46 protein-coding genes and 3 tRNA genes (1 of these 49 running past the window's edge) are annotated in these 57,671 nt (G+C 43.0%); 29 read left to right on the top strand and 20 right to left on the bottom strand.

Annotation, left to right across the window (positions count from 1 at the left end):
• The 16 genes from R0123_RS08385 to carB form a co-directional block, all read left to right on the top strand.
• Positions 1-56, top strand: partial view of a complex I 51 kDa subunit family protein gene (locus R0123_RS08385; RefSeq protein ID WP_323843751.1) — the 3' end only. 1,402 nt of this gene lie to the left of the window's left edge; the window shows 56 of its 1,458 coding nt (coding positions 1,403-1,458); the start codon falls outside the window, past its left edge; its stop codon occupies positions 54-56.
• Positions 56-3,313, top strand: a complete 3,258-nt coding sequence (gene nuoG, locus R0123_RS08380) for an NADH-quinone oxidoreductase subunit NuoG (RefSeq protein WP_323843736.1) — start codon at positions 56-58, stop codon at positions 3,311-3,313. The genes R0123_RS08385 and nuoG overlap by 1 nt, the downstream gene beginning before the upstream one ends.
• Positions 3,310-4,335, top strand: coding sequence for an NADH-quinone oxidoreductase subunit NuoH (nuoH, locus tag R0123_RS08375; protein WP_323842325.1), 1,026 nt, complete (start codon positions 3,310-3,312; stop codon positions 4,333-4,335). The genes nuoG and nuoH overlap by 4 nt, the downstream gene beginning before the upstream one ends.
• Complete coding sequence (nuoI, locus tag R0123_RS08370; protein ID WP_323842326.1) at positions 4,336-4,890, top strand: NADH-quinone oxidoreductase subunit NuoI; 555 nt, start codon at positions 4,336-4,338, stop codon at positions 4,888-4,890. It abuts the gene before it with no gap.
• A 2-nt stretch (positions 4,891-4,892) separates the two neighbouring features.
• Entirely contained in the window at positions 4,893-5,477 is a 585-nt protein-coding gene (nuoJ, locus tag R0123_RS08365) for an NADH-quinone oxidoreductase subunit J (RefSeq protein ID WP_416381714.1), read from the top strand.
• Between the two features lie 26 nt (positions 5,478-5,503).
• Positions 5,504-5,815, top strand: coding sequence for an NADH-quinone oxidoreductase subunit NuoK (nuoK, locus tag R0123_RS08360; RefSeq protein WP_416381713.1), 312 nt, complete (start codon positions 5,504-5,506; stop codon positions 5,813-5,815).
• A 7-nt stretch (positions 5,816-5,822) separates the two neighbouring features.
• Positions 5,823-7,679 (top strand): NADH-quinone oxidoreductase subunit L, encoded by a 1,857-nt coding sequence (nuoL, locus tag R0123_RS08355; RefSeq protein WP_323843734.1) that lies wholly within the window; start codon positions 5,823-5,825, stop codon positions 7,677-7,679.
• Between the two features lie 4 nt (positions 7,680-7,683).
• On the top strand, positions 7,684-9,312 hold the full coding sequence (gene nuoM / locus R0123_RS08350) for an NADH-quinone oxidoreductase subunit M (protein WP_323843749.1): 1,629 nt from the start codon (positions 7,684-7,686) through the stop codon (positions 9,310-9,312).
• Between the two features lie 11 nt (positions 9,313-9,323).
• A complete protein-coding gene (locus R0123_RS08345) occupies positions 9,324-10,799 on the top strand; it encodes an NADH-quinone oxidoreductase subunit N (protein WP_323843733.1) in 1,476 nt (491 codons plus the stop codon).
• A 96-nt stretch (positions 10,800-10,895) separates the two neighbouring features.
• On the top strand, positions 10,896-11,708 hold the full coding sequence (locus R0123_RS08340; RefSeq protein ID WP_323843732.1) for a ferredoxin--NADP reductase: 813 nt from the start codon (positions 10,896-10,898) through the stop codon (positions 11,706-11,708).
• Positions 11,709-11,802: 94 nt separating this feature from the next.
• Positions 11,803-12,417, top strand: coding sequence for a nicotinamidase (locus R0123_RS08335; protein ID WP_323842330.1), 615 nt, complete (start codon positions 11,803-11,805; stop codon positions 12,415-12,417).
• Between the two features lie 108 nt (positions 12,418-12,525).
• Positions 12,526-12,610, top strand: a tRNA-Leu gene (locus tag R0123_RS08330).
• A 91-nt stretch (positions 12,611-12,701) separates the two neighbouring features.
• Positions 12,702-13,784 (top strand): DUF475 domain-containing protein, encoded by a 1,083-nt coding sequence (locus R0123_RS08325; protein ID WP_323843731.1) that lies wholly within the window; start codon positions 12,702-12,704, stop codon positions 13,782-13,784.
• A 236-nt stretch (positions 13,785-14,020) separates the two neighbouring features.
• Positions 14,021-15,172: a glutamine-hydrolyzing carbamoyl-phosphate synthase small subunit gene (carA, locus tag R0123_RS08320; protein ID WP_323843730.1), complete on the top strand. Its 1,152-nt coding sequence runs from the start codon at positions 14,021-14,023 to the stop codon at positions 15,170-15,172.
• A gap of 117 nt (positions 15,173-15,289) precedes the next feature.
• A complete protein-coding gene (locus R0123_RS08315; protein ID WP_323843729.1) occupies positions 15,290-15,799 on the top strand; it encodes an isoprenylcysteine carboxyl methyltransferase family protein in 510 nt (169 codons plus the stop codon).
• Between the two features lie 184 nt (positions 15,800-15,983).
• Positions 15,984-19,211 carry a carbamoyl-phosphate synthase large subunit gene (carB, locus tag R0123_RS08310; RefSeq protein WP_323843728.1) on the top strand — a complete coding sequence of 1,076 codons (3,228 nt, stop codon included), beginning with the start codon at positions 15,984-15,986 and terminating at the stop codon, positions 19,209-19,211.
• Positions 19,212-19,518: 307 nt separating this feature from the next.
• Here the strand turns inward: carB and R0123_RS08305 are convergent, their stop codons facing one another.
• From R0123_RS08305 to ahcY, 3 genes are all read right to left on the bottom strand, one after another.
• Complete coding sequence (locus R0123_RS08305; protein WP_323843727.1) at positions 19,519-20,256, bottom strand: 16S rRNA (uracil(1498)-N(3))-methyltransferase; 738 nt, start codon at positions 20,254-20,256, stop codon at positions 19,519-19,521.
• Positions 20,253-20,630 (bottom strand): DUF1294 domain-containing protein, encoded by a 378-nt coding sequence (locus R0123_RS08300; RefSeq protein ID WP_323842338.1) that lies wholly within the window; start codon positions 20,628-20,630, stop codon positions 20,253-20,255. The genes R0123_RS08305 and R0123_RS08300 overlap by 4 nt, the downstream gene beginning before the upstream one ends.
• Before the next feature lie 78 nt (positions 20,631-20,708).
• On the bottom strand, positions 20,709-22,082 hold the full coding sequence (ahcY, locus tag R0123_RS08295; RefSeq protein WP_323843726.1) for an adenosylhomocysteinase: 1,374 nt from the start codon (positions 22,080-22,082) through the stop codon (positions 20,709-20,711).
• A 375-nt stretch (positions 22,083-22,457) separates the two neighbouring features.
• Here ahcY and R0123_RS08290 point away from each other — a divergent pair, with 375 nt between their 5' ends.
• Both R0123_RS08290 and R0123_RS08285 read left to right on the top strand, forming a co-directional pair.
• Entirely contained in the window at positions 22,458-24,110 is a 1,653-nt protein-coding gene (locus R0123_RS08290; protein ID WP_323843725.1) for a mechanosensitive ion channel family protein, read from the top strand.
• A 28-nt stretch (positions 24,111-24,138) separates the two neighbouring features.
• The gene (locus R0123_RS08285; RefSeq protein WP_323842341.1) at positions 24,139-24,921 is read left to right on the top strand and encodes a TatD family hydrolase; all 783 of its coding nucleotides are present in this window, start codon (positions 24,139-24,141) and stop codon (positions 24,919-24,921) included.
• A gap of 236 nt (positions 24,922-25,157) precedes the next feature.
• Here the strand turns inward: R0123_RS08285 and R0123_RS08280 are convergent, their stop codons facing one another.
• From R0123_RS08280 to miaB, 4 genes are all read right to left on the bottom strand, one after another.
• Positions 25,158-25,535 carry a rhodanese-like domain-containing protein gene (locus tag R0123_RS08280; protein ID WP_323843724.1) on the bottom strand — a complete coding sequence of 126 codons (378 nt, stop codon included), beginning with the start codon at positions 25,533-25,535 and terminating at the stop codon, positions 25,158-25,160.
• Positions 25,536-25,575: 40 nt separating this feature from the next.
• A complete protein-coding gene (locus R0123_RS08275) occupies positions 25,576-26,922 on the bottom strand; it encodes an FAD-dependent oxidoreductase (RefSeq protein WP_323843723.1) in 1,347 nt (448 codons plus the stop codon).
• 237 nt (positions 26,923-27,159) lie between these two features.
• On the bottom strand, positions 27,160-27,408 hold the full coding sequence (locus R0123_RS08270) for a DUF2789 family protein (RefSeq protein ID WP_323842347.1): 249 nt from the start codon (positions 27,406-27,408) through the stop codon (positions 27,160-27,162).
• Positions 27,409-27,748: 340 nt separating this feature from the next.
• A complete protein-coding gene (gene miaB / locus R0123_RS08265) occupies positions 27,749-29,143 on the bottom strand; it encodes a tRNA (N6-isopentenyl adenosine(37)-C2)-methylthiotransferase MiaB (protein ID WP_323842374.1) in 1,395 nt (464 codons plus the stop codon).
• 384 nt (positions 29,144-29,527) lie between these two features.
• Between miaB and R0123_RS08260 the strand changes: the two genes are divergently transcribed.
• The 3 genes from R0123_RS08260 to cysS all read left to right on the top strand — a co-directional run bounded on the left by R0123_RS08260 (position 29,528) and on the right by cysS (position 34,484).
• Positions 29,528-31,549, top strand: a complete 2,022-nt coding sequence (locus R0123_RS08260; protein ID WP_323843722.1) for a lytic transglycosylase domain-containing protein — start codon at positions 29,528-29,530, stop codon at positions 31,547-31,549.
• A gap of 207 nt (positions 31,550-31,756) precedes the next feature.
• Positions 31,757-32,746: a malate dehydrogenase gene (locus tag R0123_RS08255; protein WP_323842349.1), complete on the top strand. Its 990-nt coding sequence runs from the start codon at positions 31,757-31,759 to the stop codon at positions 32,744-32,746.
• Positions 32,747-33,044: 298 nt separating this feature from the next.
• On the top strand, positions 33,045-34,484 hold the full coding sequence (gene cysS, locus R0123_RS08250) for a cysteine--tRNA ligase (RefSeq protein ID WP_323843721.1): 1,440 nt from the start codon (positions 33,045-33,047) through the stop codon (positions 34,482-34,484).
• A gap of 62 nt (positions 34,485-34,546) precedes the next feature.
• Here cysS and R0123_RS08245 read toward each other — a convergent pair whose 3' ends face one another.
• Positions 34,547-35,851, bottom strand: a complete 1,305-nt coding sequence (locus R0123_RS08245) for a homoserine dehydrogenase (protein ID WP_323843720.1) — start codon at positions 35,849-35,851, stop codon at positions 34,547-34,549.
• A 177-nt stretch (positions 35,852-36,028) separates the two neighbouring features.
• Positions 36,029-36,859: a DsbC family protein gene (locus R0123_RS08240; RefSeq protein WP_323842352.1), complete on the bottom strand. Its 831-nt coding sequence runs from the start codon at positions 36,857-36,859 to the stop codon at positions 36,029-36,031.
• Positions 36,860-37,124: 265 nt separating this feature from the next.
• Between R0123_RS08240 and guaB the strand changes: the two genes are divergently transcribed.
• Positions 37,125-38,597, top strand: coding sequence for an IMP dehydrogenase (gene guaB, locus R0123_RS08235; RefSeq protein WP_323842353.1), 1,473 nt, complete (start codon positions 37,125-37,127; stop codon positions 38,595-38,597).
• A 61-nt stretch (positions 38,598-38,658) separates the two neighbouring features.
• Here guaB and R0123_RS08230 read toward each other — a convergent pair.
• Positions 38,659-38,735 (bottom strand) — tRNA-Arg (locus R0123_RS08230).
• 307 nt (positions 38,736-39,042) lie between these two features.
• Here R0123_RS08230 and R0123_RS08225 point away from each other — a divergent pair.
• The 4 genes from R0123_RS08225 (at position 39,043) to queF (ending at position 42,413) form a co-directional block, all read left to right on the top strand.
• Positions 39,043-39,612 (top strand): c-type cytochrome, encoded by a 570-nt coding sequence (locus R0123_RS08225; RefSeq protein WP_323843719.1) that lies wholly within the window; start codon positions 39,043-39,045, stop codon positions 39,610-39,612.
• A 156-nt stretch (positions 39,613-39,768) separates the two neighbouring features.
• Complete coding sequence (locus R0123_RS08220) at positions 39,769-40,761, top strand: ABC transporter ATP-binding protein (protein ID WP_323843718.1); 993 nt, start codon at positions 39,769-39,771, stop codon at positions 40,759-40,761.
• Positions 40,758-41,528, top strand: a complete 771-nt coding sequence (locus R0123_RS08215; protein WP_323843717.1) for an ABC transporter permease — start codon at positions 40,758-40,760, stop codon at positions 41,526-41,528. The genes R0123_RS08220 and R0123_RS08215 overlap by 4 nt, the downstream gene beginning before the upstream one ends.
• Positions 41,529-41,561: 33 nt before the next feature.
• Positions 41,562-42,413, top strand: a complete 852-nt coding sequence (queF, locus tag R0123_RS08210) for an NADPH-dependent 7-cyano-7-deazaguanine reductase QueF (RefSeq protein WP_323843716.1) — start codon at positions 41,562-41,564, stop codon at positions 42,411-42,413.
• Positions 42,414-42,545: 132 nt separating this feature from the next.
• Here the strand turns inward: queF and R0123_RS08205 are convergent.
• The 8 genes from R0123_RS08205 to argG form a co-directional block, all read right to left on the bottom strand.
• Positions 42,546-42,621: transfer RNA gene (locus R0123_RS08205), tRNA-Glu, on the bottom strand.
• A gap of 166 nt (positions 42,622-42,787) precedes the next feature.
• Entirely contained in the window at positions 42,788-43,276 is a 489-nt protein-coding gene (locus R0123_RS08200; RefSeq protein ID WP_323843715.1) for a YajQ family cyclic di-GMP-binding protein, read from the bottom strand.
• A gap of 126 nt (positions 43,277-43,402) precedes the next feature.
• A complete protein-coding gene (gene rnt / locus R0123_RS08195) occupies positions 43,403-44,080 on the bottom strand; it encodes a ribonuclease T (protein ID WP_416381522.1) in 678 nt (225 codons plus the stop codon).
• Positions 44,080-45,138 (bottom strand): dihydroorotase, encoded by a 1,059-nt coding sequence (gene pyrC / locus R0123_RS08190; protein ID WP_323843714.1) that lies wholly within the window; start codon positions 45,136-45,138, stop codon positions 44,080-44,082. The genes rnt and pyrC overlap by 1 nt, the downstream gene beginning before the upstream one ends.
• 221 nt (positions 45,139-45,359) lie before the next feature.
• Positions 45,360-46,070 carry a LysE/ArgO family amino acid transporter gene (locus R0123_RS08185; RefSeq protein WP_323843713.1) on the bottom strand — a complete coding sequence of 237 codons (711 nt, stop codon included), beginning with the start codon at positions 46,068-46,070 and terminating at the stop codon, positions 45,360-45,362.
• Positions 45,989-46,624, bottom strand: a complete 636-nt coding sequence (locus tag R0123_RS08180) for a hypothetical protein (protein WP_323842362.1) — start codon at positions 46,622-46,624, stop codon at positions 45,989-45,991. The genes R0123_RS08185 and R0123_RS08180 overlap by 82 nt, the downstream gene beginning before the upstream one ends.
• A gap of 19 nt (positions 46,625-46,643) precedes the next feature.
• Complete coding sequence (locus R0123_RS08175) at positions 46,644-47,891, bottom strand: sialidase family protein (RefSeq protein WP_323843712.1); 1,248 nt, start codon at positions 47,889-47,891, stop codon at positions 46,644-46,646.
• A 116-nt stretch (positions 47,892-48,007) separates the two neighbouring features.
• Positions 48,008-49,345: an argininosuccinate synthase gene (argG, locus tag R0123_RS08170; protein ID WP_323843711.1), complete on the bottom strand. Its 1,338-nt coding sequence runs from the start codon at positions 49,343-49,345 to the stop codon at positions 48,008-48,010.
• Between the two features lie 382 nt (positions 49,346-49,727).
• Between argG and R0123_RS08165 the strand changes: the two genes are divergently transcribed.
• Positions 49,728-50,234 (top strand): L,D-transpeptidase, encoded by a 507-nt coding sequence (locus R0123_RS08165; RefSeq protein WP_323843710.1) that lies wholly within the window; start codon positions 49,728-49,730, stop codon positions 50,232-50,234.
• A 37-nt stretch (positions 50,235-50,271) separates the two neighbouring features.
• A complete protein-coding gene (locus R0123_RS08160; RefSeq protein ID WP_323842366.1) occupies positions 50,272-51,264 on the top strand; it encodes a LysR family transcriptional regulator in 993 nt (330 codons plus the stop codon).
• 186 nt (positions 51,265-51,450) lie between these two features.
• Here the strand turns inward: R0123_RS08160 and R0123_RS08155 are convergent, their stop codons facing one another.
• Positions 51,451-52,014: a FixH family protein gene (locus tag R0123_RS08155; protein ID WP_323843709.1), complete on the bottom strand. Its 564-nt coding sequence runs from the start codon at positions 52,012-52,014 to the stop codon at positions 51,451-51,453.
• Between the two features lie 292 nt (positions 52,015-52,306).
• Positions 52,307-53,752 carry a cytochrome c oxidase accessory protein CcoG gene (gene ccoG / locus R0123_RS08150; protein WP_416381712.1) on the bottom strand — a complete coding sequence of 482 codons (1,446 nt, stop codon included), beginning with the start codon at positions 53,750-53,752 and terminating at the stop codon, positions 52,307-52,309.
• A 921-nt stretch (positions 53,753-54,673) separates the two neighbouring features.
• Between ccoG and R0123_RS08145 the strand changes: the two genes are divergently transcribed.
• Positions 54,674-57,671 (top strand): ESPR-type extended signal peptide-containing protein (locus R0123_RS08145; protein ID WP_323843708.1); only part of this gene is annotated, 2,998 nt, incomplete at its 3' end.

Here is a 57,671-nt window from a genome sequence, read left to right as displayed (position 1 = left end):
CCCATACGCCACCCCCCACAGTTACGCCAACAGCACAGGCACAAGGAGACGCATAATGGCAAAGATTTATCTAGACGGCAAGGTCTATGAAGCGGACGGTGCGGACAATTTGTTGTCGGCGTGCTTGTCGTTGGGGTTAGATATTCCCTATTTTTGTTATCACCCTGCCTTGGGGTCGGTCGGTTCATGCCGTCAATGTGCCGTCAAGCAGTACAACAATGAAGAAGACCGCCAAGCAGGGCGTGGTCGCATCGTGATGAGCTGTATGGTGCCAACCAACACCGACCTGTATATTTCTATTGACGATGACGAATCGTTGGCTTTTCGCAAGCGTGTGGTGGAATATCTGATGACCAACCACCCCCACGATTGCCCCACTTGTGAAGAAGGGGGGCATTGTCATTTGCAGGATATGACTTATGCGTCTGGGCATAACCGTCGCCGTTATCGCTTTGTCAAACGCACCCACCAAAACCAAGATTTGGGGGCGTTTATCAACCACGAGATGAACCGCTGTATTGCGTGTTATCGTTGTGTGCGTTTTTATAAAGACTATGCAGGTGGCACGGATTTTGGCGTGTATGCGTCCGCCAACCGAGTGTATTTTGGGCGTGAGACGGACGGACAATTGTTAAGTGAGTTTAGTGGCAATTTGACCGAAGTTTGCCCTACAGGGGTGTTTACCGACAAAACCCACTCTGACCGCTACAACCGCAAATGGGATATGCAATACGCCCCCAGTGTGTGTGCAGGGTGTTCCACAGGGTGCAACATTTCAGCAGGCGAGCGTTATGGCGAATTAAGACGCATTGAAAACCGCTACAACCCTGATGTCAATGGCTATTTTTTGTGCGACAAAGGGCGGTTTGGCTATGGCTATGTCAATTTGGCAAACCGTCCACTTGCACCGCTTGAAAAAACCAAAGTGCAAGGCACGCACGCAAACGGCACGCATATCGTGGTGAGTAGTGAGTTTGCCCTAGACGGTGTGGCACAGTTATTAAAAAACAAAAGCGTGATTGGTATTGGTAGTCCCAATGCCAGTTTGGAGAGCAATTATGCCCTAAAAACACTGGTGGGCGATGCACATTATAGCACAGGGCAGACCGCCCACAGCCAACGCCTTGTGGCAGACAGCGTGTCGCTACTTCGTCATCACAGCGTGCATAATGTCAGCGTGGCACAAATTGAAAAAGCCGATTGCGTGCTTGTATTGGGCGAAGATGTTACCCAAACCGCCAGCCGTGTGGCATTGTCTATCCGCCAAGCTGCCAAAAACAAAGCGGTGCAAATGGCGACCGCCCTAAAAACCCAAGAATGGCTTGCCGAGCCTGTCAAACGCATTGGACAAAACCAGTACAGCCCCATTTATGTGGCAAGCGTGGCAGACACCAAACTGACCGACATTGCCAAAACCGCTGTCGTGGCAGACATTGAAGAGATTGCCACTTTGGGCTACAAAGTGGGCGATGTATTGGCAAGTTTTGGCGATGATTTGGCACAAATTGTCCAAGATGAAGAAGCGATTTTTGCCAAAGAACATACCGCCAATTTGCACCCAAACGACATTGACAAGGCGTGGGACAGTTTGGATTATTTGGCACACCATATTGCCTATGATTTGTTGATGGCAGACCGCCCACTCGTGGTGGCAGGCACAAGCCTTGAATCGTCTGCCATTGTCAATGCCACAGGCTACATTTGCCAAATGTTAAGCCAAAAACGCACCCAAATCAAAGTGACCGAACGCCAATATTTAGAAGTAGAACAAGCCAAATTATCCGCTCAAACCGACACCCCCACCCACAATCCAGAACTGCTTGCCAAACCTGAACACCCTGCCACCGATTTGCCTGTCAAAGACGAAGCCCGTGTGCGTAAGCCAATGCACAGCCTTGCCCAAAATGAGTCTTATGCCGACAAAGCAGGTGTGTATATGGTATTGCCGTGTGCCAATAGCGTGGGGCTGGATTTGCTTGGCGGTAAGCCAATAGAAGAAGTGCTGGCAGGCGACTTTGAAGTGGCGCTGATACTAGAAAACGACTTGGCAGGGTTTAGCCAAAGCCAAAAAGACAAACTGTTTGCCCATACATTGATTGTGCTTGACCACCAACGCTATGACTGGCACGAGCGTGCCGATTTTGTCTTGCCTGTGGCGTCTTTTGCCGAAGGCGATGGCACTTTGGTGTCTGCCGAAGGGCGAGCTCAGCGGTATTTTGCCGTGTATGACAAAAAGCACTATTTACCCCACACCGACATCAAAGATGCGTGGCGGTGGCTGTTTGCCATTGGTGATACCCTAGGACAAAGACACGGGCAAAGACAGGGACAAGGGCAGGGCGTGCCACATTTTGATGAATTGCTTGATGAATTGGCAAGCGTCAATCCCAATTTGGCACTTGTCAAACAAGTTGCCCCCTTGTCTGATTATCGCATTACAGGACTAAAAATTGCCCGAGAGCCACGCCGTTATTCAGGGCGGACATCACTGCGTGCCAAACTCTCCATTCACGAACCAATGCAACCTAAGGACGCCGATTCTGCCTTGACCTTTTCAATGGAAGGCTATGTGGGCGAAGAAACCGATGCGTCTGTGATTCCTTTTGCGTGGAGTGCAGGGTGGAATTCGCCACAAGCGTGGAACAAATTACAAACCAAAGTCGGTGGCAACCTAAAAGGCGGTGATGTGGGCATTCGCTTGTTTGATTATTTGCCCAAAACCGACACGCATTATACCGCCCAAACCGTCCATAAATACCCTGCCAGTAGCGTGTTTGCAGGGCGTGCCAAACTGGTGCCGATGTACAATTTGTTTGCGTCCAATGCGTTGGTGGCATCAAGTCCTGTGGTGGCAAGCCAAATCAAAGCTGCTTGTTTTTGGGTCAATGCCGACGATGCCAAATTGTGGGGGCTAAAAGACGGCACTTTGCTACAAATTGACCAAAACGAGCAAAGCATTGTCCTGCCTGTGGCGGTGTGTGATTATGTGGCGGACGGCTGTATTGGCTATATTGCCAATCTTGTGCCGTTACACGCTTATTTGCCTGCCAGTGTCAAGCAAGTGGACGATGTGCCTGTGTTTGTGCCGATGTACGCCCAAAGGGTGCAGGCGGTGGCAGGCAAGCGCGCCCCAAGCCTTGCCATTATCAACACCAATGGCAAAACCGACACCTTTAACAACCAAAACCAAACGGTCAAGGTGGATTTGAGTGCCAGTCAAGTGATGCCTTTGCCACACACGACCGCAAGCCTACCAAACACCAACACACCAAACACCAGCACACCAAACACCAGTACAGGAGTAGCCCAATGAGAATTGTCCCTGATGTGCCGTCTTTTTTGAGTGGCGTGCTTGGCTTTGAAGCGTGGTCTTGGCTGTTTTTGGGTGTGCAAGCGGTGGTCATTTTTTTGGGGCTTGTCATTACCGCAGCCCTTATGATTGTCTATGAACGGCGAATGCTTGCCCTTTGGCAAGACCGCTATGGACCAAACCGTGTGGGTTGGCAAGGCTCGCTCCAACTTGTGGCAGATATGCTCAAAATCTTTTTTAAAGAAGATTGGACACCCAATTTTGCCGACAAATTTATGTTTACGCTTGCCCCTGCCATTGCGATGTTTACCGCTTTGGCAAGTTTTGCCATTATTCCGTTGTCGCCCACTTTGGGGGTGGCAGATTGGGACATTGGCTTGTTGTTTTTCTTTGCAATGGCAGGCTTGGCAGTCTATGCGGTGATGTTTGGCGGTTGGGCATCTGCCAACAAATTTTCGCTATTGGGTGGATTAAGAAGTGCTGCCCAAACCATAAGCTATGAAGTGTTTTTGGGCTTGTCTTTGATGGGGGTTGTGGCACAAGCAGGGTCGTTCAATGTGCGTGATATTGTAGAGGCACAAGTGGGCGTGTGGAATGTGATACCGCAGTTTTTGGGCTTTTTGACCTTTGTGGTGGCAGGCGTGGCAGTCACGCACCGCCACCCCTTTGACCAACCAGAAGCCGAGCAAGAATTGGCAGAAGGCTACCATGTGGAATACTCTGGTATGAAGTTTGGTATGTTTTTTATTGGCGAATATGTCAATGTGGTACTCATTAGTGCCTTGATGACTTGCCTGTTTTTTGGGGGGTGGCTTGCACCTTTTAATCTACACATTCCCTTTGTGCCACCTGTGTTTTGGTTTTTGATTAAAACGTTGTTTTTTATGACTTTGTTTGTCTTGGCTCGTGGGTCGCTTATGCGTCCACGCTATGACCAAGTGATGAATTTTGGCTGGAAAGTGTGTTTGCCTGTAACGCTGGTCAATTTGCTTGCCACGGCGTTTTTTATTTTGATGGTGAATTAAATGTTTGCAACTTTAAAAAACACAGCGGTGGGCATTTTTACCCTTGTGCGTTCTATGTGGATGGTAAATAGCCACGCCACTCGTCCCCGTGATACGGTGCTGTACCCAGAAGTGCCTGCTAGCGAGATTGTACCGCCCCGTTTTCGTGGGCGGATTGTGCTGACACGAGACCCAGACGGCGATGAACGCTGTGTGGCGTGCAATTTGTGTGCGGTGGCGTGTCCTGTGGGCTGTATTAGCCTACAAAAAGCCGAGCGAGAAGATGGGCGTTGGTATCCTGAGTTTTTTCAGATTAATTTTAGTCGCTGTGTGTTTTGTGGTATGTGCGAAGAAGCGTGTCCAACCACCGCCATTCAGCTGACCCCTGATTTTGAATTGGGCGAATACAACCGCCAAAATCTGCTGTATGAAAAAGAGCATTTACTCATTAGCGGTACAGGCAAATACCCTGACTATAATTATTATCGTGTCACAGGAATGGCAACTGATGGCAAACCCAAAGGAAGCCACGAGCGTGAAGATACGCCCATTGATGTACGGAGTTTGTTGCCGTGAATATACTAAATTTGTTGGCAAATGCCGATGTGGTGGGCTTTTATGCCTTATCTTTGGTGGCAATCATCGCAAGCCTTAGGGTGGTAACGCACGCCAATCCTGTGCACGCCATTTTGTCGTTGATTGTGTCATTGCTTGCGGTGGCAGGGATTTTCTTTATTTTGGGTGCGCCTTTTGCAGGGATTTTGGAGATGATTGTCTATGCAGGGGCGATTTTGGTGCTGTTTGTATTTGTGATTATGATGCTCAATTTGGGCAATGACACCACCCAAGAAAAAGCGTGGTTGTCAGCACAAGCGTGGGCAACACCGACAGCGTTGGCACTGATTATTGGGGCGGTTTTGGGTGCAACCATCATCGGCACACCCCAAGACGCTGTGTATTTGCAAGGAGGTGTCATTCCTCCCAAAGCCGTTGGACAGGTCTTGTTTGGCAAATATGCGTTGATTGTTGAGATGGCGGCATTTTTGCTATTGGGGGCATTGGTGGCGGCGTATCATTTGGGCAAAAAAGCCTTGGATGACGAAAACGAAAGCCATTTTCAAGACCGTATTGATGAGTGTGTTGACAAGGGAGTAAATCCATGAGCGGAGTTTTAACATCGATACAGCCAATGTCATTGGGTGTCCCTGCTGAACACGCACTTATTGTATCGGCAATTTTATTCGTCATTGGTTTGGCAGGTGTGATGGCTCGTAGAAATGTACTGTTCATATTGATGAGCCTTGAGGTTATGATGAATGCGGCTGCTTTTGCTTTTGTTGTTGCTGGCAATATGCATGGCAGTCCTGATGGACAAATTATGTTTATTTTTGTGCTGACTGTGGCAGCGGCAGAGGCGGCGATTGGACTTGCGATTGTTTTACAATTTTATCATCGTTTCAAAAGTCTTGATGTCAATCATGCCAGTAAGTTGAAGGGGTGAAATCATCATGAATATGCTGGCACTGACTTTTATTTTTCCTTTGATTGGTTTTTTGGTTTTGGCCGTATGCCGAGATAAAATGCCTGAAAGATTTGCCACCATCATCGGTGTGGGCGTACTATTTTTATCCGCCTTAACGACAGCGATTGCTGGCATGGATTATTTGGCAAATCATCAAGATAAGCCTTTTTTTATTAAGCTGTGGACTTGGTTATCGGTGGGTGATTTTGCCCCTAATTTTGGTCTGGCATTGGACGGATTGTCTTTGACCATGACAGCAATTATTACAGGCGTGGGGTTTTTGATTCACCTATTTGCCAGCTGGTATATGAAAGGTGATGCAGGTTTTGTTAGATTTTTTAGCTATCTAAACTTATTTGTCGCCAGTATGTTGTTGCTCGTACAGGCGGATAACTTATTACTATTATACCTTGGTTGGGAGGGTGTGGGCATTTGCTCGTACCTTTTGATTGGTTTTTATTATCAAAATCGTGCCAATGGCCGTGCAGCAATTAAGGCATTTACGGTAACTCGTGTTGGTGATGTATTTTTGGCGATTGGGCTTTTTTTATTGTATCAACAGTTTGGTACGCTTGACATTCACGCCATCACGACAAAAGCTCCAGAAGTCTTTGGTGTTAATAACCCCATGATGATTTTAACCACGCTCATGCTGACATTTGGTGCGTTTGGTAAATCAGCACAAATTCCCTTGCATACTTGGCTTGCTGATGCGATGGCAGGCCCCACCCCTGTCTCGGCACTCATTCACGCTGCCACCATGGTAACCGCTGGCGTGTATTTAATCGCTCGCATGAATCCACTCTTTGTTTTGACGCCTGACACACTGTCATATGTTGTGGGTGGGATTGGTGCCTTATCAATGTTGGTGGCAAGTTTTTGTGCCATGGCACAAACCGACATCAAACGCATTTTGGCGTATTCTACCATGAGTCAGCTTGGCTATATGTTTATTGCCCTAGGTGTGGGTGCGTGGCAAGTGGCGATTTTTCACTTGATGACACACGCATTTTTTAAGGCGTTGTTATTCTTGGCAAGTGGGGCGGTCATTGTTTCGGTACACCACGAACAAAACATCTTTAAGATGGGTGGTTTGTACAAAAAAATCCCTTTGGTATTTGCAAGCTTTGTGGTCGGTGGCGGTGCTTTGGTGGCACTACCTTTTGTTACAGTGGGCTTTTATTCCAAAGAAGCCATTTTGTGGGAAGCTTATGCCACAGGGCATCAATGGCTGTTTTGGGCAGGGGCGGTTGGTGCATTTTTGACTGCTATTTATACATTTCGTTTGATTTATTTGGTGTTTTTTGGAGAACAAAAAACGCACGGTGAAAAGCTCTTTGGTATTAGTTATGCCCTGCCTTTGGTCACATTGCTCATATTGTCTACAGGTCTGGGCGCATTCATTCAACCACCACTTGATCATGTTTTGCCAGCAAGTGTGGGTAGCACACTGCATGAAGGCAAGCACACAGCAGAAATCATCGCCATAGGGCTAACAGCATTGGGTCTGATGGTTGCTTATTTTTTATTTGTAATCAATAAGGGTAAAATTTTAAACACATGGACCAAATCAACCTTTGGCGGTGCTTGCACTTATTGGTGTTATCACGGTTTGGGCTTTGATGCTTTGTATGACATTGTGTTTGTTAAGCCATTTTTGGCAATTTGCAACTTTTTTAAAACCGATCCTGTGGATAAATGTTGGAATCTATTGCCTGCATTAGCAAGTGTGAGTAACCGTTTAATCACCAAAACACAAACAGGAAAGCTTGGCTCGCACGCTGTGAGTTTTGGCTTGGGTTTGGTCGTGGTGCTAATCTTGGCAATGATGATGGTGGTGTAATATGATAGAACAGAATTGGCTTTTGCCGACATTGATTGCCATTCCTTTTTTGGCAGGTTTTTTATGTTGGTTGATTGAAAAAGTAAATGATAAATTGCCACGCTGGATAGCATTGTTTGCCATGCTTGCCACATTAGGTGTCAGTCTCATGTTATGGCAACAGGGAGATTTTAGCCATCTGCTTGCCACCGATGGCACGACAGATGCACACGCATTGCCTTGGGCGGCGCAGTTTGTCTTGCCTTGGATTCCATCACTTGGCATTTCATTTCATCTTGTTTTAGATGGACTTGCCCTGATGATGGTGGTCTTAACCGCATTTTTAGGCGTGATGGCGGTGGGCTGTTCGTGGGGTGAAATCACACGCCGTGTGGGTTTTTTTCATCTAAACCTTTTGTGGTCATTAGGTGGTGTGATAGGTGTATTTTTGGCAATTGACTTATTCTTATTTTTCTTCTTTTGGGAGCTCATGTTATTGCCAATTTACTTTTTGATTGCACTATGGGGACATAACGCCATTGGTGGAAAAACTAAAGAATATGCTGCGACCAAATTCTTTATCTATACTCAGGCATCTGGCCTTATCATGTTAATTGGCATTTTGACGCTCGTGATCATTCATTTTAGCCAAACTCAGTATCTTAGTTTTGACTACCATGACTTACTTGGTATAGATTTGGGTGTGTGGGAATATGCCATCATGTTGTGCTTTTTTATCGGTTTTGCGGTGAAATTGCCTGTTTTTCCGTTGCATGGCTGGCTGCCCGATGCTCATGCCCAAGCACCCACGGCAGGTTCGGTGGATTTGGCAGGGATTTTGATTAAAACAGCGGCTTTTGGCTTGCTCCGATTTGTATTACCGCTGTTTCCTAATGCCTCACAAGAATTTGCACCAATTGCCATCACACTTGGGCTCATCGGTGTGTTTTATGGGGCGTTTTTGGCATTTGCCCAAACTGATATGAAGCGACTGCTTGCCTACACTTCCGTTTCGCACATGGGTTTTGTGCTATTGGCAATTTATACAGGCAACTTGATGTCTTTACAAGGATTAATGGTGCAGATGATTGCCCATGGGCTATCATCTGCGGCACTGTTTATCATGGCAGGGCAGATTTATGAAAGACTGCACACCCGTGATTTGACACTCATGGGTGGTATGTGGGGGCAGTTTCGCTACCTTGCACCGTTTTTGATGTTCTTTTGTGCTGCTCTTTTAGGGATACCTGGGACTGGCAACTTTATTGGCGAGATTTTGATTTTGCTAGGTTCTTTTGAGCACTATCCTGTGATTGTTGTGTTGGCAACCCTCAGTCTTGTTTTTGGTGGATTGTATTCGTTGGTATTGATTTATCGAGTGTTGTTTGGCGAGGGCGGTGCACCTGCCATCGCACAAACCCAAGCTAGGCAATTAAAAGATTTGGATAAGCGAGAGATCAGTTTACTTGTTATTTTAGCGACAGGCTTGATTTGGTTGGGCTTATATCCACAGCCTGTGATGAACGCATCGCAAAGCTCAATGACTTGGATTGCTAAGGCATATGCGGTCAAACCTCCTGCTCGGCCATCGCACGCATTGCATGACACCGCTGGTCATACTCATGAGCAAAATACAGACATGCATGGTAAATAAGGGGTGTTTTTATGAATTATTTTACTGAATCCTTATTGCCATTGATGCCGATGGTGATTGTGGCATTGACAGCACTTGTATTGATGTTTGCTATTGCCATTAAGCGTTCGCACTTTTGGTCAGCCACACTCAGTGTACTGGGCTTAAACGCTGCATTAATCATGTTAATTTTGCAAGCATTAGGCTTTTTTACCATCGATGCACCAAGCCATTTATTCACCATTGATGGTTTTGCGGTGTTTAATATTGCCGTGATTTTAATTGCATCTTTGGCGTGTTGTACATTGTCTTATGGTTACTTTCAAACTTTAAAAGACAATAAAGAAGAGCTGTATTTGCTCATGCTTGTCAGTACGCTTGGTGCAATGCTGATGGCATCTGCCACGCATTTGGTTTCATTTTTTATGGCATTGGAGTTATTATCTGTGCCAATGTATGGCATACTTGCTTATACATTTTTGCGTGCTCGTTCGCTAGAATCTGGCTTAAAATATCTAATATTATCAGCGACCGCATCGGCGACACTGTTGATGGGTATGGCGTTTATTTTTGCTGATGTGGGCGTGCTCGGCTTTAAAGAGATTGGTGAGGCGTTGTATCAGGGTCGTATTGGGTCATGGTTCATTTTTGGTGCGGTAATGATGCTGGTAGCGATTGCCTTTAAATTATCCGCTGCACCATTTCATTCTTGGGTATCAGATGTTTATGAGGGTGCACCTGCCCCTGTGGCGGCATTCTTAGCGAGTGTGAGCAAGGTGGCAATGATGGCTCTTGCCATTCGATTTTTGATTGTAAGTGCCATTCCATTATTGACCGCTTTTAATGCAGTGCTGATTTTCATCATCGTAGCCTCAATCCTTTTAGGTAACTTACTTGCCATTCGCCAAAACAACCTAAAACGCCTGCTTGCCTATTCTTCCATTGCACATATTGGCTATGCATTGGTGGCCTTGCTGAGCGTGGGTGCTGGTAGTACAGGCGTAATTAGCATGTATATGGCAATATATGCTTTAACAAGCATCGGTGCATTTGGTGTGATTACGCTGATGTCAAGCCCTTATAAAGAGCGTGGGCGTACCTCCATTTCAGGTGAGGCAGATGAGCTAAGATTTTATCAAGGTTTATTTTGGCGTCGCCCTGTGCTGACAGCAGTGCTAACCATCATGCTGTTATCGTTGGCAGGCATTCCTCTGACAGCAGGGTTCATGACCAAAGTCATGATTATTTTCTCATCGGTGCAAGGCATGAGATTTTGGGCAGCATTATTGATTATTATGGGCAGTGCGATCGGTCTGTCTTATTATTTGCGTGTACTGATTGGCCTATATCAACGACCTAAGGCACATCTTGAATTTGATGTGCATCATGAATGGGGCATTAAAGCAGGTGGTGTCATGCTACTGATTGCAACAGCGTTTATTGTTGTTTTTGGGATTTTGCCAAATGGATTGATGAATTTAGCAGCACTTGCCAGCATCATGCCATGACGGTTTTTTATCAATACAAAACAAGTGTCAGATTGGCACTTGTTTTTTTTGGTGGGCTTGTTAAAATGGGCAAAATTTATCGTGAGAATTATTTTTATGTCCGACCAAAACGCCATTCCTATCACTGTTTTATCCAAAACTTCCATCACGCCCACACTATTTAGCTTCACCACAACACGACCTGATGGTTTTCGTTTTGAAGCAGGGCAATTTGTGCGTTTGGGTATTGCACCTGAGCAGTTGCTCGCCAATGCTGGCAAGCCCAAAGCATCAATCAGCCAAAAGATTTTTCGTGCCTATTCGGTGGTTTCGTCGCCTTATGATGAGTATTTGGAATTTTTTTCAGTAGTTGTGCCTGATGGGGCTTTTACCTCTCAGCTTCAATACTTACAAGTTGGCGATACGCTATATCTAAACCCTGAACCTTTCGGATTTTTGACGCTTGCTCGCTATCAGGAACCCATGCCGTCTGATTTGTGGCTACTTGCCACAGGAACGGGGATTGCACCGTTTTTATCAATGCTCGGTGATTTAAATACTTGGCAAAACTATCAAAATATCGTACTTGTTTATAGCGTCAGCAAACAAGCAGAGCTTGCTTATGTTGATAAAATCCATGAGCTGACCGAGCAGTTTGGTAAATTGGTAGATGAGCCTGCCAAGTTGCATTTTGTTGCTATTGTTACTCGTGAGAATATGGCGGATTGCTTTAATGCTCGCATTCCTATTTTAATAGAAAATGGCAAATTAGAAGAGCGTCTTGATTTATTTTTTAATCCCGCCACCTCGCATATCATGCTTTGCGGCAATCCGCAGATGGTGCATGATACTAAAGAAGCACTAAAAAACAAAGGCTTGTCCATGAATAGAAGGGGTGTCGGCAATATTGCAGTGGAAAATTATTGGTAGTTTGATGATTGGTCTTTGTGATTTTAGTGTATCGTGTTGGAATTTTGTTTTGCTTTAATCAATATTTTAGTGGAATATAGAATGGGGAAAATCCATGAAGGCTTTGCTTGTTGTTGATGTACAAAATGGTTTTATTGATGGTAATTTGGCGGTGGAAAATGCCAAAAATATCATTCCTACCGTAAATGCCCTGATTGAGCAGTTTGATACTGTCATTTTGACCCAAGACCATCACCCTGCCGACCATATTTCTTTTTATCAAAATCATGTTGGTAAAGCTCCTTTGGATACCATCGAATTGTCTTATGGCACTCAAGTTTTATGGAATGAGCACTGTGTACAGGGTACTTTAGATGCAGATTTTCACACTGATTTGAAGACCGATAAAGCACATTTGATCATCAGAAAGGGTCATCGCCGCCATATTGATAGCTATTCAGCTTTTATGGAGGCAGACAGATCGACCAAAACAGGACTGACAGGCTACCTGAAAGAGTGCGGTATTGATAGCGTTTATATCGTAGGTATTGCTACTGATTTTTGTGTGGCATGGACAGCAATTGATGCGGTGGATTTTGGGTTTGAATGTGTTGTGATTACAGATGCGACCGCACCAATTGATATTAATGGTTCTTTGGATAAGGCAATGGCAGACATGACAATGGCGGGCGTGAAATTCATGCAGTCAAAAGATATTTTAAATCAGTAATTTGTCGTGTTTTTTTATATTTTTTTAAAAAATGCTTGCCGAATTTTTAAAACTGTGTATAATACACAGCGTTGAGACAATATCTTAAGATGGTATGTTATACAACTTGGGGTCGTGGCGAAATTGGTAGACGCACCAGATTTAGGTTCTGGCGCCGCGAGGTGTGAGAGTTCGAGTCTCTCCGACCCCACCATATTTCAAAACCAATAATCGTATGATTATTGGTTTATTTGTATGTCAAAAAGTTTTTTTGACATGATTTTTTTTTGGTGTGAAGGGCTAACATGAGACATTTTTTATTTGATATCATTTTTACAGTGGTGTGCTTTTTCATTGCTGCTTGGTGGGGTTATTCTCATGGGGGTATTTCAGGTGTATTACTTGCAATCGGCGTAACTGCCATTTTGGCAGTCATGGAAGTGTCGTTGTCTTTTGATAACTCGGTGGTGAATGCCTCAATATTAAAAGGCTGGAATGATTTTTGGAAAAAGATTTTCTTGACGGTTGGTATGCTTGTGGCGGTCTTTGGCATGCGTCTTGTATTCCCCATTGTGATTGTTGCGATTACAGCTAATTTGGGCATGCTTGAAGTTGTTGATTTGGCACTTAACAATCCAACGCAATACTCGCAACATCTAAACGCTCATCATGCTGAAATTTCTGCCTTTGGCGGTATGTTTTTGCTGCTTGTATTTTTAAATTTTTTATTTGGTGACAAGGATATTCATTGGTTTACTTGGCTTGAATCTCGCTTGGTGCGTTTTAGTAAGGTGGATGCGATGAGTGTATTCATTGCACTGGTGGTATTGATGATATCAATGAGCTGGGTTGATGAAGCTAAAGAGTCTGCGGTGCTACTTGCTGGCGTTTGGGGTGTGCTGGTTTATTTGGGTGTAAGCGTATTATCTGCACTCTTAGAAGGTGAAGCTGATGCTGATGAGGTGGTTTGTGATGCCAAAGGCAACCCCATTACCAATACCACAGGTGTATCTCCCACCATCTTAAAAGGCGGTATGGCAGGCTTTTTGTATCTAGAAGTGCTAGATGCCTCGTTTAGTTTTGATGGTGTGATTGGGGCATTTGCCATTACCAATGATGTTGTGATCATCATGCTTGGTCTTGCCATTGGTGCGATGTTTGTGCGTTCAATGACAATTTATTTGGTGGAAAAAGGCACGCTTAGCGAGTTTGTGTATCTAGAACATGGTGCACACTATGCCATTGGTGCACTTGCCATCATCATGTTGTTATCAACCAAATTTCATGTGCCTGAGATTATTACAGGTTTGATCGGTGTGGCCTTTATTGCTTTGTCCTTGTATAATTCAATACAATATAACAAAAAAATGCTGATTGAAAGAATCTAAATTGACAACTCTTAAGACAAAAAAAGATGACCAAGTGTTTAAAAATTTAAAAAAAAGCACTGGTCATTTTTTGTAAAGTTATGTATAATGGATAAAATCTATATCAAGCGAGTAAAAATGAAATTGATAATGGTAAAGTCTGGTTGTTATCATACACCACGCCTTACTATTTTTCAAAATTTCATTTTTATTCGCTTTTTTATGGCAAAAATTTAATAAAAATATAGGATAAGGCGATGACAAAAGCAATCTTAGCACTGACTGACGGCACGGTTTTTCACGGCAAATCCATTGGGGCAAGTGGCACAACCACAGGCGAAGTGGTCTTTAACACGGCGATGACAGGCTATCAAGAAATATTGACCGACCCAAGCTATGCCGAACAAATCGTAACGCTTACTTATCCGCACATCGGCAACACAGGCTGTAATAGTGAAGATACCGAGTCTGGACGCATTCATAAAGTGTGGGCGAGTGGTTTGATTATCCGTGATTTGCCATTATTGTACAGTAATTTTCGTGGCAAGATGTCATTAAGTGATTATTTAAAGCAGCATAATATTGTCGCTATTTCTGACATTGACACCCGTAAACTTACCCGCATTTTACGGCAAAAAGGCGCACAAAATGGAGCGATTGTCGCAGGGGATAACATTACTGATGAACAAGCGATTGAACTTGCAAGAAGTTTTAAAGGGTTAAATGGTTTGGATTTAGCCAAAGAAAGCTGTGACCCAAATGGGTTTGAATGGACACAAGGTTCTTGGGATTTAAAATTAAGCAATAGTGGCGAAGGCTTTAAAAAACCAGAATTAAAATACAATGTCGTGGCGTATGATTATGGCGTTAAGACCAATATTTTAAGAATGCTTGCCGATAGGGGTTGTAAGCTCACGGTCGTGCCAGCGACAACGCCAGCCAGCGAAGTTTTGGCATTAAACCCAGACGGTATTTTCTTATCCAATGGTCCAGGTGACCCGTCTGCGTGCGGTTATGCCATTGATAGCATTCGCACCATTTGCGATACCACCAAAATTCCTGTGTTTGGTATTTGCTTGGGGCATCAACTGTTGGCACTGGCAAGTGGGGCTAGCACGGTGAAAATGCCACACGGACATCACGGTGCCAACCACCCTGTGCAAAATCTTGATGACGGCACGGTGATGATAACTTCACAAAACCACGGCTTTGCGGTGGATGAAACAACCCTGCCTGCTACTTTGCGTGCCACACACCGCTCCTTATTTGACGGCTCAAATCAGGGCATTGAACGCACCGACCGTGTGGCATTTAGTTTTCAAGGACACCCAGAAGCCAGCCCTGGCCCACACGATTGTGGGGTGCTGTTTGATCGGTTTGTGAGTGAGATTGAGAGGTTTAAATCTTGAATTGATGACTTGCCTTTGGGCTAGTTTTAGTATTGGTAAGTAAGTAAATTTTTGTCCAAAGATTGTGTTGCAAAATGATGATTGCGTAAATCGGATGACACTTAAAGAGAAAAAAGTATGACCGCTATTTTGATTTTATTTGGTATTTTTTTTGCGATTCGCCTTTATTTTTTGGGCATCTCAATTAAAAACGAAAAAAAACTGATTGCCAAAGGAGCAACACAAATTGGTGCAAAGCATTCAAAAATATTGGCTGGTGCACACATTGTTTACTACTTTGCCGCGGTTTTGAGTGCAATTTTATTGAATGTCAAATTTAATTTAATCTCAGCAATTGGTGCAATAATTGTTAGTGCTTCATTTGTTGTTTTGTGGTTTATTGTTAAGCAACTTGGCGAAATTTGGACGGTTAAAGTTTATATATTACCCAATCACCAAATAAACCGTTCTTGGTTATTTACAACTTTTAAACACCCAAACTATTTTTTAAATATTATTCCAGAACTCATCGGTATTGCTTTGCTTTGTCAAGCATGGTGGGTACTACTTCTTGGATTACCTATTTATGGCGTAATTCTCTTCATCCGCATACAGCAAGAAGAAGAGGCAATGAAACATTTGTTTTAAAATACCAAGTGTATGAAAAATATAGAGAATCGATTTAAGAATTATCTTTTGTAAAAATATTTAAAGACTATGATGGATAATATTTAAAACGATAAACTGATTGGGAATATCCGTTTATCAATTTATAGTTAATCAACTTACCATAAGCGACTTTGTCAAAAGTAACAAAAAAAGAGAGACCCCTATGCCAAAACGCACCGACATCAACTCCATTCTTATCATCGGCGCAGGCCCCATTGTCATCGGACAAGCCTGCGAATTTGACTATTCAGGCGCCCAAGCGTGCAAAGCCTTGCGTGAAGAGGGCTATCGTGTCATCTTGGTCAATTCCAACCCTGCCACGATTATGACCGACCCGTCAATGGCGGACGCCACTTATATTGAGCCGATTACTTGGCAGACGGTTGCCAAAATCATTGAAAAAGAACGCCCAGACGCTATTTTGCCGACAATGGGCGGACAAACTGCCCTAAACTGTGCGTTGGATTTGGACAAACACGGTATTTTGGATGAGTTTAATTGTGAATTGATTGGCGCAAGTAAAGACGCCATTCAAAAAGCCGAAGACCGCCATTTGTTTGACCAAGCGATGAAAAAAATTGGGCTAGAATGCCCCAAATCTGCCATCGCCGAGACGATGGACGAAGCGGTTAGTATTCAAGAGCAATTTGGTTTTCCTGTTATCATTCGTCCGTCTTTTACAATGGGCGGAAGTGGTGGCGGTATTGCCTACAACAAACAAGAATTTGTAGAAATTTGCACACGAGGTTTTGATTTATCGCCCACCCACCAACTTTTGATTGACGAGAGTTTAATCGGTTGGAAAGAGTATGAGATGGAGGTGGTGCGAGACAAAAACGACAACTGCATTATTGTTTGCTCCATTGAAAATTTTGACCCAATGGGCGTGCATACAGGCGACTCAATCACGGTTGCCCCTGCCCAAACTTTGACCGACAAAGAATATCAGCTCATGCGTAATGCGTCCATTGCTGTTTTGCGTGAGATTGGCGTAGAGACAGGTGGTTCAAATGTGCAATTTGGCATCAATCCTGACAATGGGCGAATGGTGGTCATTGAAATGAACCCACGAGTGAGCCGTTCATCTGCCTTGGCAAGTAAGGCAACAGGCTTTCCGATTGCCAAAATCGCTGCCAAATTGGCGGTCGGTTACACCCTTGACGAACTCAAAAACGACATCACAGGGGGCGTTACGCCTGCGTCTTTTGAGCCTGCTTTGGATTATGTGGTTACCAAAATCCCACGATTTAATTTTGAAAAATTTGCCGCCGCCGACAATACTTTGACCACACAAATGAAATCGGTGGGCGAGGTGATGGCGATTGGGCGTAATTTTAGCGAGAGCCTACAAAAAGCCTTGCGTGGGCTTGAAATTGGCGTATCAGGTTTTGATGAGATTGTGCCTGATAATTTACACAAAGACGAAGCGGTCAATTTAATCAAAAACAAACTGACCACGCCCACGCCAGAACGCATTTTTTATCTTGCCGAAGCGTTTAGAAATGGGTTCACGATTGATGAAGTGTTTGAGCTTTGCAACATTGACCGTTGGTTTTTAAGTTATATTGACGACATTGTCAAAACCGAAAACGCCATTAAATCATTGGGCGTGAGCGATTTGACTTATGACAATATTTTTGCTTTTAAAAGAAAAGGCTTGTCGGATATTCGCATTAGCCATTTGATGGGCATTAGCCAAAAACAATTGAGAAAAAAACGCTGGGAGCTGGGCGTATTCCCCATTTATAAGCGAGTGGACAGCTGTGCAGGCGAGTTTGAAAGTGCCACCGCTTATATGTATTCAAGCTATGATGACGAATGCGAGGCAAACCCGTCTGATAGCGATAAAATTATGGTCATCGGCGGCGGCCCTAACCGCATTGGGCAGGGCATTGAATTTGATTATTGCTGTGTGCACGCAAGTCTGGCAATGCGTGAGGACGGCTATCAAACCATTATGGTAAACTGCAATCCAGAGACCGTCTCTACCGATTATGACACCTCAGACCGCTTGTATTTTGAACCGATTACGCTAGAAGATGTGCTAGAAATTGTGCGTATTGAACAGCCCAAAGGCGTGATTGTGCAATATGGCGGACAAACGCCACTCAAATTGGCAAGGAGCTTAGAAGAAGCAGGCGTGCCGATTATTGGCACAAGCGTGGATGCCATTGACCGTGCCGAAGACCGTGAACGCTTTAAGGCGATGATTGATAAGCTGGGCTTAAAACAGCCCAATAACAGCATTGTCAAATCTTTTGATGAGGGCGTGCAAGAAGCCCAAAAGGTGGGCTATCCTTTGGTGGTGCGTCCGTCTTATGTGCTTGGCGGACGGGCAATGGAGATTGTCTATAATGAAGATGAGCTTAAAAAATACTTGCGTGATGCGGTGCAAGCGTCCAGCGATAGCCCTGTGCTACTAGACCGATTCTTGGACGATGCCATAGAGGTGGATGTGGACTGCGTGGCGGACGGTCGTGATGTGGTCATTGGTGGCATTATGCAACACATTGAGCAAGCAGGCGTGCATTCTGGCGACTCGGCGTGTTCTATTCCGCCCTATTCGCTAAGCCAAGACATTCAAGACCAAATGCGACAGCAGACCACGCTTATGGCAAAAGAGCTTGGCGTGGTCGGATTGATGAATGTGCAATTTGCCGTCAAGGGGCAAGACATTTATGTGCTTGAAGTCAATCCACGAGCGTCTCGCACCGTGCCATTTGTCTCCAAATGTATCGGCAAATCGCTTGCCAAAATCGCCGCACGCTGTATGGCAGGGCAAAGTTTGCGTGAGCAGGGCTTTACCACTGAAATCGTGCCAACCCATTTTAGCGTCAAAGAAGCGGTGTTCCCCTTTGCCAAATTTATTGGCGTGGACCCTGTTTTGGGGCCTGAAATGAAGTCCACAGGCGAGGTGATGGGCGTGGGCAAAACCTTTGGCGAGGCTTACTATAAAGCGGTGCTAGGCTCTGGCGATAGATTGACAGGCTTACCTGTCAATGGCGAGACCAAAACCGCCTTTATTTCGGTGCGTGATAGCGACAAAGCAGGCGTGGTAGAAGTTGCCAAACGGTTGGCAAGTTTTGGTTTTCAGCTTATTGCCACAGGTGGCACGCACACCGTACTCACCGACAATGGCGTGGCGTGTAGCCGTGTCAATAAAGTCAATGAGGGGCGACCGCACATTGTGGACGCCATCAAAAACGGTCAAGTGCATTTGATTGTCAATACCACCGAGGGCAAGCAAGCCCATATTGATTCGTTTTCTATCCGCCGTGAGGCGTTGCAACAAAAGGTATTCAATGCGTCTACTCTAAATGGTGCAAAAGCCGTATGCGATGCCTATGAGTTGGTATTGCCGTTTGAAGTGTATAAATTGCAGGGTTTGTAATCACAGGCTTTGTAGATGAGTAATCATCTTGGCCAGTGTGTTTATTTGGATTATGAATCTTTTGTGATGTTTTTTTTGAATGAGCTTATACCCCAAAGAGTCAATACTTTGGGGTTTTTGCTTTATGTTTTTGATGAATTTGTGTGGCTAGAAGACCCACTTTGACTTGTATTTAAAAATTTGATCACATGATTTGCCAATGATGATTTGGTTAAATCATCATTGAATAGGGTGGTTATGATGAGTTTAGGGTGAAGCTGTATTTTGGTCTGATGTTAGAAGCTTTTGTGTCTGGTATATGATTATATTATTGAATTTGGGTCATCTCCCAAATGGTATGCAACGCAGCCAATGCCACGACAGGGGCGGTCTCGGTGCGTAGTATTCGCTCGCCAATCGTCCATGTATAAAAATTATGTTCTGTAGCAAACTTAATCTCGGCAGGAGTTAATCCACCTTCGCCACCAACAAGTAAAGCGATGTTTTGTGGTAGCTTATCTTTATGACGACTAAAATTCACTTGCCCATCACTGATTGCTAGGACTAATTTTAGCTCATCTTGGCAGGATTTGACAAAATTAGTGAGAGAAATAGGCGGTAAGATTTTTGGGATTAGGTTGAGACCGCATTGTTCGCAGGCAGATACTGCCACAGCTTGCCAATGATTGATTTTTTTCTTGTCTCGCTCGTATTTTAAATGTTCCTGACAGCGTTCACTGGTGAGCAACTGAATGTCAGATACGCCCATTTCACACGCCTTTTGTATGGCGTAGTCCATGCGTTCTCCACGACTCATGACCAAACCTAAATGAACGCTAAATGGCGGTGTGCGATTGATGGGGATATACTCATCAATATGAACAATGGCAGATTTTTTGTCAATGTGAGTGAGCGTGGCGGTATATTCTCCACCTTGACCGTTGAACAGCGTGGCGATATCACCCTTTTTGGCACGAAGTACCTTACCCCAATGGTGTGTTACATCGTCAGGTAGGGTAAAATCCTCACCAATGCTTGGTGTATTTGTGATAAAAAAACGGCTCATAAATAAGGCTCAATCAGAAATAAATAACCCATAAAAGCAATGTTGGCAATGATACTTAGCCAAAAGATAAGCTGAAATTCGGTTTTTTGTGTCTTGTGTCGCAGACAGTGCTGAGCAAAAGCACCACCAATCCAGCCGCCGAATAATGCCCACATATGCAAACTTCGTTCAGGTGTGCGTTGTTCATCATACTTGGCGGCTTTTTTGTCAAGAGCGTACAGTATATAGCTTGCCAGACTGCTCAGCAAATAGATGATGGGCACTGATATTGGTAGGATTTTTATAAAAAATAGCCCAATAATAATCAGTGTATAAACAGATGCAAAATAGCACGCCCATCGTGAGCGTGATTTTTGTGATTTTGGCTGTGTCATTAATCAAACTTAAGTTTTTTTATAAAGATAAGAAAATGACAACAGTTTTTGTCGTCATTTTCTTTTTTTTGGTTGTGATTAATATTTGTATTCATCAGATTTAAACGGACCATTTACGCTTACGCCCAAATAGTCTGCTTGTTCTGGTGTTAGTTTGGTAATCACACCATTAAAGCCTGCAACCATCGCCGCTGCGACTTCTTCGTCCAGTTTTTTGGGCAGTACTTTGACATATAAATTGTCTGCTTTTTTGTCATCTGGCAAGTCGGCAAATTTTTCTTGGTATAAATGAATCTGAGCCAGTACCTGATTGGCAAATGAACCATCCATAATACGAGATGGATGCCCTGTGGCATTACCCAAATTGACAAGGCGTCCCTCTGATAGGACAATTAGATAATCACCATCATTATCTGAACGATAAACTTGGTGTACCTGTGGTTTGACCTCTACCCATTGCCAATTTTGACGCATAAAATCGGTATCAATTTCGGTGTCAAAATGCCCAATATTACAGACGACGGCGGTAGACTTTAATGCTTTTAACATTTCGCTGTCGCACACATGATAGTTGCCTGTTGTGGTAACCACAAGATCGGTATCTTGTAATAGTGCCTTGTTCACGCCTTTTGTACTATCGCCTTCTACATAAGGTGATACCAGCTCATAGCCGTCCATGCACGCTTGCATGGCACAGATTGGGTCAATCTCACTGACTCGCACAATCATGCCTTCTTGGCGTAGGCTTTGGGCTGAGCCTTTACCCACATCGCCATAGCCAATGACAAGTGCACGGCGACCAGACAATAGCATATCTGTGCCACGCTTGATGGCGTCATTTAAAGAATGACGACAGCCGTATTTGTTGTCATTTTTGGACTTGGTAACCGCATCATTGACATTGATGGCAGGGACTTTTAGCGTGCCTTTGCTTAGCATTTCAATCAAGCGATGTACGCCCGTTGTGGTTTCTTCAGAGATGCCATGAATGCCTGCTAGCATTTGTGGGTATTTATTGTGAATTAAGGCGGTCAAATCACCACCATCATCAAGAATTAAATTAGCGTCCCATAACTGACCGTCTTTGTGAATTTGCTGTTCTAGGCACCATTCATATTCTGCCTCAGTTTCCCCTTTCCATGCAAAAACAGGGATACCAGCTGCTGCAATCGCTGCTGCTGCATGGTCTTGGGTGGAGAAAATGTTGCACGATGTCCAGCGAACCTCTGCCCCAAGCGCAACCAATGTTTCTATTAATACGGCTGTCTGAATGGTCATGTGAATACAGCCAACAATTTTTGCCCCTTTTAAGGGTGCATCGGCTTGATAACGCTTGCGAAGCCCCATCAAAGCAGGCATTTCAGTTTCGGCAAGTTTGATCTCTTTGCGACCAAATTCGGCAAGGCTGATGTCGGCAACTTTGTAATCTGTGAATGTAGACACTGCGTCCACTCCTTATAAGAATTGATAAAAAACGGATTGGCAGATGTCGTTAATTTTTTCTTTGCTACAAAACGGACAAAGAAAGCCAAGCCTCATAAATTTTTTTAAGAAAAATTTACTGCAACATCTCTTGGCATGACCTAACATTATAGCAAATCTTGGGTATTTTAGAAATCAAAATCTCTCATTGGTTGGTGGGTGTTTTTTTAAGGTGTTTGGCATGATGATAAAATACCAAAAATACTTTTTATTGTCATTGATATAGCATTGGTCGCTTAAAGATTTTGGCTTGTGTTTGCTGTTAAAAGTTGATAGCATGGCAATTTGTTGTTTGTGGCATCACGCCCTAATTTAATACTAGGTTTAAAAAAACGGTGTAAATGAATGCGTCTTAAAGTAGTAATGCTTTTATTGATGGTAATTTGGGGAGTTTTGTCAAACCAGATGAGCCATGCCAACCCTGCCGCCAGTGTGTTAAATTCCGCCACTGCACAAAGCACATCACAGGCCAAAGATACTTTTGGGCGTGATACACCAAGGGGTGCGGTGCAGGGCTTTATGAATGCCATTCGTGATGACGATGCAGTTTTGGCATTAAATTATCTTGATGGGCATTATTTATCAAAGACGAAAGCCACTGATGTTGATGTTGTTGAGCATTTTAAACGAGCGTTAGATGCTGGTGGGCGACTTGATGCTGATTTGCAAATCAGTGGCGAAACTGTAGGAAATTTATCGGATAATTTGCCAAGTAATATTGATAAAGTCGGCGAAATTTATTTGGATAATGATGAACCGATTGACATTTTAATGGTGCGTCATGAAAGTGATGACGGTACGGTGTATTGGCAATTTTCTGCAGAGACGCTGTCTGTACTTCCACAAATTACCAAGTCTGCACCTACGCTGGCTCAAAAAATGAGACTAGATAAGCTGTCCAAATACCATGCGTTTGGAGCAAATGTTGGTGATGTTGTCGCACTTGTTATTTTGGTGTTGGGAGCATACCTATGTGTTTATGTGTTGGTATGGTTGTTTTATTGGGTAACCAAGCTATTGTATCAAAGCACAACAGGCAAAGCCTATCGAGTAACACCAACTGTCATCATGCCCTTATCACTCATCATCGTGGCGATGTTCTTGCCTGAGATCATGCTAAAGGCAGGCGTACCTGTAACTTTGCGTTCTTCTTTTGGGCGGTTTAAGGACATCATTGCTTGGGGTGCATCGGCGTGGCTTGTACTGCGGTTGATTGATGCTTTGTTTAACCGTGCCGAAGCGATAAGCTTAAAGCGTAACAGCCCTGAGCAGGTATCGATTTTAAGCCTGATAAGAAAAGTTGCCAAAGCATTAATGCTTATTTTGGCAATCATCATTATTTTGGGCAGTTTTGGTTTTGATTTGACGACAGGTATTGCAGCTTTAGGGGTGGGTGGTTTGGCACTTGCTTTTGGTGCCCAAAAGACCATAGAAAACCTGATTGGCTCGGTTGTTGTGGTTGCTGACCGACCTGTGCGGGTGGGCGATTATTGTCGCTTTGGCAATTTAGAAGGCACGGTGATAGATATTGGCATTCGTTCTAGTCGAATTAGGACATTAAATAGAACGGTGGTAACTGTGCCAAATGGTGATTTTTCATCAATGCAGATTGAAAATTATGCCACACGAGATATGTTTCATTTTTTGCACCATCTGTACATCACTCGAGATACTGATGTTGATGAGCTTGGTAAAATGATTCATGAACTGCCATCATTCATTGATGGCCATGAGTATGTTAATACCGAGTGGACGCAGGTGCATATTATTGAATTGCGACAAGACTGCTTTGTGGTACAGATACGCTGTTATGTTGATGCCAAAGATGTGATTGAGTTTTATGATAAACAAAGCCAGCTGATTTTGGATATTTTAAATCAGGTTAAAAATTATGCCATCACTCACGCATTGCCTAGCCAAATGATGTATTTACAAAAAGACAAACCGCAAGACAAAACAAAAGATGAACCTATAAAAATAGATGAAAATGCGTTATAATGCAATGATTTAAAGAGTTAGTGATATCATGTTTACAGACAGCCACTGCCATTTAACCTATTTAAAATTAGACAACCACGAGCATGATCCGCAGTGCCTTTTAAATGCCATGAAATCGGCTAAGGTCAGCCGTGCGATGGCGATTATGTGCCATTTTGATGAATTTAATGACATCAAAGCGTGGGTTGATAGGTCAGATGATGAGCTGTGCATTGGCATGAGCGTGGGCTTACATCCTTGTCAAGATGCCCATGATTTATCTGGTGTTACAAGCGAGCAGTTAATTTCTTTTAATCATGATAAAGTCTGGGCTTTTGGAGAGACGGGGCTAGATTATTATTGGGATACAACTAAAAAGCAAGCTCAAAAACACAGTTTTGCCACACACATTCATGCCAGCAAAACCACCAAAAAACCCATCATTGTGCATACCCGAGCTGCTTATCATGACACGCTAGATGTGCTGACAGCAGAAAGGTGCGAGCATGGCATCATTCATTGCTTTACAGAAGATTATGCTTTTGCCAAGCGTGTGCTTGATTTGGGTATGTATGTCTCATTTTCTGGGATTATAAGTTTTAATAAATCCCAAGCGTTGCGAGATGTCGCTGCCAAATTACCTCTTGATCGCATTTTAATTGAAACAGATAGCCCTTATCTTGCCCCTGTGCCAAAGCGTGGAAAGGATAATGAACCAACTTATGTGCCGTATGTCGCAGATGCTCTTGCTAAGATTTATGGTAAAACAAGCGAAGAAATTGGACAAATTACCAGTCAAAATTTTGATGAGTTGTTGAATCAATATCGTTAAATTATTTCTGAGTCTTTATCGGTTGATTTTACCCATTTGCAGCTGTTGAAATATTGGGGACTGAACCAGATTAACTTCAAACCCCACACCATCTAATCAGCTTAAAATATTGAGAAAATGGTGTGGGATTTAGGGCTTATCTACTACAACCCCTAAAAAACCAAACAAAAAGCCTGATATTTATCAGGCTTTTTGTTGGTAGAGCAACTATATGAGCATTGGATAAGCACTGGGTATTAACGCAAACCTTTGCTATAAAGCTCTTGGTAGCCACCATGGTTAGTTACATTGGTGTAGCCTAAATCCATCAAGGTTTTGCGAGCAACCTCGGCACGCCGACCACTGCGACAGTACAGATTGATGGGTGCGTGCTTATTAGGTTCAATGCTGGCAATTTTCATGGCGATGTCTTGGGGTACGACATTATAAGTGTTAGATAAATGACCTTGTTGGTATTCTTCTGGGGTGCGTACATCAATCCACACACCTGATGCTCTTTTGGCGTGCGATTGGTGTGTTTTGGTGTCTTGGGTTGTTTGTTCTGCTGCCTGCGTGGTGGTGCTTACTGTTAGAGCAAGGCTTGATAGCATGAGTAAAATAAGGGGCTTTTTCATATTGGTCTCTCTGTAAAAATCATCTATAAATATCAGGTCATCATTCAATTGACCCAAATAGGTCATTTAATGCTTCAGACATGGTGGGGTGGGTAAAAATATGGTTGGCAATGTCGCTTGCAGTCATGCCCTGTCGAATTGCTAAATCCATGAAGTTAATCATCTCATGGCTGTTTTCACACAAAAGTTGCACGCCTAATATTTCATCATTTTCAACATTAACTACGGCTTTTAAAATACCGTCCGTTTGCTCATTAATTTTGGCTTTAGGAATGCTATTGGCATACAGCTTGGCAGTTTTGATTGTCAGACCTTGCTCTTTGGCGGTTTTTTCGGTCAATCCAACCGCTGCCAAAGGTGGGTGGGTGAATACAGCATAAGGAAAAGTGCGACCTTTGGTGGTGTATGAACCATCACCCAGCAGATGGCTTTTTACCACACGATAGTCATCAAGCGAGATATAAGTAAACTGTGGAGAGCCTGCAACATCGCCCATTGCGTAGATGTGAGGTTGGCTGGTTTGTAAGTGTTCGTTGACAGCAATAAATCCTTTATCGGTCAGGTTTATGCCTGCATTATCCAAGCCCAATCCATGCGTGTTTGCTCGGCGACCTGTGGCAACCAGTACTGCATTGGCGGTCAATACGCCTTGACTGGTTGTGATGATTGCTTGGTTATCATCATCGCTGACGCTTTCTATCTGAATGCCAGTTTTGACCTCAATGTGTTTGCTGTGCATGATGTCAAGTAGGCTACGACGAATGTCCTCATCTTCTTTAGGCAAAAAAGCATTGTTAGATTCTAAAATTGTAACACGACTGCCAAATCCTGCAAAAGTAAAAGCAAATTCCAAGCCGATATAGCCACCACCAATGATGATCAGTTCATCAGGGTGGTTTTTTAATGCCATCAAACTTGTGCTATCGTGAACAAATTGACTTTCAGACAATCCTACAATTGGTGGCTGCCAGTGATGTGCACCTGTATTGATATAAATATTATCAGCAGTCAAAATAAGGGTCTCGTTTTTTGTTGCAACTGCTATTGTGTATTTATCCAAAAAACTTGCTTGACCTGTGATGACCTGTACGCCATCTAAATTATCCAATTTATCAAAATTGGCACGGTTTAGTTGGCCGATTAGCTCATCTTTTTTATCAACGGCGGTCTTCAGAGAAACTTTGTTTGGTTTATCTGATAAAAAGCTTAATTTTTTTGAAGGAATGCAACCGATGTTAATGCAGGTGCCACCATACATTTGAGATGATTGTTCCACCAGAATCACCGATTTTCCCAACTTGCCAAGCGTGTAAGCAAGAGTCTTGCCTGCTTTACCAAAACCAATGATGAGGTGTTGGGTATGATGTGTATTGCTGACTATATCCATGACTTTCCTTATTTAATCTCATCGATTGACAGTTTTTGATGAATTTTTTTTTGGCATTGACCAATGTGTTTTGGCTTTTGCCGTATTCAATTTTGCTTTCTACAATAAATGTTGATGTTGATAGCAGACAACTTTGATGATGTTGTCCGCCTTGGCATTTTTAAAAAGTGGTATTTTTAATAAAAATTAATATAAATCCCTGCAAAAACAAGGATTGATAAAAATAAAAACCAACCTTTACTCTGACATAGCCTCTTCGTGCAGGCGAGTATTTAATTCATCAATGGTTAATGACCATACAGCGTCTAGTTTATATTCTTCTTTTAAAAAGTTGCGTTGTTGTTCGTTCCAAAATGGTGCATCTGTCAGCTTAGTTTCTTGGGGAAGTTGATGTGCTTTGATGAATGTTTCAACTGCCTCATCCGTGCTTTCAAGACCCAATTGAGCAAAAAGTTGATTGATGTCGTAGTCAATATCGCCTAGCATGATACTATCCTTAAATTGATTGTGGTTGATTTGATGGTGGTTTAGCACTTTTATGTTTTATTCTTTGATGTTTGTTTCAAAGAATAAAACATAAGGATAAAAAAGTAAATCAGCGTAACTGACAAGTGCTGATGCTGATATCATGATTGTAGCACAGCTTAAAAAATGAACAAGATGCAAATTTTGCTCAAATGTAGGTATTTTGTAGAAAAAGCATTACAGGCTAATGTGTCAGCGTTTTAGATTCTTGTTGGCAAATTAATGATTTGGTGAATTGCTAAAAATCAGCTTTCATGCCAGTGCCAGTGCCAGTGTATTATCATCAAATCCATCATCAATATCAATCTAAAATTTCAACCAGTTCCCCTTCAACCAAGTGCATACTGATGGCTTGATTGACATGAACGCTAACAAATTTACCCAATAACTCATCACCACCTTTAAAAATGACCGAACGAGTATTGTCTGCCGTGCCGTGCAGATAGCCCTCTCGGCGGTTGGCGTGTTCTTCTACCAGTACCCGTACTGTTTGACCAACCATCGCACGAGTCTTGGCAAAGGTGGAGGTTTTTATGACTTCTTGAAATTCAGCCAAGCGTGCTTTTTTGGTATCAAGACTGACATCGTCAGGCAGGTCAGAGGCTGGAGTACCTGGTCGTTTTGAATAAATAAAGCTGTACGAATGGTCAAAATCTAACTCTTTGGCAAGTTGCAAAGTTTCATTAAAGTCTTCGTCCGTCTCACCAGGAAAACCAATGATAAAATCACTAGACAGATGCAAATCGGGGCGAATATTTTTTAATTTATTGATTTGATTGATATAAACATCAATGGTGTGATTGCGTTTCATTGCTTTTAGGATATTGTTTGAGCCACTTTGTACAGGCAGATGCAGATGTGAAACCAGCTTTGGCAGGCTTTTATAGGCATCTATGATGTCATCGGTAAATTCAAGTGGGTGGCTGGTTGTGTAGCGAATGCGTTCAACGCCATCAATATGCGACACATAGTGTAGTAGCTCGCTAAATCGGCAAATCGTGCCATCATCTTTCTGGCCACGATAGCCGTTCACATTTTGCCCCAAAAGATTAATTTCCCTGACACCTTGCTCAGCAAGACTGTCAATCTCAGCAAGCACATCATCAAGTGGGCGAGACAGCTCTTCTCCTCTGGTGTACGGCACAACACAAAATGAGCAGTATTTTGAACAGCCTTCCATGATGGAAACAAAGGCTTTGTAGCCTTCCACTCGTGGCTCTGGCAAAAAGTCAAACTTTTCAATGCTTGGAAAAGAGACATCAACCACACCAATGCGATTGCGTGGCAACTCTTCTGCTTGCTTAATGGATTTATTGTACAGTTCGGGTAGGCGGTGCAGAGTTTGGGGTCCAAATATCATATCCACAAATGGTGCGCGTTTTTGGATATTATTGCCTTCTTGGGAAGCCACGCAGCCACCCACACCGATGATTAAATTTGGGTTTTTGAGTTTTAATTTACGCCAGCGACCCAGCTCCGAAAACACTTTTTCTTGGGCTTTTTCACGAATCGAGCAGGTGTTCATGATAAGTACATCTGCTTCGTTAATGTCTGTCGTTATTACCATGCCATGCGAATCACCCAGCACATCACCCATTTTTTTGGAGTCATATTCATTCATTTGACAGCCTTGGGTTGTGATGTAAACTTTTTTTTGCTTATTTGCAGATGCAGAATTATTGGTGTTTGTCAGCATTGATGGGTTGTTGGGGGATTGGTTTTGGATTGTGGTAATTTTTTTGTGTGCTTTTGGATCAAAGGTAGCAACGGTCATGGTTTTCTCCAAGGGATTGCCGATAAAATGAATGTGTTAAATTTTTGCATTATAGCATGGTTTGAATGATGATTGAAAACTTTCAGTTGATTAAGGTGGTCTGATCAGCCTTTGTTGGTCATTTAATTTATTATCATCATGAGCGTGTTGTTGTCATCAGCGTTAATGAATTTTTCAAGTTACAACTTTTATACAGGGGAATATATGAGTGTTAGATGAATTTGTTATCCTATGTTACATTTTTTTTGTTCAAGTATTTCAAATATATTGTTAAATACATTGCTAAAAGTTAGCAAGAAGGGTCTTATGAAGTTTGTAAAATATTCTCGATATTTCGGCTTGCCTGTATTGTGTGCTGCGGTGCTGTCGCAAATGGCTTGTGCACAAAGCGACATTAATGATGACGACAGTATTCATCAATGGATGAATGCTGAACGCCAAAAATCCAACCCAGCTACCATGTATCAGTACGAACAGAATATGCAAGGCACGCTATTTGCTGCTTATCCTGAATATTGGCGACTCAATTACAATCTGTCGTCGCAAGACCCACAGGTGGTCAATGATTTTGTTTCTAAATATCCAAGCCAAGTAATGAGTGAAAAACTGGCCGCCGACTACGCTGAAATCAAAGCTCGTCAAAGTGATTATGCTGCCGTGCGTGCAGTGGCACATTCAATAGAAAATGCTGATGAGTCTGAGGCATGTGCCATCGCACTGGGTTTTAATCAAAGCGGTGAATCTTACCGCACCATAGAACAAAAGCACAATGTTTGGCTAAATACCCAAATCAAGCAATCTTTATGTGATAAACTCGCCACAGAAATGGCAGTAAACCCACGCATTACACGCACCGATCAGCATGAACGGCTGATTCGTATGATGCGTATTGACCGTCGCCAGTTGTCAAGCCGTCAAGCACCGCTAGATAAGATGGGGGATATTTTAAACCTATCCAATCATTTGGGTTTACCCATCTCTTATGATACTTTGCGTAGCATTGCTGATCACCCCAATGGCTTTTTTGCTCAATTTGCAACGAGTGATTATAGCGATCTTAATCAATATCTGTATGTCTATGCCATCAGTCAGCTGGCACATCGTTCGTATCATGAAGCCATGATACAGCTTGAATTTGACATCAACCAAGATAATAACCGCTCACAAAAACTGTTGTCTGACATGACGCGTCGCTATGCGTATCGCAGCATTGCTGTCAAACGCATGAATATGAATACCGATGATGGCTTTGGTATGGAGGCGGTATCTTGGTTTAGAAAATCCATCGGTGAGCCATTTAACTTTGAAGAAGCTGAAGATTATGCACAAGCAGCGATTTATTTTGGTCAATGGCACGATGTCATCTCTGCCATTTCATCAATGACTGCGGTGAATCAAGGTGAGCGTATTTGGCAATATTGGTTGGCTCGTAGTTATGAACAAACAGGCAAAAAAAGTGAAGCGTATCGTATTTATCAAGTACTTGCTGAAGGTGTGGATTATTATGGACTGCTTGCCAAAGACCACCTTGGGCAAAGATTGACCTTGTCTGAAATTGGTGCTACTGCCTTGCCGAACATCAGCAATCAAGATATTCAACAAGTCATGCAAAATCCATATTTTGCTCGTGCATTTTTAATGATGAATAATGATGTTAAGTCAGAGTATGCCAGCCGTGAGTGGAATTGGGCGGTAAAAAAAGCCCGTGATGCCAATGATGATGCTTTGGTGGTTGCTGCTGCCAAATATGCACACGACTTAGGCATGTATCATCGCAGTATTTATGCCATTGATAATATGCCCAATTTACGCATGGCCTCATTGTCGCACCCACTGCCATACCATAACAGCGTATTGACATATGCTCAGGCTGTGGGCATTGACCCTGCGTGGGCATATGGCATCATGCGTCAAGAAAGTCGTTTTCAGCCGAGTGCACGCTCGGGTGTGGGGGCAGGTGGTTTGATGCAAATCATGCCAAATACAGCCAAGCAGATTGCAAGAAGTATGGCAGAGCGTGCTGGTAATATGAACGACCCTAAGACCAATATCCGTTATGGCACTTGGTATTTAAACAACTTAGCAAATCAATCAGGTGGTCAAATTGCTGTGGCTACCGCAGGCTATAATGCAGGACTCGGGGCGGCTCGCAAATGGTTGCCAACACATGATGTCATTAGTGCTGACCAGTATGTTGAGGCCATTCCGTATTTTGAGACTCGTGATTATGTCAAGCATGTGATGGAGAATGCGACCATTTATGGTTTGATTTTGGGTAATGCGATGCCAATCAGCCAGCGAATGGGAGTGGTGCAGCCACGCAACTGATGATATAAAGGTGGTTGATATGATGATTTTATATCAATTTTACAGATATCTACAACTGGCTTAAAAAATAACATACTTTTGGCTTTACGGTCTATGGTGAAAAATGCTACACTAAGTTGATTTTGTGATTTTGAAGACGATGTTAAAATCGCAAAATTAGTTTAAAATTATTGAAATGAACCGAATTTACTTAACAAGGACAATATTATGAGCAAACAACCTGTTCGTGTTGCCGTTACTGGTGCTGCTGGTCAAATCGGATATAGCCTGCTGTTTCGCATTGCATCTGGCGAAATGCTTGGTAAAGATCAACCTGTGATTTTGCAACTTCTTGAAATCCCTAATGAAAAAGCTCAGCAAGCACTACAGGGCGTTATCATGGAGCTTGATGACTGTGCCTTCCCACTGCTTCATGATGTGATTGGTACTGATGATCCGAATGTGGCATTTAAAGATGCAGATTATGCATTGTTGGTTGGTGCTCGTCCTCGTGGACCTGGCATGGAGCGTGCTGATTTGCTTCAAGAAAATGCTAAGATTTTTACGGTTCAAGGTAAAGCACTAAATGATGTGGCCAGCCGTGATGTCAAAGTATTGGTTGTGGGCAACCCTGCTAATACCAATGCCTACATCGCCATGAAATCAGCACCAGACTTGCCAGCGAAGAACTTCACTGCCATGCTACGCCTAGATCACAACCGTGCTTTAACCCAGGTGGCCAAGAAAACTGGCAAAGCTGTTAAAGACATCAAAAATCTTACTGTTTGGGGTAATCACAGCCCAACCATGTATGCCGACTATCGCTTTGCCACCATCAATGGTGAGTCTGTTAAGGACATGATTGATGACCAAGAATGGAATGCCAATACTTTCCTGCCAACTGTGGGCAAGCGTGGTGCAGCCATCATTGAGGCTCGTGGTTTATCTTCTGCAGCTTCTGCGGCAAACGCTGCAATTGATCATATGCGTGATTGGGCACTTGGCAGTAATGGCGAGTGGGTAACCATGGGCATTCCATCTGACGGTTCGTATGGCATTCCAGAAGGCGTCATGTTTGGTTTTCCTGTAACTACCGAGAACGGCGAATATCAAATTGTTAAAGGTCTTGAAATTGATGAGTTTAGTCAAAAATACATCGATATTACCTTAAATGAACTTGAAGAAGAGCGTGCGGCGATTGATCATTTGTTCAACTGATCCATGCTGATAAAAACAACCTAAGTGTTGTTTGAGAGCCGTTTAAATCGCACCCTAAAAGTTAAAAACTTCAATTTTAGGGTGTTTTTTTGTTGGCTATTAACTTGATCTTTTGGTTATTTTTGATTTTAAATGATTTAATCGAGCTTAAATATTTGCACAAGCAAAGTTTTTTAAAGTTAATTTTTATCTTGTGATGATAAATGGATAAATTGTAAGATAAATGATGGTATTTTGATGTAATTTTCGGTATGATAATGCGTTTAAATTGATTGTTTTAATTTTTTTTGGATATGCCATGAGTATGTTTAGCCATCATCAAGCCAATCTTCGTATGTATAATACCATGACTGCAGATAAGCAGGTTTTTGTGCCACTTATGGCAGGTAAAGTTGGTATGTATGTGTGTGGTATGACGGTGTATGATTTTTGTCATATTGGACACGCTCGTGTGATGGTGGCCTTTGATGTGATTTATCGCCATCTTATGTCGCTTGGTTTTGATGTAAATTATGTACGAAACATTACAGACATTGATGATAAAATCATCAATCGTGCCAACGAAAATGGTGAGAGCATTGGTGAGCTGACCGCTCGCTTTATCAAAGCCATGCATGAAGATGCAGACAGCTTAGGCTGCCTTCGCCCCAATATTGAACCAAAAGCCACCGAACACATCAATGATATGCAAAATATCATCAGTACTTTAATGGACAAAAAACACGCCTATACCAAAGGTGGTGATGTGTATTATGCAGTGGATAGTTTTGAAGATTATGGCAAATTGTCCAAGCGAAATCTTGATGAAATGCAAGCAGGCAGTCGTGTTGATGTGGTGGGTGATAAAACCAACCCATTTGACTTTGTTTTATGGAAACTTGCCAAGGCGGGCGAGCCTGCATGGAAAAGCCCTTGGGGTGATGGTCGTCCAGGTTGGCATATTGAGTGTTCGGCGATGAGTGGCCGTTGTCTTGGTGAGACTTTTGACATTCACGGTGGTGGGCATGATTTGCAATTTCCGCACCATGAAAATGAAATCGCCCAATCTGAAGCTTGTACAGGCAAAACTTATGCCAACAATTGGCTTCATGTCGGTTTTATTAATGTTGATGGCGAAAAAATGAGCAAATCATTGGGGAATTTTTCTACCATCAAAGATGTGCTTGCCAAGTTTCATGGAGAAGTGGTTAGATTTTTTATTTTATCAAGCCATTATCGCAGTCAGGTTAATTTCTCTGATGTTGCTTTGAACGAAAGTCATGCTGCCATCAGCCGTTTGTACCATGCCTTAAAATCTGCCGAAGGTATGGGCGAGATTGTGGTAAATCATGTGATTGTGCAAACGGATTTTGCCAAAGGTTTTGCTGATGAGTTTGTTCTTGCGATGAATGATGATTTTAACACGCCAAAAGCGGTGAGTGTACTATTTGCGGTAGCAGGCGAGATCAATAAAGCCGTCAAGGCAGGTGATGAGCGAAGTGTTGTCCAATATGGCATACTTTTAAAGACATTGGCAAGCAATCTTGGGATTTTGACCACATCAGCAAGTAAGTTTTTGCAGGCAGGTGTCAATGATGATGGCTTGTCTGCCGAGTTGATAGAAGCACTCATTGCTGAGCGAGCAGAGGCTAAAGCTGATAAAAACTTCGCTCGTGCTGACCAGATTCGCCATGAGCTAAAAGAACAAGGTGTGGAGCTTGAAGACAGTCGTTCAGGAACGACTTGGCGGAGAGCTTAGTCTAAAAAAGCAATAAAAAAGAGCGTGAACTCATCTCACGCTCTTTTTTTGATCACAACCAATCACTCATCAAGACTTTCTAGGCGAATGCGTACCAAGGGCTCGGTAATAGCGTCTAGTTGTTCTATTTGTTTGATGGCGTTGTTCATTTGTTTTTCTAGGACGGGTAGGGTCAAGATGATGACTGGCACCAATCCTGATTTATGAGCGTCCCTTTGTAAAATGGCATCAATATTAATGCCGTTGTCGCTTAAAATGCGAGTGGTGTCCGCCAATACACCCAGTTCATCTTTGACGGTCAAACGCAGATAGTAACCGCAGGTCATCTCATCGCTAGATAGTATGCGAGTGTCCGAGAGCTCCTCTGGAACGAAGGCCAAATGTGGTACATCGCTTGGTGTGGCAGCGGTGATGACATAAATCAAATCCATGACATCGGCCATCACCGCAGAAGCGGTTGCCCCAGCCCCAGCTCCATCGCCGTAATATAGCGATTGTCCAAGTGGGTGTGCATCTATCATAACAGCGTTTTTTACCCCATGAACATTAGCCAGCAAAGTGGTGTCTGGAATCAAAGTGGGGTGAACACGCAGTTCAAAGCCATTATCACGGCGAATGGCAAAACCTAAATGTTTTATGTTGTAACCCAATTCTTTGGCATAAATCACATCTTGTAGACCTACTTTAGTGATGCCCTCACAATACACTTTGTCAAATTGAATTGGAATGCCAAAAGCGATAGACGCCAAAATAGATAATTTATGTGCAGCGTCAATGCCCTCAACATCAAAAGTGGGATCGGATTCAGCATAGCCTAGTGCCTGAGCCTCTGTCAGTACATCACCAAATTTGCGGTTTTTGCTTTGCATTTCGGTCATGATGAAGTTGCCAGTGCCATTGATGATGCCAGCAAGCCAGTCAATTTTGTTGGCTGCTAAGGCTTCACGAATGATTTTGATGATGGGAATGCCACCTGCCACTGCCGCTTCGTAGCGTACCTGTACGCCATACTTGTCCGCAAGTGCAAAGATTTCATTGCCGTATTTAGCAAGTAGGGCTTTGTTGGCGGTAACGACATGCTTTTTGTGGCGAATGGCGTGCATGATAACATCTTTAGCAACATCGGTGCCGCCAATGACCTCAATGACAATATCTACATCGTCAGCTTCAGCAATTGCCATTAAATCAGCGTTTTGTTTGATATTGGGGTCAATGTCATCACGATGGCGGCGTGTGCCTACATGTGTGATATTGATGGTGTGCCCGCTACGACGAGCCAGCTCATTGGTGTTGTCTTTTAAAAGATTAACCACACCGGAGCCGACAGTACCTAGGCCAAGCACGGCAAGATTGATGGTTTTGTTCACGGGAGTTTCTCAGATGTTATGTGGTAAATTTGTGTTTGTTAAATTGATCAAATAATGACTGCCTAACTTAACATAACTTTACAAAACTTGCTAGATATTTTCATAAAAATTTTTGTATTTTGTTAGTTTCGATGTTGTTTTGTGTCATTAGGCAGGTTTTTAGGTTGTCATGGTGATTTAATTTTTGTACTCAATGGCAAGTCTGGCAAGTTCAGTTGCAGGCAGATAGCCACCGATTTGTTGTCCAGATTCAGTGAAAATGGCAGGGGTGCCACCTACGCCAATTTGATGACCAAGTGCCATGTGTTTTTTGACAGGGTTGTCGCAGGTGGGTGCGGTGATATTTTGCCCTTGTTTGGCACGCGTTAAGGCATCGTGTCGGTCGTTACTGCACCAAATCGCCTCGGTGAGAGGAATGAGTCTATCGCTTCTGGGCCAAGCCAAATAGCGTACTTCTATGCCTTTGTCGGTGATGTCCTTGATTTCGCTGTGTAGTTTTTGGCAATAATGACAGCTTGGGTCAGAAAAGACATATATCGCTGCTTGATGTTTGCCTGTGGCAGGATAAACAATCATCTCAGACGGATTGACTTTGGTAAGCAATTCTTTGGCAAGTAAGGACTGCAAGGTTGATGTGATGTCAATTGGTGTTTTATCGCCGATTTTGGCAATTTGCCCTTGAATCAGATATTCCCCTTTGATGTCTGTGAACATTGGGGGTGCATCATCAAACATGACCCAATATATGCCCTGCATTTGTGTGGCGGTGGCAGATTTTACAACCAAATCAACACCAGATTTTTTTAGGTTTGTTTGTAAGGCGGATACCACGGTAGCATCAGATTGAGTGTTTTGGGTGCTGTCGCTTGGCTTTTTGGTTGTTTGTTGAGCAATTTGTTGCCCTTGTTGGGAGTTGGTGGGTTTTTCTCCACACGCATTGAGACTCAAAGCTAATATAGCGATGAGTAGTGGTTTGTTTGCCAGCTTAAAAAAAGAAGAGGTCATCATAAAAAAAGTACGCCATTGGTTAAAATAGATTGATTCAAAACCAAACAATTATGCCAAAACTTATCTTTAATTGCCAGTGTATTTTTAAGGTTTTTGCTTTGATGAAGCCTGCCAAACTAAATTGAATCTTTGTGATAAAAATATCAAAATCAACTTGCTTTTTTTGTATAAATTTTGATACAATACAGCGTTATTTCATAACCTGCTTTTGATTGTTGGGTTTTCTGGCTTTCATTAAGTAGGTCAATCCCTAAGGAAATAACCTATGCTACGCATTGCCTACGACGCTTTAACTTTTGATGATGTATTGCTACTTCCTGCCTACTCAGAAGTCCTACCAAAAGAAACCAATCTTAGTACTCGCCTAACCACCGATATTACCCTAAATCTCCCAATCATCTCAGCTGCCATGGATACCGTAACAGAATCCAAGATGGCGATTGCGATGGCACAGCTTGGTGGTTTGGGTATTATTCATAAAAACATGGATATTGAACATCAGGCCAGCCGTGTTCGTCATGTGAAAAAATTTGAAGCTGGTACGGTTGCTGACCCTGTAACCGTATGTCCTGAGGTGACTGTGGGTGAGCTTTTAAAAATTACCCGTGAGCATAAAATTAGTGGTGTGCCTGTGGTGGAGCGTGGTACGGATAAAGTGTTGGGTATTGTTACCCATCGTGATTTGCGTTTTGAGACCAATCTTGACCAGCCTGTATCAAATGTCATGACCCCAAAAGATAAGTTGGTTACGGTTAAAGAAGGTACACCACAAGAGCAGATTAAGACGCTATTGCATGAGCATCGCATTGAAAAGGTGGTTGTTATTGATGATGATTTTCGCTTAAAAGGCTTGATTACAGTCAATGATTTCACTAAGGCAGAGAACAATCCAAATGCGTGTAAAGATGATAAAGGTCGCTTGCGTGTGGGTGCTGCAGTGGGGACGGGTGCAGATACTGAAGCTCGTGTTGAGGCATTGATTGGGGCAAATGTCGATGTCATTATTGTGGATACTGCACATGGGCATTCTAAGGGTGTGATTGATCGTGTGGCATGGATTAAGAAAAACTATCCAAATATCCAAGTCATCGGAGGTAATATTGCCACAGGTGATGCGGCACTTGCGTTAATGGATGCTGGTGCAAATGCAGTGAAGGTGGGTATTGGTCCAGGTTCGATTTGTACCACTCGTATTATTGCAGGCATTGGTGTGCCTCAAATCAGTGCGATTGATAATGTTGCTACTGCACTAAAAGACCGTATTCCACTCATTGCTGACGGCGGTATTCGCTTCTCTGGTGATATGGCAAAAGCCATCGCAGCAGGTGCGTCATGTATCATGGTGGGTAGTTTGCTTGCAGGTACAGAAGAGGCTCCTGGTGAGGTTGAGCTGTTTCAGGGTCGTTATTATAAAGCGTATCGTGGCATGGGCTCACTGGGTGCGATGAGCGGTCAAAATGGCTCATCTGACCGATACTTCCAAGATGCCAAAGAGGGTGTGGAAAAACTTGTTCCAGAAGGTATTGAGGGTCGTGTGCCTTATAAAGGCCCTGTTGCAGGTATTATCAATCAGCTGTCTGGTGGTCTAAAATCATCCATGGGTTATACAGGCTGTAAGACCATTGAAGAGATGCGTAAAAACACCACTTTTGTGAAGGTAACATCGGCTGGTATGAAAGAGTCTCATGTGCATGATGTGCAGATTACCAAAGAAGCCCCAAACTATCGTCAAAATTAATTTCAATAAAAAAATCACCCAATATGGTATTGGGTGATTTTTTTTATACAGGCTAATAAAATGGCGCACCTAGCGGGAATCGAACCCACGACCTTTGGCTTCGGAGGCCAACACTCTATCCAACTGAGCTATAGGTGCGTATTGTTTTTTTTGATTTTTACAAATTGGTTTTTTTAAAGACTGCCTACAAAAAACTGGGTAAATTCTACCAAGTTTTTGGGAAAATTACCAGCCATTGACTAAAAAAGTCGTCAATTTTTAAAAATATTGCTAAAATTTTACAAATTATTGAGATATTACATAAAAAACATGGCATTTTGTCCCCTTTTTCCCTTATAATAGCAAGGAAAAATTTATTTGTTTGGGAATGTATTGTTGTGGTTTTATCCACCCAGTCATTGCCCAAGGTTCATTACCCAGAGTTTATGCTCAAGGCTAAGAAGAGATGATGACAATGAAAAAAATTGTAATATTATCTGCCGCTGCTACGCTGGCGATTTTTACTATGGCAAGCCAAGCTCAAGAAGCTACCAAGCCTGCCACGGATATTGCTACCGAAAGCAGTGAGGTTGCTGCAACTACTACCGAAAGTGAGGCAGCTGCACTTGTTGAAAAAAAAGCAGAAGAGGTCATCGCTGAGGACAGCGATCAAGTCAAAAAACTCATTGCTCTTTATCCAAAACTCATCTCACGCATTGCCCCTTATGGCAAAGTATGCTTTGATGGCGAAGAGTGTGATATTAATATCACTGTGCTAGCTGCTGCGGTTGAGGGTGAGGCTCGCCCAGGCGATATGTTGTATAAAGCCATCTGTGCTACTTGCCATGATGCAGGTTTGATTGGTGCACCAAAAATAGGTACAGCAGATTGGTCATCACGCATTGCCAAAGGTAAAGATACCTTATATAACCACGCCATCAATGGCTTTAATGCGATGCCTGCTCGTGGTGGTGCCGACATTTCTGATGATGAAGTGAAAAACGCTGTTGATTACATCATCAGCCAGTTACAATAGTCCATCTTTAATAATTTGATTTAAATGGCAGTAGCTTAGGTGATATTCGCTTAGGCTATTTGCCGTTTTTATCAAAAAATATTTTTTTTTGTTAGTATTCAAACCACCAGTTTTTAGTTGTTAGCATAAAGAACAACTCATCGATGTTAAAATAAAATGACCATACCTGCCCTAAAAATTACCAATCTTAAAAAAACTTATTCTAATGGTTTTACTGCCTTAAATGGGGTAAATTTGACTGTAGCACAAGGCGAATTTTTTGCTCTTTTGGGGGCAAATGGTGCGGGCAAGTCCACCATGATCGGTATCATCAGTTCGTTATTTCCGCCCACAGATGGTGTGGTGGAAATTTTTGGTGTGGATTTGCACAAGAAGCCCAGTCTTGCCAAGTCATTTTTGGGTGTCGTTCCTCAAGAATTTAATTTTAATCAATTTGAGCAATGTTTGGAGATACTCATTACCCAAGCAGGTTATTATGGCATCAAAAAAGCAGATGCACTGCCACGAGCTGAATTTTTATTAAAAGAATTGGGGCTGTGGGAAAAACGCCATACCAAATCTCGTTCGCTCTCTGGTGGTATGAAACGCCGCCTGATGATTGCTCGTGCTTTGATGCATCGACCTAAGTTATTGATATTAGATGAACCAACTGCAGGTGTAGACATTGAGCTTCGCCGTTCTATGTGGGATTTTATGGTGCGTATTAATCAAGAAGAGGGTACAACCATCATTCTTACTACGCATTATTTAGAAGAGGCAGAACAGCTTTGTAAGTATGTTGCCATCTTAAATTGCGGTGAAATTTTGATTAACACCGAGATGAAATCTTTACTCACACAATTATCATTAGAAACCTTTGTATTTGATTTAAAAGATGAATTGGTGGCTTTGCCAAAATTAGACAATGTGCATCATGCGTGTTTGGTGGATCACAAAACTTTAGAAATTACTTTGGATAAATCGCAAAACCTGAATGGTGTTTTTGCTCAACTTAATGATGCAAACATAGAGGTGCTGAGCATGAGAAATAAAGCCAACCGTCTAGAAGAACTATTCATAGGTGTGGTAGACAGCCATGTTCAAGGTGGCATAAGTCATCTGGCAGATGACAATCAAAGTACCAAACTAAATCGTGGAGCGAGCTTATGAATACTCAATTGGTTGCGTTTAATACCTTGTTATTCAAAGAAATTAAACGCATTTTACGCATTTGGCCACAGACATTATTGCCACCTGTCATTACCATGACACTGTATTTTGTTATTTTTGGGCAGATGATTGGTAGCCGAGTAGGTGAGATGGGTGGATTTGATTATATGCAGTTCATCGTGCCGGGTTTGATTATGATGTCGGTCATTACTAATAGCTATTCTAATGTGGTATCAAGTTTTTTTGGTACAAAATTTCATGGTAGTGTTGATGAGCTTTTGGTATCACCAATCTCCAAGCACGCCATATTGTTAGGCTATATTGGCGGTGGCGTATTTCGTGGTCTTGCCATCGCACTCATTGTGAGTAGTGTGGCGTTGTTGTTTACGCATTTATTCATTGCCAATTTGGCGGTGATGCTTTTGACCATTCTTGGAACCTCGGTGCTATTTTCGCTGGGTGGATTCATCAATGCGGTATTTGCCCGTTCTTTTGATGACATTTCTATTGTGCCAAGTTTTATTTTAACGCCTTTGACCTATTTGGGTGGCGTGTTTTATTCTTTGGATAATCTATCGCCATTTTGGCAGCAGTTGTCATTGCTCAACCCAATTGTTTATATGGTTAATGCCTTTCGTTATGGGGTATTGGGGCATTCTGATGTGAATGTGGTTCATTCATTGCTGGTAATTTTGGTATTTTGTGTGGTATTTTATGGCGTGGCATTTAAAATATTATTAGATGGTAAGCGAATTAGAATATCTTAAAATAAAAAGGCGAATTTAAAAAGGTAGATAAAGATGAGTATTCATGGCGTATTGGGTGAGAGTACCAGCTATCCCAAAACTTATGACCCAGCCATTTTATACCCCATCTCACGGCAAATCGGACGAGATGAAATTATCAAACAAACAGGCTTTGGTGGTGTATGCCAAAGTGAATATCAGGGCGTAGATGTGTGGCAAGTCTTTGAATTATCGTGGCTAAATCCGATTGGCGTCTCACAAGTGGCAATGGCAAGATTAATCATTCCTGCCAATTCACCCAATATCATAGAATCCAAATCATTAAAATTATATTTTAATAGCCTTAACTTTACTAAATTTGATAATATTAAAGCAATAAAAAATACCATACAGCAAGATTTATCACAATGCGTGGGTGCTGATGTTGATGTGCAAATCATTGATTTGGATTCTGATGAATTGGACATTGTTCGGCCAGTTGGCTATTGCATTGATGATGTGCTGAGCGATGAAAGTGATGAGGTTTTATTAAGTGATGACATTGATGGCACTGTTTTAAAAAACCCTACCAAAGGTGAATTAAAATCTTATCAATTTTATAGTAATCTGTTACGCTCAAACTGCCCTGTTACCAATCAGCCAGATTGGGGGGTGTTGCAGATTGATGTGAGCACCAAATATGAGTTGGACTTTAAAAATTTCTTAAAATATGTTTTGTCATTTCGTCAGCATAACGGCTTTCATGAACAATGTGTGGAGCGGATATTTGCTGACTTGGTGATGTGCTTTGAACCGAACGCTTTGCGAGTATCGGCCAACTATACCAGACGGGGTGGCATAGACATCAATCCTGTGCGTGTGCTTCATGCTGAGATTGGCAAGGTTAAACGCTTGGTGCGTCAATGATTTGATATAAAAAAGCCGTTTGTCTTGGTGAAACAAACGGCTTTTTATTGGTCTTTTTAAAAATGATGTTTATGAATAAAATTGTAAAAATAAAAAAACAGCCTTTAAAATGCAAGGGCTGTTTTTGAATATTGGCACTCCATAGGGGATTCGAACCCCTGTTACCGCCGTGAAAGGGCGGTGTCCTAGGCCTCTAGACGAATGGAGCACTAAGACTGTAAAATTAACTTAAATTAAGCCATTTTACTAACTTTTGAACGCTTTCACCGTGTATCTCAAAAGTGCGACTATTATAGCAAATAATTTTTATCCGTCAAGAATTTATTTTAAAAAAAGTTAAAATAATTTATAGACTAATGATTTTTAGAGATATTTTAGTCTTTAAAATTGTTGAATTGTAGCGGTATGCCAAAAGATTTTTCTTTTAAAAACGCCATACATGCTTGTAAATTATCTTTTTTCTTATCAGAGACACGGATTTTATCACCTTGAATGCTGGCGGAGACCTTGAGGTCGGATTCTTTGATTGCTTTGCTGATTTTTTTGGCGGTATCTGAGTCCAGTCCGTCTTTTAAATTAATGACCTGTTTGGTGGTTTTGCCTGATTGTGCTTTGTCCTGTGGGTCAAGGGATTGCAAATCCACACCACGCTTGATGAGCTGTTTTTCAAAGATGGCATACACATTATCGGCTTGTAGTTCATTATCACAAGTAATGGTGATGGTTTTGTTTTTTTCATTCAGCTCGACAGTGATGTTGCTACCTTTAAAATCAAAACGAGTGGCGATTTCTTTGTCGGTGTTGCCAATGGCGTTACGCACCTCTTGAACATTGAGTTCTGAAACGATGTCAAATGAAGGCATGATTTTTTTCCTTATTAAAATTGATTAAGTTTGATGATGATTAATAGGGCATCATGCTTGATGTCAAAATTTTAACCAGCTTGCCCCATATCATCATCTTGGGTGATAAAACAGGTTTATGATGATTTAGCCGACCAAAAACTCATCGTCTGTCTCATCATTTTGTGTTGGTGTGCTCAGCAGCATAGGCAGTTCATTAAAAATCTGACAAAATAGTTCAGCGGTTTTTTGGGTGTCGTACACAGCAGAGTGGGCGTGTGTATTATCAAAACCAAGCCCTGCCATGACACAGGTGCGAGCCAGCACCGTATGCCCATAAGCAAGAGCAGATAGGCTGGCAGTATCCAATACGCTAAACGCATGAAATGGCGAATGATTTTTGCTGTTGGTACGAGCAATTGCAGCATTTAAAAAACCTAAGTCAAAATGTGCGTTATGTCCAACCAAAATACACTGACGACAGTTTGCTTGTTTGCGAATTTCTTTTAGTGTCTTAAAAATACGGCGAAGAGCTGACTTCTCGTCTTCACTGATGGCCTTACGAAAAGGGCTGTCAGGATTGATGCCTGTAAACTTTAGAGCAGCAGGTTCAAGATTTGCTCCAACAAATGGCTCAATATGGGCATTAAGTGTCTCGCCTTGATACAGTTTGCCCACCTCGTCCATTAAGATTGGTATGCAGGCAATTTCAAGTAGAGCATCTGTTTGGGCATTAAAGCCTGCGGTCTCAACATCAACCACAACAGGTAAGAAGCCACGAAAACGCTCCTGTAGGGTTGATGGCTTATCTGCAAATTGTGCCATCATGATACCTGTGTCCATGCCAGTGTTTGCCCTGCCAGTAGTGGTGTGAGAGTCTTACCATCTAAATAGTTGTAGGACTCAGGCACGGTCTGTTGTTGTTTGGCAAGGGTGATGGTGCTGGTATTGATTGGTAGGCCATAAAAATTTGCCCCAAATACACTGGCGAAGTTTTCTAGCTTGTCTAGTGCATTGACGCTTTCAAAAGCGGTGGCATATAAGGGTAAGGCGTGAACAGCAGAGTAGCAACCAGCACAGCCACAAGCAGATTCTTTGGTGTGAGTGGCGTGCGGGGCAGAATCTGTACCTAAGAAAAATTTAGGATTGCCACTGGTTGCCACTGCCAATAAGCGTTCTTGATGTTTGGCGCGTTTTAAGATTGGTAAGCAGTAAAAATGAGGCTTGACACCGCCTACAAGCAGATGGTTGCGATTGAATAATAAATGCTGTGGTGTGATGGTTGCACCGATATGTGCTGCTTGAGCCAGACAAAAATCAGCCGCATCTGCGGTTGTGATGTGCTCCATGACAATTTTTAACTCTGGGAAATTTGCGATGATGACAGACAATACCTCATCTAAAAATCGCTTTTCTCGGTCAAAAATGTCAATGTTGCTGTGTGTAACCTCACCATGTACAAGCAAAGGTAATCCCACTTTTTGCATGGCTTCAAAGACGCTGGTAAGCCCCAAAATGTCTGTTACGCCATCGGCTGAGTTGGTGGTTGCACCAACAGGATAGAGCTTAACGGCTTGGACGATACCAGAAGCCTTGGCTTGGATAATGTCATCAGCTGTGGTATGGTCGGTCAGATATAGCACCATGCGTGGGTCAAAATTGGATTTTCGCTCATTGTTAATGTCGCTATTTGCCAAGGCATCTAAGATTCGCTGACGATAAGCAATAGCGTCGCTGGTCGTCTTGATGGGCGGTGTCAGATTTGGCATACAAATAACACGATTAAAGCTATTGGCGGCGTGTGGTACGGTGATATTTAGGGCGTTACCATCACGCAGATGAATATGCCAATCGTCTGGTTGAATGAGAGTGAGTGTGGTCATGTTTTGCTCATTTGGTCTAAATGGATAAAATAGAATAAACAAAAATAAATAACACAATATCTATCTAAAAGTCGTGTTTAAAATCATGTTTTGCTTAAATTATTTTTTGCTTATTGTAGCATGAAATGAGCGTTTGTATCAAAACAGAGCTTTGATGAATTTTGGTATTTTTTTATATTGCTCCACCTTGGCTTTGGGCTTAAAACAGCCGTTAAGTCAATTTATCTTAAATTGATGGCGTAATTCATAAGGCCAAACGCAATTAACCACATGAACACACCAATAAGTGTGTCTAAAATTCGCCAAGTGCTTGGCTTGGCAAATAGCACGCTAAGCAGTCTTGAGCCATAGCCCAAACTAAAAAACCATATCGCTGATGCACCAAATGCACCAATGAGAAAGTAGTATTTTTGAGTATCTGAGAGTGGGCTTGCGATACTACCAACCAAAACGATTGTATCTAAATACACATGCGGATTGAGCAAGGTCAGTGCTAAAGTGGTGGCGATGGTTTGTTTTAAGCTTGTTTTATTGGAAGTGTCATTAACTAATAAGTTGGTGTTACCATGGTATGCTGAGCGAAAGGCACAAAAGCCATACCACAATAAGAATATCGCCCCAAAAATCGCAAGAATCAGCGTGGTTGTTTTGCTTTGGCTGATCAGACTGCCAAGCCCCAATACGCCGACACTCATCAAAATTATGTCGCACGCCAAGCATACCAAGCACACCCAAAAGATGTGCTGTTTTAATAGCCCTTGCTTTAGTACAAAAGCATTCTGGGCACCGATGGCAACAATCAAACCAAAAGAAACAAAAAAGCCTTGAGTAATGGTAGAAATCATGAGTTTTATGAGTCCTGTGGTTGTTTGCGGGGCAATAAACCAAACAGTTTTTGCCAAGCCCATCGTACGCCAAACCCAATCACCCAAAAAAACAACCAAACATCTGCCATATAATCCAAAATAAAAGGGCTTTGCATGACAGACAGTGCAAATCCAACAAGGCAAACCCACCCTAACATGAGTGCTTTTTTATCATGATACATTGCCACAAGCCAAATCAGTGCAAAAATGACATAATGCCAGACCAAATTGACGCCCAGCGTATGATGATAAAAATCCACACCTACCTCAATGAATGAGCCAAGCGAAGTCAGTACAATCAGTAATGCGCCTACGCCAAGGCAAGCTTGGGCAGATTTGTTAAGTGCAAAATGAGGTAAATGAAAGCTGTGGTTTAAGGTATATCCCAGTGCCAGTAGCACCGTCAAAACAGATGGCTCGCCAAAGATGCCAAGCCAATAAGTCAATCCAAAAAATGCAGTCAGTATGCCCACAATTGCCAAGCCAAAGCTGTATTTTGGCTTGCTGGCATAATAAAAAAGCTGATGAATTCGGCTTGTAATAGGGCGATGAATTAACCAAATCAAAGACGCCCACAGTAAAATGCCATAAGCGATGATAGGATAAAAAAGATGGGTCATGGTTTTTCTCCTTGCAAGCTTATCGGCAGATTAAAGGGGTTTTTACGCTGTGATGGATTACATGAGCATCGGTGGATTCATCGTCATATTGTGGCGTTTTTCCCATTTTTTGGCACGCCACCATTTCATCAATAAAGGCTTGATTGAGTGCTATATGACGAATGGACTTGCGGTCGTGTGTATAGACAATGTGCAAGTGCTCACCCACCACCAAGCTGGTTGGGTAGGAGACCTCCCCTGTATCTGCGGTGTCTAAAAGTAGGGTTTTTGTGGTGTTAATACGCCCATCTTGTTTGTGCAGTTGGGATAAATATAAATAAAATCGAGTATTATCCGCTTGGCGTTGATTGTGAATCAGATAGGGCGTGCCATTGATGGCGATGACATTTAAAGAGCTGTTGTCATTATCCACATTGGTGGGGGTGGGAGTACTCCATTTTTGACCACCATCGGTACATTCTTGGATTAAAAGTGGCTGTGAATGGCGATGGCGTCGTGCCATGAGGCAATCGGTGCTTGAAATGGGGGCAAGACTGGGTTGTAGGGTTTTGGTTAGGCCATTAGGACGCATTTTGCCCATCAAATTGCCTGCTTCATCAAAACGCAAAATCACCTCAAACTTGGCAGCCATTTCGTGATAAATGGGCAAATAAAAACCGCCATCACTCAAAGAAATGGGCAAAACTCTCACCAAGTGCGATATGTTTAAAAAAGGTGATAAAGGTAAAATTTGTTTAAAATCAAAACTTTTGCCATCTTTGGAGGTTAAGTGATAGATTTTTGATGCTGCCCAACCAGCATAACTGGTTGCCACCACAAATAAATGAATGGTGCCATCATTGGTTTGGTGCAAGACGGGGTTGCCCAGCTTTTTGATGCGTGTACCGCTTTTTTGGGCAAGCTCTTCAGGTGTTAAAATCACCATCGGTTCTGACCATAGATGATGAGGCGTTTTTGGCATCGTTTGTAAATCCGCCAAGGGTAAAAATGATGCATAAATTTGCACATCTTTTGCACCTTCACGACTGCCTGCAAACCATGCACTCATTAGCATTGCATCTTGATGAGTGCGAATGTGGGCTAAGGTGGCTGAGTGTACGCTAAGGTGAGTGCGAGAGACATCACTTTTGATCAGCTGTGGAGTTGTTGCTTGGGCGGTGGTGGTAGTTTGGGTGAAAGTGGGCGGTGTTTGTTGGGTGCTTTGTTTGTAAAATAAGCCAAGCAGTACCACAAACCATGCAATCAGTGCATAATAAAATTTGCTCATTAATCAATCTACATTGTGATAAAAAAATGCGATAAAAAATCGTGATGATAAGCCATGCCATCTGTATGCTGACATGGCTTGTTTAAAGGCTTAGGCTATTTTGCTGGCAGGCAAAATTATTTTTGCCCAAGCTGTGGTACGGCATTGCCAGCACCCACGCCAAGCAGTCCAGCTTGGGTGTATATGCCAAGTTTATGACGAGTGTCGGTAATGTCAAGATTACGCATGGTCAGCTGACCGATACGGTCAAGTGGTGTAAATGCTGCATCCTCAACTTTTTCCATAGACAGGCGTTCTGGCTCATAGGTAAGATTGGCTGATTCGGTGTTGATGATGCTATAATCATTGCCACGGCGAAGTTCTAGCGTTACTGTACCTGTGATGGCTTTTGCCACCCAACGCTGAGCGGTCTCTCTGAGCATGAGAGCTTGAGAGTCAAACCAGCGACCTTGATATAACAATCTACCAAGTCGCAGGCCGTTGATGCGATATTGTTCAATGGTGTCTTCGTTATGAATGCCAGTAACCAGTCGCTCATAGGCAATGTGTAGCAATGCCATACCGGGAGCTTCATAGATACCACGAGATTTGGCTTCAATGATGCGGTTTTCTATTTGGTCGGTCATGCCGAGCCCATGGCGACCACCGATTTTGTTGGCTTTTAGAATCAGTTCAACAGGGTTGTCAATGCGTTCACCATTAATGGCGACTGGCATTCCTTGTTCAAAAGAAATGCTCACCTCTTCAGCATCAATCTTGACATCTTCGTCCCAATAACGCACCCCCATGATTGGCTCAACGATTTTATGACTGGCATTCAAAAATTCCAAATCCTTAGCTTCGTGTGTTGCCCCCAGCATATTTGAATCAGTGGAATAGGCTTTTTCTTTACTCATTTTATAATCAAAGCCATTGTCAATCAAAAACTGACTCATCTCAGAGCGACCACCCAGCTCGTCAATAAACTGTTGATCCAGCCAAGGTTTATAGATTTTGAGAGCAGGATTGGCCAATAGACCATAGCGATAAAACCGCTCAATGTCATTGCCTTTGTAGGTTGAGCCATCACCCCAGATATGCACATCGTCTTCATGCATGGCGGTAACCAGCATGGTGCCAGTGACTGCTCGTCCTAGTGGTGTGGTATTAAAATAGGGCATACCACCTGTGGTGATATGAAAAGCACCGCAAGCAATGGCAGCAATGCCTTCTAAGGCCAGTTGCATACGGCAATCTATCAGGCGTGCCTTGATGGCTCCGTACTGCTCGGCTTTGGCAGGAATGGCGTTGTAGTCGTCTTCATCAGGCTGACCCAGATTGGCGGTGTAGGCGTATGGTTTTGCACCTTTTTGCTTCATCCATAGTAGGGCAGCTGATGTGTCCAGACCGCCAGAAAAAGCAATGCCTACTTTTTGCCCAGTAGGCAGGTTTTGTAAGATGGTGGCGTTTGACATAAAAAAACTCCGTTTAAAACTAAAATAATAAATAACAACTGATGTTTAAATAAGGGCGTTGTTCGCTTAACAGTACATTAACATACATTGAAATAAAACCACAGATTTTTAGTCTGTCAAAACATGATGGCTGTCAAAAATTATAGCATTTTTGTTGAGCTTTTGGGTGTGGATTTTGTATTTTTTACCAAAAACTGCCGTCTTGGTCATGGTCTGAACAATCATCTTGATGGTAAACGATAAAAATTAAAAAAATATGCCTTAAATTTGCCATAAAAACCATAGAATTTGCCCAGACTTTAAAAAAATCAGCACAAAACCCATGAAAATTTGCTAAACTAACATTTTACAAAATAGCCATCATTTTTTAATTTGATAATCTATGAGTTCTCAATCTGCAAGCATTCATCTATATATTGATACCGCCACACAGCGTCTGAGCGTGCTTGATGCTGATGATGTCTTGATAAGTTTTGACATATCTACCGCCAAAAATGGTACAGGTCAGCTTGAAAATACAGGCTGTACACCGCTTGGTCGCCATACCATCGCTCAAAAGATTGGCGGCGAATGCCCAAAAAATGCTGTCTTTGTTGGCAGGCAATTTACAGGCGAGATTTATGATGAGGCATTGGGGCAAAAATTTTTGAACAGAGACTGGATATTGAGCCGAATTTTATGGCTGGACGGCTGTGAGGTGGGCATCAATAAAGGTGAAAATGCTGATGGCGTCTGTGATAGTTTTGCTCGCTATATTTATATCCATGGGACACCAGATACCGAGCCGATGGGTGTGCCAATGTCGCATGGTTGTGTGCGAATGCATCATGATGATTTGGTTGTGCTGTTTGATATGGTGGAGGTTGGCACGCCTGTGCTGATTGTGTGAGCTGTTGGTTAATGCGATGAACGAATAAGGAAAAATCATGAATCTACAAAAAGTTGATCTAAATCTATTGGTCTATTTAGATGTGCTTTTGCGTGAGAAAAATGTAACCAGATCAGCCGAACAGCTTGGCATCACTCAACCTGCGATGAGTAATATTTTGCGTCGTCTGCGGTCTTTATTTAATGACCCATTACTTGTGCGTTCGTCAGAGGGCATGACCCCAACCGAAAGGGCAGGTGAGCTTCAACCACGCATTCGTGAGATACTCTCTGATGTCAGTACCTTGCTTGAACCAAGAACCGAGTTTCGTCCATACAGCACCTCTCGTGTGTTTCGTATCATGACAAGCGACTATGCCGAAGCGACCTTGGTGCCACGATTGGTAAAGGCGCTGCGTTCTGAGGCACCAAATGTGATTTTAGACTTTTTGACGCCATCTGATGTGTCTTATCGAGATATGGAGCAGGGGCGTGTGGATTTGGCAATCAATCGCTTTAATGAGATTCCGCAGAGTTTTCATCAGGTGCTGGTGTGGCGAGATACTTTCAGCTGTTTGTTATCAGCAGACAGTCCGTATGTCAATAGATTTAACCTAAAAAACTACCTAAAAGCTCAGCATGTCTGGGTATCAAAAACAGGCATGGGTGTGGGTTTTGGGGTAAACCCTGAAAAGTCTGGTGGATTGGGTTCTATTGACCAAGCTTTACAAAGACTTGGGCAAAAACGCCAAATCAGCGTGTTTACTCGCCATTATCAAATGCCTGCGATGCTGGCGGCAAATAAAGATTTGGTGGCGACATTGCCAACTCGTGTCGCCAAACTCCAAGCACATAACAATCCGCAAATCATCGTCAAAGAGCCACCGTTTTTTATTCCAGAATTTGAGCTGACCATGGCGTGGTCGCCATTATTACAGCACCACCCAGCACATCGCTGGCTAAGACAGCTCATCATACATGTGGCACGCCAAGTCATCACCGAAGAACAAAATCAAGAGCAATCTGAACAGTATTCGTCATTAATACTGTGATACTGTCATACCGTGATGAATGGATACTGTGATAAATGCTTATGATGATGGCTTGGTATCGGTATCAATCAGATAAGTGGAAAGTGGAAAGTTGGTTTGGTTTTGGCAATCATTGGCATCTTGTTGCCAATGATTGCCAAAATCTTAAATCAAAGCCCTTAAATCCATCAAAAGTATCAAAAAAATCTAAGAGCGTTTTTTTCGTTGGTCTGGCAGGGCTTGCTTGCTATCATCAAAGCTAGATAACGGCACAAAAACGACATTTTTGGCAGGGAGTTTTTGTGTTTGACGCAGTCGCCAGTTGTGAGTGCCTTCATTGCTGACTTGTAGATAGTATTTGGCAGGCGTGTCATCTATGGCAACTTTGCCTTGATAGACATTATCGCCCATGTGCGTGATGATAAAATCTTTATCACGACTGCTGTCAGTGGCATGAGAAATGGATACGCTAAGTGTTGCTGGGTATTGTAGGGGTGTGCCATCTTTGAGCGTGCCAGTATCTATGCTGTCTTGGGGGTAGCGTAGCTCAAAGTGGACATTGTTATCATCAATTTTATCATCAAATCGCATGACACCAGAGATGTTTAAATCATGTGCCAGCTTATCACGAGTGGCATCTTGATACAGTGTTTTGCCGTCCATATACCAGTCATCTCTGACGGTGCTGTCTTGAATGCGAATCGACCACACAATAAAAAAGATACACACCACCACGACCAGCGCAGGCAGACCGACAACAAAGATGGTCATGAAAGGGTTTTTGTACCAAGGTTCTTTTTGGTGGGGGGTATTGGTGGGCATGGCTGATTAAGATGATTTTAAGTTAAGATGACAAATATTTGTGCCATTTTAGCACATTTGGCAGATTTTAACCATTGATTATTCATCATGGATTAAAAGATAAAAATCGGCATCAGTGATGGCAATTTTGAGACAAAAACCATAAAACCGCCCATGTAAGGCGGTTTTATGGTTGTGTTGTTGCTATGCGTTGTTGCTATGTTTGTTGCCATGTATTGTGGCTAATTGCCCACCAAATTGCTTATTTGACTGATTGTTGCTTTGTTTCATAAACAAAGTTATCTTGGGTGCTGACACTGTATTTACCATCTTCGGTATAAACCGTGATGGTGATTGGTGTAACACCTGCTTTGATGATGCTGGCATCGCCAATGACGCTCACAGGCAAATCGTATGGCTCATTGGCTTGTAATGGGATTTGCTTAAAGCGAGATTGTAGCGTCATGCCCTCAACAGGTTCTAGGCGGACTTTATAGACTTGACGCTCGTCTGTTTTATTGACGATTTTTAGAACATAGCTGTTTTCTACCATGCCATGTCGTACCGTGCTGATTTGTTTGCGGTCGTGGCGGATTTCCATTTCTAGTGGTGCACGCCCTGTTGCAACCAGTGTCGCTGCTGTGATGGCAGCACCCAGCACAAATATATAAGCAAAGATGCGTGGGCTGATGATTTTGGTTTTTTGGTTTTCAAGCATTTGCCGTTCGGTGGTATAGCGAATCAGCCCTCGTGGATAGCCCACTTTATCCATGATTTCGTTGCACGCATCAACACAAGCGGCACACTGAATACACTCCACTTGTAGCCCATCACGGATATCAATGCCTGTTGGGCATACCTGCACGCACATACTACAATCCACGCAGTCGCCATATCCCTCTGGGTGGTCGCCTTTTTTGCGAGCCCCACGAGGCTCACCTCGCTGATAATCATAAGAGACAAGCAAGGTATCTTTGTCAAACATCACCGACTGAAAGCGACCATACGGACACAAATGCACGCACATATGTTCACGCATATAGCCTGCATTGGTCTGGGTAACAAAGGTAATTAATAAGAAAAATACCCATGTCATCTTGCCCCAACCCATAAAAAACAGCGTATGTCCATTAAAAAACAAATCATCTGTTCCAGTGATAAAGGCGATGAATGTCAAAGCGGTAACCGCAGAGAAAATCAGCCAAATGCCGTGCATCAACAAAGTTTTTAGGATTTTTTCGCCATTCCAAGGCTGTTTGTCAAACTTGATGCGTTTGTTACGCTCGCCGATGACCCATTTTTCTATGTGTTGATACAGATGCACATAGATGGTCTGTGGGCAGGCATAGCCACACCACACACGCCCAGCATAGACAGTAACCATGAATAAGGTCATGGCAGCGATGATGAACACGAATGCAAAGAAATAAAAATCCTGTGGCATGAAAGTCGCCCCAAAGATATAAAATCTTGGTTCAATGACATCAAGCAGTATCGCCTGTCGTCCATTCCAGCGTAACCAAGGGGCGATTAAAAACCCCACCAATATTGCATACATGGTGATCAGGCGTATGTTTTGATATTTGCCTTTGGTAAAACGAGGGTGGACACGATGCTTGGTGGCGTCCATGTCCTTAGAATGCGGAATGATTTTTTCTGGTGGTGGACGCTGTTTTTTTGGTTTGGTTGGGATTGGGTTGTTTGGCATGATAATAACCTTAGTTATTTATTTGGCTATTTATTATTTATAATGATAATGACAAATGTTTATTAATGAATTCATCATTTTTTGTGGGTGTATTTTAGCATTTTTGCCATCATGATTGGCGATTGTTTTGTAATTATCAACAATCTTTCTCAATAAATATCGGTGCATTTTTCATCATCATAAAACATGAGCATACAACAATGATGGCGAGGTGATGCGATGATTGCTATGTTGTTTCTATAATATTTCCAATATGTTTCTACCATATTGCCATCATGCCATGTATCAAAACTTGATCAAGTGATGGCAAGCGGTGAATCATCATTTGGCAATAAATGGCTGTCAGACTAGGTGAACACTTGTATCTATTAAGCTTCCTGCAAAACTAGGTTTTCCGTTCGCCCTGAGCTTGTCGAAGGGTAGCGAAAACCGTCATGGTTCGACAGGCTCACTTTGAGCGGTTTCCCTTAACTCGGGGTTTTGCAGAAAGTCTATTATATAAAAAATATATAAAAAATGCCCATGACAAGATGTGTACCAACTGCCAATGACACTCATGACCAACAGCACTTATTTACAATTTGTTAACAAAATAGTGCACAAATCACTACCCAAACCCCAAAAAAGTCATTATAATAGCTGCGCAAAATCTCCCCCCCCCCGCTATGCACCGCCATAACAGACACCAACAGCAGACCAATACAGACAATATAAAAGTCATTTAAAAGGTTGTGATACATGGTGTTTTGATGAATAAGCTGATTGCTTGGCGTGTGGAGAGAGTCTTAATTCGCATATTGTTATCTGTATACTAAATATCATTTAAGTTACTTTTTTGTTACAAGACAATTAGTTTAACACTAAATCAAAGGATAATGATGCGTATCCAAAATCTGTTTGCTATTTTTATGAGAAATGTCTATGAATAATATCTACCGTGTGATTTTTAATAAATCCACCCAAACCTTTCAAGCTGTATGTGAATACGCCCAAGCTCAAGGCAAAGGCACTGCCACCGTCGGCACCGTCAAAAAATCATCAACACCAGTCAAAATATTAACTTTAAGTGCATTGGCTGCTTCGGTCATACTGGCTATTCCAAATGCAGCTGCTGAATTTACTGAACTTCAACCAGTCCCTCTTCCAACAGATGCCAATCTTCAACCCGCTCTAGTAGGCGGAATGGATTATTTGTGTGTTAGCTCAGACGTAGGAGTCAAAGGTGGGTATTATGGAGGGAATGTGGGTGATAGCTATGATGAATTATTGGAACATTGTGGTAGTAATGGTGCTTATAAAGGCAATATGGTTTATTTCTTTCAGCCAATATATGGTAGGATGTCATTGGGCTACGGTGCTTGGGCTGAGCGTGAATATGCCACAGCAATTGGCTATGACACAAAAGCAAATGCTAAATATAGTACAGCAGTGGGCAGCAAGGCAAAAGCTGATGGCGAGCATGCATCAGCATTTGGTGCATATGCTCAAGCGAGCGAAATTGCTGCAACCGCATTAGGTGCGGCTGCCAAAGCTATGAGTGAGACAAGTCTCGCTGTCGGTGTAAGTTCTACTGCTATGGCTAAAGAAAGCATTGCTGTTGGTGTAAATGCTATTGCAAAAAAACAAGGTTCAATTGCATTGGGTTCGCTCTCTTTGGCAGATCGTGCTGGACTGCCAGAAGGTACAACCACGGCCAGCACCACACCGAATGCTGACCAAAACAGCGTATATTCGCCAACCAATATGACAAAAGATAACGCAGAGATTTTGGCAACCATCAAAGGCACAAACAATGGTGCGGTATCAGTAGGTAATACCAACACAACCCGTCAAATCATCAATGTGGCCGCAGGGAGTGCCGACTCTGATGCGGTGAATGTGGCACAGTTAAAAGCGGTGGCAGGTACCCCTACTTACTTCCATGTCAATGATGGTACAGATACTCAAGAAGCGGGTGATCCTGATACTAACAAGGGCAGTATCAAATCCAAAGGCGGTGCTGTGGGTAGTAAGTCATTGGCGGCCGGCATTGGGGCCAAAGCGACAGGACAACAATCCACCGCAGTGGGCCACAATGCCCAAGCGGAAGAACCTGATGACACCGCAGTGGGCCACAATGCCCAAGCGAGAGGACGACAATCCACCGCAGTGGGCCAAGGTGCCCAAGCGACAGGAAGCAATTCTGCAGCATTGGGCGCAACTGCCCAAGCGAGAGGAGAATATTCTACCGCAGTAGGTCAAAATACCGAAGCGACAGCAGATCGTTCCACCGCAGTGGGCAATTCTGCCAAAGCGACAGCAGACCAATCCACCGCAGTGGGCCAAAATGCTCAAGTGACAGGAAGCTATTCTGCCGCACTGGGCTATGGTGCCCAAGCGCTAGGAGAAGAATCCACCGCACTGGGCGCAGGTGCCCAAGTGACAGCACAAGATTCTACCGCAGTGGGCGCAAGCGCCTACGCGAAAGAACAACATTCTACCGCACTGGGCTCAGTTGCCCAAGCGACAGGACAACATTCTACCGCACTGGGCTCATATGCCCAAGCGACAGGACAAAGAGCCACCGCACTGGGCAAAGATGCCCGAGCGACAGCAGAGAACTCCACCGCACTGGGCCAAGGTGCCCAAGCGACATCAGTATATTCTACCGCACTGGGCCACAATTCCCGAGCGACAGGAGAACATTCTACCGCAGTAGGTCAAAATACCGAAGCGATAGCACAAGATTCCACCGCAGTGGGCAATACTGCCCGAGCGAAAGCAGAACAATCCACCGCAGTGGGCACAACTGCCCAAGCGACACGAACTAATGCCACCGCAGTGGGCTACCAAACCCAAGCGCTAGGAGAAGAATCCACCGCACTGGGCGCTAATGCCGAAGCGACAAAACCTAATACCACCGCAGTGGGCCAATTTGCCCGAGCGACAGAAGCTAATGCCACCGCAGTGGGTGTGAATACCACAGTAGCATCTGCCAATGCTGGTGCTTATGGCTTTGCTAATACAGTCAGCGGTACTGATAGCCATGCAGTGGGTGCTAATAACCAGGTAACTGCCGACAAAGCATTTGTACTAGGTTCTGATACCAAAGCAGATGTGGCAAACTCTGTGTATCTGGGCATGGAAACCGTAGCCACTACTGGTACTGGAGTAGGTACCAAAAACCGTACTTCGGCTGTTGGTAACCCAGAGGGTACAACCACCACCGCAGGCGATAAAGGCGTGGTGGATAATGTCAAGGTGGGTGGTGTAACCTTTGCAAACTTCGCTGGTAGTACTGCTAATGGCGTACTGACCATCGGCTCTGCTGGCAAAGAACGCCGTATCCAAAATGTGGCAGCTGGTGAGATCTCAGCCACCTCTACCGATGCAGTGAACGGCTCGCAGCTGTTTTCTGTCGCTAAGGGAACTTTAGATCAAGTGCCGATGGTTTATACCAAAGCAGATGGCACCAAGCTCTTTAAGAAAGCTGACGGTAGCTTTGTTGATACTCAATCTCGCACTGTGCTTAATAATCAGGTGGTCGTCTCATTACAAGATGCGGCAGGTAGCACTACTAATCCTGTGGTTTTGAATAATTTAACCAGTGGTCTGGGTAGAGATGCAGGTGGTGTAACCAATTTTAGTGCCAAGCGAGTCGAAGACAGTGTTGCTGCTACTGTCGGTGATATTCGTCACATGGCTTGGTACCTAACCACTGCTAATGCCGCTGGTGGCCCAAATATCTATAAAGAAGCTGTACATTCCACCAATGAGGTTAGATTTGTTGGTGAAAATGGCGTGCAGATATCAGCCCAAGGTGATAGAGATAAACTTCTTCATGTGGTTACCGTCAAGGGTACTAGCATCACCAAGCAAGATGTTGAGGGTGGTTATGATTTGACCATCGTCCACCCAGATGGCCGCCGAGAAGTCATGA

The organism is Moraxella sp. Pampa, from assembly GCF_035181385.1.
In the GTDB taxonomy this organism is placed as follows: domain Bacteria; phylum Pseudomonadota; class Gammaproteobacteria; order Pseudomonadales; family Moraxellaceae; genus Moraxella.
This window is presented reverse-complemented; position numbering and strand designations above follow the sequence as displayed.

Coding starts and splice junctions, on each gene's coding strand:
- nuoG (WP_323843736.1), top strand. CDS start 56: ATGGCAAAGATTTATCTAGACGGCAAGGTCTATGAAGCGGACGGTGCG.
- nuoH (WP_323842325.1), top strand. CDS start 3,310: ATGAGAATTGTCCCTGATGTGCCGTCTTTTTTGAGTGGCGTGCTTGGC.
- nuoI (WP_323842326.1), top strand. CDS start 4,336: ATGTTTGCAACTTTAAAAAACACAGCGGTGGGCATTTTTACCCTTGTG.
- nuoK (WP_416381713.1), top strand. CDS start 5,504: ATGTCATTGGGTGTCCCTGCTGAACACGCACTTATTGTATCGGCAATT.
- nuoL (WP_323843734.1), top strand. CDS start 5,823: ATGAATATGCTGGCACTGACTTTTATTTTTCCTTTGATTGGTTTTTTG.
- R0123_RS08345 (WP_323843733.1), top strand. CDS start 9,324: ATGAATTATTTTACTGAATCCTTATTGCCATTGATGCCGATGGTGATT.
- R0123_RS08340 (WP_323843732.1), top strand. CDS start 10,896: ATGTCCGACCAAAACGCCATTCCTATCACTGTTTTATCCAAAACTTCC.
- R0123_RS08335 (WP_323842330.1), top strand. CDS start 11,803: ATGAAGGCTTTGCTTGTTGTTGATGTACAAAATGGTTTTATTGATGGT.
- R0123_RS08325 (WP_323843731.1), top strand. CDS start 12,702: ATGAGACATTTTTTATTTGATATCATTTTTACAGTGGTGTGCTTTTTC.
- carA (WP_323843730.1), top strand. CDS start 14,021: ATGACAAAAGCAATCTTAGCACTGACTGACGGCACGGTTTTTCACGGC.
- R0123_RS08315 (WP_323843729.1), top strand. CDS start 15,290: ATGACCGCTATTTTGATTTTATTTGGTATTTTTTTTGCGATTCGCCTT.
- carB (WP_323843728.1), top strand. CDS start 15,984: ATGCCAAAACGCACCGACATCAACTCCATTCTTATCATCGGCGCAGGC.
- R0123_RS08305 (WP_323843727.1), bottom strand. CDS start 20,256: ATGAGCCGTTTTTTTATCACAAATACACCAAGCATTGGTGAGGATTTT.
- R0123_RS08300 (WP_323842338.1), bottom strand. CDS start 20,630: ATGACACAGCCAAAATCACAAAAATCACGCTCACGATGGGCGTGCTAT.
- R0123_RS08290 (WP_323843725.1), top strand. CDS start 22,458: ATGCGTCTTAAAGTAGTAATGCTTTTATTGATGGTAATTTGGGGAGTT.
- R0123_RS08285 (WP_323842341.1), top strand. CDS start 24,139: ATGTTTACAGACAGCCACTGCCATTTAACCTATTTAAAATTAGACAAC.
- R0123_RS08280 (WP_323843724.1), bottom strand. CDS start 25,535: ATGAAAAAGCCCCTTATTTTACTCATGCTATCAAGCCTTGCTCTAACA.
- R0123_RS08275 (WP_323843723.1), bottom strand. CDS start 26,922: ATGGATATAGTCAGCAATACACATCATACCCAACACCTCATCATTGGT.
- R0123_RS08270 (WP_323842347.1), bottom strand. CDS start 27,408: ATGCTAGGCGATATTGACTACGACATCAATCAACTTTTTGCTCAATTG.
- miaB (WP_323842374.1), bottom strand. CDS start 29,143: ATGCTGACAAACACCAATAATTCTGCATCTGCAAATAAGCAAAAAAAA.
- R0123_RS08260 (WP_323843722.1), top strand. CDS start 29,528: ATGAAGTTTGTAAAATATTCTCGATATTTCGGCTTGCCTGTATTGTGT.
- R0123_RS08255 (WP_323842349.1), top strand. CDS start 31,757: ATGAGCAAACAACCTGTTCGTGTTGCCGTTACTGGTGCTGCTGGTCAA.
- cysS (WP_323843721.1), top strand. CDS start 33,045: ATGAGTATGTTTAGCCATCATCAAGCCAATCTTCGTATGTATAATACC.
- R0123_RS08240 (WP_323842352.1), bottom strand. CDS start 36,859: ATGATGACCTCTTCTTTTTTTAAGCTGGCAAACAAACCACTACTCATC.
- guaB (WP_323842353.1), top strand. CDS start 37,125: ATGCTACGCATTGCCTACGACGCTTTAACTTTTGATGATGTATTGCTA.
- R0123_RS08225 (WP_323843719.1), top strand. CDS start 39,043: ATGATGACAATGAAAAAAATTGTAATATTATCTGCCGCTGCTACGCTG.
- R0123_RS08220 (WP_323843718.1), top strand. CDS start 39,769: ATGACCATACCTGCCCTAAAAATTACCAATCTTAAAAAAACTTATTCT.
- R0123_RS08215 (WP_323843717.1), top strand. CDS start 40,758: ATGAATACTCAATTGGTTGCGTTTAATACCTTGTTATTCAAAGAAATT.
- queF (WP_323843716.1), top strand. CDS start 41,562: ATGAGTATTCATGGCGTATTGGGTGAGAGTACCAGCTATCCCAAAACT.
- R0123_RS08200 (WP_323843715.1), bottom strand. CDS start 43,276: ATGCCTTCATTTGACATCGTTTCAGAACTCAATGTTCAAGAGGTGCGT.
- rnt (WP_416381522.1), bottom strand. CDS start 44,080: ATGGCACAATTTGCAGATAAGCCATCAACCCTACAGGAGCGTTTTCGT.
- pyrC (WP_323843714.1), bottom strand. CDS start 45,138: ATGACCACACTCACTCTCATTCAACCAGACGATTGGCATATTCATCTG.
- R0123_RS08180 (WP_323842362.1), bottom strand. CDS start 46,624: ATGACCCATCTTTTTTATCCTATCATCGCTTATGGCATTTTACTGTGG.
- R0123_RS08175 (WP_323843712.1), bottom strand. CDS start 47,891: ATGAGCAAATTTTATTATGCACTGATTGCATGGTTTGTGGTACTGCTT.
- argG (WP_323843711.1), bottom strand. CDS start 49,345: ATGTCAAACGCCACCATCTTACAAAACCTGCCTACTGGGCAAAAAGTA.
- R0123_RS08165 (WP_323843710.1), top strand. CDS start 49,728: ATGAGTTCTCAATCTGCAAGCATTCATCTATATATTGATACCGCCACA.
- R0123_RS08160 (WP_323842366.1), top strand. CDS start 50,272: ATGAATCTACAAAAAGTTGATCTAAATCTATTGGTCTATTTAGATGTG.
- R0123_RS08155 (WP_323843709.1), bottom strand. CDS start 52,014: ATGACCATCTTTGTTGTCGGTCTGCCTGCGCTGGTCGTGGTGGTGTGT.
- ccoG (WP_416381712.1), bottom strand. CDS start 53,752: ATGCCAAACAACCCAATCCCAACCAAACCAAAAAAACAGCGTCCACCA.